Source organism: Jiella mangrovi (assembly GCF_017815135.1).
Lineage (GTDB): Bacteria > Pseudomonadota > Alphaproteobacteria > Rhizobiales > Rhizobiaceae > Jiella > Jiella mangrovi.
The window spans coordinates 1-57,671 of sequence record NZ_JAGJCF010000013.1 but is presented as its reverse complement, the minus strand read 5'-3'; the positions used below and the strand labels follow the sequence as shown (position 1 = coordinate 57,671).

Below are 57,671 nucleotides of genomic sequence, written 5' to 3'. Positions count from 1 at the left end.
GAAAACCGACCCCAGCAGATCAACATCTGCTGCGTCGGCGACGACGACCAGTCGATCTATGGATGGCGCGGCGCCGAGGTCGATAACATCCTGCGCTTCGACAAGGATTTTCCCGGCGCCACCGTCATCAAGCTGGAGCGCAACTACCGCTCCACCGGTCACATTCTCGGCGCCGCTTCCCATCTCATCGCCCACAATGAGGACCGCCTCGGCAAGACCCTCTTCACCGACGCCCCGGACCCCGAGGACCCCAAGGTCGAGGTCAATGCCGGCTGGGATTCGGAAGAGGAGGCCCGCGCCATCGGCGAAGCGATCGAGGACCTGCAGCGGCGCGAGGATCACGACCTCAACGACATGGCGATCCTGGTCAGAGCCTCCTTCCAGATGCGCTCCTTTGAGGATCGCTTCGTCACCATGGGGCTGAACTACCGCGTCATCGGCGGCCCGCGCTTTTACGAGCGCATGGAGATCCGCGATGCGCTGGCCTACTTCCGCTGCGTCTGCCAGCCGGCGGACGACCTCGCCTTCGAGCGCATCGTCAACACGCCGAAGCGCGGGCTCGGCGACGCCACCATCCGTCTCCTTCATGATTACGCCCGCGAGCGCCAGATCCCGATCATCGCCGCTGCCGGCGAGATGACCGAGACCGAGGAGCTGAAGCCCAAGCCCCGCAACACGCTGCGCGCCCTCATCGCCAATTTCCGCCGCTGGTCCGAGCTTCTGCCGACCATGAAGCACACCGAGCTCGCCGAGCAGATTCTCGAGGAGAGTGGCTATACCGAGATGTGGCAGAACGACCGCTCGGCGGAGGCGCCGGGGCGGCTGGAGAACCTGAAAGAGCTGATCCGCTCGATGGAGGAGTACGAGTCGCTTCCCTCCTTCCTGGAACATGTCGCCCTCGTCATGGACGCCGAGCAGAACGCCGAGACCGACGCCGTCTCGATCATGACGCTGCATTCGGCCAAGGGGCTGGAATTTGAGACCGTCTTCCTGCCGGGCTGGGAGGAAGGCCTCTTTCCTCATCAGCGCTCCCTCGACGAAGGCGGCCGCACCGGCCTCGAAGAAGAGCGCCGCCTCGCCTATGTCGGCATCACGCGAGGCAAGCGCCGGGTGAAGATCTGGTTCGTCTCCAACCGTCGCATCCACGGGCTCTGGCAGTCCACCATCCCGTCGCGCTTTCTCGACGAGCTGCCGGAGGCCCATGTCGAGGTGATGGAGGCCAACACCTCCTATGGCGGCTATGGCGCCGGCGGCTTCGGCGGCTACGGCTCATCACGCTGGGACGGCGGCAACGCCTTCAAGGAATCAGCCTATTCGACCCCCGGCTGGAAGCGCGCCCAGGCAGCACAGGCTGGCTTTGCCGATGGTGCGTCCGGCCAAGGCGGGCGGCGCGGCGGCGACGGCTGGTCCGGCGGTCGGACGCGAGAGATCAGCTACGACGCCGAACCCGGCACCCGCGGCTCCGGCGGCAACGGCTTTGCCGGCCGGATGGACGATAATCCGTCATCCCGCCCCGGCCGCGGACACAACCAGCCCCCGAAAAAAGGCTTCGGCCTATATTCCTCCGCCAAACGCGGCGGCCCCCGCGAGATCCAGGGCGAACTCGTCGCCAAATCCGTCGCCGACCACGAAAGCCGCTTTGCGCAAGGCGACCGCGTCTTCCACCTGAAATTCGGCAATGGCACCGTCGCCCTCGTCGACGGCAACAAGCTCACCGTCGACTTCGACAAGGCCGGGCAAAAGCGCGTGCTGGAGGGGTTCGTGGAGGCGGTGTGAGGAAATGGCGTATCAACGACAATAGGTCTCATCTAACGTGAACCGACGCACGCGATCGTCTACGCTGAATCGATTTGTAACGGCACCATGATTAGGAGATAGAATCGCAATTTAAATGTTATTGTTCTATCATTTCACAACTTGACATTGGCCCATCTCTCTCCCTAAAGGGAATAAAGCGTGATTTGGTCTAATTTTAGATGAATGGTATGGAGTATAAATATGAAAGTTGTGTCCGTTATCAATTACAAAGGCGGCGTGGGAAAAACTACAGTAACCAGCAACATCGGTGCCGAATTGGCATTTAGAGGCTTGAAAGTTTTAGTCATAGACCTGGATCCGCAAACAAATTTAACGTTCTCCTTTATTCGTCCTGACGAGTGGCAAGCGGATTATGCTGACGACAAAACAATTAAAAAGATATTTGACTCTTTTGTAGATGGAGAAAATTACGATATTAATCGTCTTATATTTTCACCAAGCCGGGTTGCTTCTGCCCTGAGCGGAAATGGCAAACTCTCTCTCATATCGTCGCACCTGGGATTGATAAATGTAGATCTCGAACTAGCAACTCTGCTAGGCGGCGCAAACATGAAGCAGACCAAAAACAACTTTTTGAAAGTCCATCGAAGACTGGTCGAAAGCCTAAACGAGATAGATGAAAATGAATTTGATGTCGTTATCATTGATTGCCCCCCTAATTTCAATATTGTCACGAAGAACGCCATTGTCGCAAGCGACTATGTTTTAGTACCCACCCGGCCAGATTTTTTGAGCACCCTAGGAATCGATTATCTTATACGCAGCATGAACGAGTTAATTGAAGACTATAACGAATTCTCTGGGGCGGAGGATACCGAGTTCGAAGAGATTGAGCCAGCGACAATTGGCGTTCTCTTTACGATGATACAAGAGAGGAGCGAGGAACCGATCAACGCTCAAAGCGCTTACATAAGACAAATTCAACGACAAGGTGGACTGCACGTTTTCGAAAATTACATCAAACGAAACGACACTTTGTTTGCAAGCGCGCCTGAGTCGGGAGTACCCGTTGTATTGCGCCCTCAAAGCCAATCCACCTACAAAAATGTGGTCAAGGGCCTTGAAAAGGTTGCAGAGGAATTCGCGCAGTTGATTGATTTGGAGGTATGACTCTGGTGGCCGAGCATCTGAAAATTGCCAACCTCGTCAAGCTGGTCTCAGAGATAATCAAAGGCGGCGATATGGCGACGATCGACGCTGCATATATCGCCTTGCGCCGAGTAAAAAATGGCAGAGAATATGATGCAAACCCCAGCTTGAAGAAGAGCCATGTAAGCAACTTCAACCACGTTGACGCTGAGTTCTTTGACAAATTTGAAACTCGCGAGGAAGTGGAGCGCTACCTGGATCGGGTCGCGACTAAGAAGGCAGATCTTGAATTGATTGCACGGCAACTCAAATTGCCCCTCTCAAAAAGGGAGGATGCTAGAGAATTAGTGGATAAGATAGTGGATTCGAGCGTCGGGTACAAGCTGCGTTCAAAGGCAATTAGGGGAAAAGCGAGCGAATCATCGGGAGGAGACATTTGATTCAAATATACTTATTTTCGATTGGTAGTTCTTTTTGATTCATTTATTTACAATTAATATTACGATCTCTGGAACATCAAGGAATGTTATTGCTGAAATTTTACCTTACGCCTTGCGCACATCCCCGTCGCTTGATTGATTCAACCCAAGCCTAGACAAGATCTCGAACGAAATGTTGTCGACACCGAACTCATACATGCCGATTGACGGTAGTCGCTGAACGATGAGCGGCCACTTTCAAGAAAAAATATTTCCACGCCCATCACCCCGCCCGTACCATCCTCCAAGCGCCGCCACACGGAACGGGCACGAATGAACGACCTGCTATCGTTCGGGGGCCGGCGGGCGGTGTCCGCGGCGTGGCGCTCTTCCAGAGGGCGCGGCGTCCCGGATGGTTGCGAGGCCGCTGCCCCCCCTCAACTATGCGGAAGGTGTGCGGATCGGTCCGCTTCACGGGGCACCTCTGAAGCGCCAGCCGCCATCGTGACGACCCGTCCCCGCCGCGGAAGCGTTGGGGTCGCCGCAAAGGCAGCGGGTGGAAGCAATGCATTCGCGGCCGTAACGCACCGCGCGGGATGCCGGAGGCGGACCGTATCAACAAGAAGTTCGGAGAGTCTACTTTCGGCATCCCGCCGTCCCGTCGTCAGGCAATAGGGCGGCCACGACACGGCGCAAACCTCCGCGGCAGATTGGCCGGCGGGGAAGCTTTCGCGCGTCGATTGTCGGGAGTCGCCGGGAACCCGGCGACAAGAAGGGAAAGCGGCGAAACGAAAGGGATCAGGCGATCAGGCGCGGGCTTAGGCGCGCGCGGCGATTACTCGTCGCGATAGACCTTCTCGCGGCGCTCGTGGCGCTCCTGGGCTTCGAGCGACAGCGTCGCGATCGGGCGGGCGTCGAGGCGCTTGAGGCTGATCGGCTCGCCGGTCTCCTCGCAATAGCCGTAGGAGCCGTCCTCGATCCGCTCGAGGGCCGAGTCGATCTTGGAAATCAACTTGCGCTGGCGGTCGCGGGCTCTCAGTTCGATCGCCCGATCGGTCTCGGAGGACGCCCTGTCGGCGACGTCGGCAAGATTGCTGTTGTCGTTGGCGAGCGCGTCGAGCGTCTCGCGCGCCTCGCGCAGGATTTCCGCTTTCCACGTCAGAAGCTTGCGCCGGAAGTAGTCCTTCTGACGGTCATTCATGAATGCACCGTCTTCAGACAGCGTCAGATCGGTATTGAGTGTCTCGCTCATTACGCACCTCCATCTCGCTGGCGCGCTTATAGCGGCGGTTTGGGAGACGAACAAGTTACGTTTGCGCCACAGCGAATGAAGAAGATACGATTCTAAGCTACAGATTTGCTTGACGTTTCGCCAAAGGTGAGGTGCGGAGCGAAAGTCGTGGCGTTTCTCTTTCCAGCGTCACGCAGGGTTGAACCCCGCCAAATTTGCCGGAAATGCGATGCAACGAGCACTTGAGTCTGTCGACAAGGGCCGTGCTCTTCGCCGGGAAAGCCGGGGGCTGGCCGCCGGGCGCGAGGCGTCGGCGCGTCGAAAGATTGCCCGCCGCAAGGTTTCGGCTTATCCATCTTCGGATGAACGCGTCGTCCGGCCCCCGTCTTCTGATCCTGCGTCACGCGCATTCGTCCTGGGCGCAGCCCGGGCAGCGCGATCATCAGCGGCCGCTCGACGGGCGCGGCGAGGAGGATGCCGGGCGGCTCGCCGCCCTGCTTGCCGAAGAAGGGCTGAGCGTCGACGCCATCGTCTGCTCCACGGCGACCCGCGCCGTCGATACGCTCTCGCCGCTGCTCGCGGTTCTTGGCAAGGACGTGCCGCTCGAATATTCCGACGATCTCTATGCGCTGGGTGCCGAAGCCTACATGGCGGCTGCCGCGAAGGCCGCGGCCGGCGTTTCGACCCTGCTTCTGGTCGGGCACAACCCGATGGTGGAAGATTTCACCCGCGGTCTCGCCAAGGATGGTGACGAGGACGCGCTTGCCGCGATTGCCACGGGGTTTCCGACCTGTGCCCTCGCCGTGGTCGCGCTCGACCGGCCTTTTGCCGAGATCGCGCCGGGAGCCGGGCAGCTCATGCGTGTTCTGCGCCCCTGACTTTGCGCCTGTCGCGACGACCTGCCCTTAGAAGCGCCGACGGGAATGCCTATATCGAGGCTTCCGTTCATCCGACCTCCCGCCTTCGAGATCAGCTCCACAAATGACATCGATTGCCGACGAGGCCCGCCTCGTTCTCGACAACTTCGCCGACCGGACGACGTCGATCTTTCATCCCAGTCTGCGGCTCGGCGTCACCGGCCTCTCGCGTGCCGGCAAGACGGTGTTCATCACCGCCCTCGTCCACAATCTCCTGGCCGGCGGGCGGCTGCCCCTGTTCAAGGCGCAGGCGAACGGCCGCATTCTGGGTGCGGATCTGCGCGAGCAGCCCGACGACGCAGTGCCGCGGTTTCAGTACGAGGATCACATCCGCCGCATCGTCGAGGAGCGGGTCTGGCCGGAATCGACCCGCGCCATTTCCGAACTGCGCCTCACCGTCGCCTTCGAATCGGCGTCCGCCTTCCGGCGCATGCTGCCGGGCGGAAAACTCACCATCGACATCGTCGACTATCCCGGCGAGTGGCTGCTCGACCTGCCGCTGATCGACAAGGATTTCGCGACCTTTTCTGCGGAATCGCTGGAACGCGCGCGGTTGCCATCTCGGCAGAAGGAGGCGGCGGCCTTTCTCGCAAAGCTGGCCGAGGTCGATCTCGAAGCCCCGGCAGACGAGGTGACGGCGCGGGATCTTTCGGTGCTCTTCGCGGACTATCTGAAGGCCTGCCGGGCCGATACGACCGCGCTCTCCACCCTGCCGCCCGGACGGTTCCTGATGCCGGGCGATCTCGACGGCTCGCCGGCGCTGACCTTCGCGCCACTGCCGGTGGAACCCGGCAGAACCTATCCGAAGGGCTCCATGGCGGCGCATCTTTCGCGTCGCTACGAGGCCTACAAGACCGTCGTGGTCAAACCTTTCTTCCGCAACCACTTCGCCCGTCTCGACCGGCAGATCCTCCTGGTCGACGTCCTCCAGGCGATCAATGCCGGGCCGGAGGCCGTCGCCGATCTCGAAACCGCCCTCACCGACATTCTGGCCTGCTTCAGGCCGGGACGCTCGACCTGGCTCGGCTCGTTCCTGACACGGCGCATCGACCGGATCCTCGTCTGCGCGACCAAGGCCGACCATCTCCACCGCGAGAGCCACCGCAGGCTCGAGGCGATCGTCCGCGGGCTCGTCGACGACGCGATTTCCCGCGCGAATTTTTCCGGCGCGAAGACCGAAGTGCTGGCGATGGCCGCCGTGCGCGCGACGCGCGAGGCGACGATCAACGATGCGGGCGAGGATCTGCCGGTCATCGTGGGAACGCCCGCTGCCGGCGAGACGATCGGCGAGCGGACCTTCGACGGCAAGGCCGAGACGGCGGTGTTTCCGGGCGATCTGCCGGCAGATCCGCGCAAGCTGTTCGATCCGGCCGGCGGGGTCGAGCCCGGCTCGCTGCGCTTCGTGCGCTTCCGTCCACCGCGCTTGCAGCAGACCGCCGAGGGCCTGACGCTTTCCCTGCCGCATATCCGGCTCGACCGGACGCTGGAATTTCTCGTGGGAGACAGGTTGCAATGAGCGACGAGCGCAATGGCCGCCGGCGCGCACCGGGCGCCTTCGATCTTCCCGGCGAGGCGCAGTCCCGCGCGAGCGAGCGGCCCGGCCGCGACGAGACAGGGGCGGCGTCTGCGCCCCGCATGCCGCGTTCGATCGCGACCATCGAGGCGATCGAGTTCGACCCGGAGGACGCGATCAACGACGACGTCCTCACCGATGGCGAGCCGGTGATTGAAACCGGCCGGCGGTTTTCCTTCGGCAAGCTTCTCGCCGCTTCGCTCGGCCTTCTTCTCTCAATTGCGGCGGGCCTCGCCGTCGATGCCATCGTCAGGGACGTCTTCGAACGCTCCGAGTGGCTCGGCTGGACCGCCCTCGCCCTTGCCGTGCTGGCGCTCCTCGCCCTCGTCGGGATCGTCATCCGCGAGGCCATCGGCATGATGCGGCTTGCGGCTGTCGATCGGGAGCGCAGGCGCGCCCTCGCGGCCTATCGCGCCGACAGCCTGCCCGAGGCCAGGCTCGCCGTCGCGACGCTGGAGACTTTGCTGTCGGACCGGCCCGAGACCGCCCGCGGCCGCGCCCGGATGGCCGCACTGAAGGACGAGGTCATCGACGGGGCGGATCTCGTTGCGCTCGCCGAAGAGCACATGCTCGGGCCGCTGGACGCCAAGGCACGCGCGCTCGTCCTCGCCTCGGCCAAGCGCGTCTCGGTGGTCACGGCCGTCAGCCCCAAGGCGATCGTCGATGTCGGTTATGTGATCTTCGAGAACGTCAAGGTGATCCGCAAGATGTCGGAGCTCTACGGCGCAAGGCCGGGAACGCTCGGCCTCTTCAAGCTGATCCGCGATGTCCTCGCCCATCTGGCCGTGACCGGCTCGATCGCGATCGGCGACAGTCTCGTGCAGCAGGTGATCGGCCACGGCCTCGCCGCGCGGCTGTCGTCACGCCTTGGCGAAGGCGTGGTCAACGGGCTGTTGACCGCCCGTGTCGGCCTCGCCGCGATGGATCTTTGTCGTCCGCTGCCGTTTCTGAGGGCCAAGCGCCCGAAGATCGGCGCGATACTCGCCGAGCTGACGGCCCATTCCGGCGCCGAAGCCGATCGTGACCGGCGACAGGCGCCCTGACGAAACCGCGCCGCCACGAGAAACGACGGCCAAGGAAAGCCTTGGTTAACCCTTTGACGAGACAATGCACATGGTAAACGATTTCCACCCAGGAAGGGTCATCCATGTCGCGTCTGTTGACAGCTGGTCTCGCTCTCACCCTCGCCTTGTCCGCCGTCAACGCCGCGCCAGCGAAGGCCGACAGCGACGAGGCCTTTTTCCGCCGTGTCACCGGTCAGTGGACCGGGCCGGGCGAGATCGTCGCGGGGAAGTACAAGGGCACGAAGTTCGTCTGCAGCTTCGCCGGTAATCCGCACGACAAAAAGGTCGGCGTCGAGCTGGAAGGCTCCTGCCGCGTTGGCCTGTTCTCCCAGCCGATGCGTGCGGAGGTCGTTCGTTCGGGCCGCGGCTATCGTGGCGAATTTCAGGACGGCGCCGCGGGCAAAGGTCTCGACATCATCTCCGGCGAAGTCTCCGGCGATCGCATGGTCGTCGGTCTCGACCGCAAGCAGCTCAAGGGGGCGATGGTCGCAAGGCTGGCCGGTGACGACGCGCTTGCCGTTACGATTTCGGTGCGTGTCGCCTCGCAGCTCGTTCCGGTGATCGGGATGAACCTCACCCGAGCGGCCGGCACGCGCCAGAGCGCCTTGTCGAACTGACCTCGGCGCCACACCCAGATTCAAACGCTTTCAAGGCCCGGTGACCGACCGGGCCGCATGCGTTTCACGTCATGCCGGTGGCCCGGGAGAATGACCTCCAGGCGATTGGTATGAAGCCTGCGCGACGATCGCGCGGTGCTCTCTTGGCACCGGTCAAGGACCGGGGCCGACGGTATCAGTCCTTCCACCAGTCGCGATCATCCGAGACGGCGGTGATTTCGCCGCGATCGACGGCGGCTGCGAGATCGGCGACCTGCTGCCCCGCGATCTGAAGGTCGGGCGCGATGTCGAGGAGCGGCACCAGGACGAAGGCCCGTTCGACGATGCGCGGATGCGGCAGTGTCAGCTCGTCGTCGTGAAAGGCGAGACCGCCGTAATCGAGCACGTCGATGTCGAGCGTACGTGGTCCCCAGCGCTCGGACCGCACGCGCTTGAAGTCCCGCTCGATGGCAAGGCACAGCTCGAGAAGAGCGCGCGGCGACAGCTCCGTGTCGACCGCGGCGCACGCGTTGAGGAAGTCGGGCTGATCGATCTTCCCCCAGGGCGGCGTTCGAAACAGGCGGGAGACGGCGCCGAGCGTGCAGTCCTTCCGCGCATCGATCCGGCGGAGGGCCGCCGCCATGGCGCTGGCTGGGTCGCCGAGATTGCCGCCTAGGCCGAGATGCGCGCGCGCCGTCACCACCGCTCGCCCTTCAGCGCCCGCCGCATGGCGTCCGCGATGGCAAGCGCATCCCGATTGGCCGGGACGTTGTGGACGCGGATGATGTCGGCTCCCCGCTCCCGCAACAGGACGCTGGTCGCCGCCGAGGCGATGTCGGGCTCGGGATCCTCGCGGCCGATCGCGCCGCGCACGAAACGCTTTCGGGATGTGCCGACGAGAAGCGGATAGCCGAGCTCCATCACCTCCGTCACGCGCGCGAGCAGGATCAGATTCTCTGGGCCGTCCTTGGCAAAGCCGAAACCGGGATCGAGAACGATGGCCTCGTCTGCGACGCCGGCGTCCCCGGCGATCTCGAGCGACCGGCGCAGGAAGACGAACTGGTCCTCGATGACGTCGGCGCGCTTCTCGCGGTCGCGGCCTGTATGCATCAGGCACAGCCCCGCCCCGGTTTCGGCGGCGACCTTCGCGATCGCCATGTCGCGCTGGGCACCGTGGACGTCGTTGACGATGTGGGCACCGGCCTCGACGGCCATTCGGGCGGTCTGCGACCGGTATGTATCGACCGAAATCAGGCAGTCCGAGCGCCGCGCCAGGGCCTCGATCACCGGCATGATCCGCCGCTGCTCCTCGGCGGCATCGACCGGCGTCGCCCCCGGCCGGGTCGACTCCCCCCCGATATCGATGATCGCCGCGCCCTGTTCGACCATGCGCAGCGACTCGTCGACGGCAGCCTCCACCGAAGCGTATCGCCCGCCGTCGGAGAAGCTGTCCGGCGTCGCGTTGAGAATGCCCATGATGGTCGCGGTTTCGCCGAGCGTGATGCTGCGGCCGTGAGCGAGCTTCCAGATGCCGCCGCGCGGCGTGATCACGTCCATCCCCTGCCCTTCGTCGAACGACCTCTCCGGCCTCCTGGCCCAATGGGTAACCCTGCCGAAAATATTGCGCAATCGTGTCCGCCGCCGCGCTTGCTTCGCTGCGGCGTTCGGCTACCGTACGGAACGTTCATTCGACTTCTAACCCTGGGGCGGCGAGCATGGTATCGAAGTTTGCATTGTTGGTGGCTGTGACCACGATCTGCCTGCCGTCGCTCGCCGGAGCTGCGAGCATCAAGGAGAAGACCAGCTATTTCGCCGTGCGCGGCGCAACGCTCGACGAGCTCGATCGCGATCTCAACCGGCGTGGCCCGTTCGTCTCCGAGACCGGGATAAGGCATCCGGGTGCCACGGAAGTGAAGTTCGACGGCAAGGTCACCTACAAGGCGACCGCGGACGGGTGCGCCGTCGACAAGACCAATCTCAGCCTCGATCTCGAGATGACGCTGCCGCGCTGGGTCCAGTCGAAACGGGCTTCGGCCCATACCAGGCTGATCTGGGATACGCTGGAAAAGGACATCCGCCGCCATGAGCAGCGCCACGCCGCCATTGCCAAGAACTGGTTGAAGCGTATGGAATCGGCGATCCGCAACCTGCGAACCGAGCCGACCTGCCCGGCAATGGAGGCGATGGTCAACACGGTGACCCAACGCTATCTCGCCGGCCACGAACGCGCCCAGATCGAGTTCGACACGATCGAGGGCCGCGAGGTGAACTTCCGTCTGCGTCGGGCGCTCTCGCGTGCCCTTTCCGAACAGAGCGGGCAATGAGCCTCGAGCTGACCTGTTCCGCGACCGCGAAGCCAGCGGCCGAAATCAGGTCATGGCAGCCGACGTCAGCTGCGGCCGATCAGCCCTGCCTCTCGGGGACATAAAGCACCAGCCCGTCCAGTTCCGGTCGAAGCTTGATCTGGCAGGACAGGCGGGAATTGGGCTGCGGCTCGTGGGCGAAGTCCAGCATGTCCTCCTCCATCGGCTCGGGCTCCCCGACCTTCTCGCGCCAGGCCTCGTCGACATAGACGTGGCAGGTGGCGCAGGCGCAGGCCCCGCCGCATTCAGCCTCGATGCCCGGAACGTCGTTCTTCACGGCGTTTTCCATCGCCGTTGTCCCGTCGCGGGCGTCGAGGTCGTAGCGTGTCCCGTCCACGGTCTGGAACGTGATCTTGGTCATCGCGGAGGGCCCTGTCTTTCGTTGCACCTTAGCGCCGCAGCTTCCGGTCGCGACCGTCGCCCCGACCGGGCGTCCATCATGACCAAAGCGAGCGTCCAGGCATGGGTGTTAGAGAGCGAGAGCCAAGGGAGTCAATTGGAAGCGCTCCAGTTTTGCGTAGAGGCGCCGCGACGTGCCCGCGCGCAAGACCTCGAAACTCCATCGCGGCGAATGAAACGCGGCCCTCGCAGAATGGTCAGGCGGCGGAGAGGTCGCGTGCGAAACGGCCGGTTTCGTCGAGTTCGCGAAGAAGCGCGTCCATCGCGGCCGTGTCGGCCGAATCCCTTTCGAACCGCTCGGCGGCCTCGGCGAGGCGGAACGCGCCGAGATTGCGGGCTGCTCCCTTGAGCGCGTGGGCGAGACGGGCTCGCTCCTCTTTCGAGGCGGTTTCGATCACCGAGCTGACGCGCTCGATCTGGATGACGAGAAGGCCGAGGACTTCCGTTTCGAGCGCCGGATCTCCAGCCGTCTGATGGGAGAGATGCACCAGGTCGATCGGCGACAGACGCGATAGGACGGCCTTGCGGGCGGGACCCTTCGGGGCAATGCCGCTGTTGCGTTCGCTTTCGTGTGGCTGGGACACGACATTCTCCGATGCTGGCGCGGCGGGGCCGCTTGGCCCGACGGCGACGACGAGCGGGATCGCCTTTCGCACCAGAATCGTCTCGCGGTTCGGTGAGCAATTCGTTAAGGTCGAAGGAAAAATGCGCAACGACAATGGTTTGGCGTGTTTCGTGCAAGCCCGGCAGGACAGGCGCTGCGACCGAAAAACGCACAATTGCCCGGCCATCGTTAACCTTATGTTTAAACTTGTAGGAATCGGCCGGCTTTACGGTTTCTTTCAATCCGGCGGCCCACTAACATTCTGACGGGAGATTCTGCGGCTTTTGTGCCGGGGTTCTGGTCCTCTGACCAGCCTTGGCATGGGGCCGAAAGGACCGGCGACGCACACCGTGGCGCCGAACTTTCAGGGCAGACGTAAAGAGTATCGAGGCGCGACGGCCATGTCCAAGACGAAACCATTCGATCAGCTGTCCGACGATGCGGTCAACGAGTTGGAAGAAGCGCTCGCCGATCTCGACATCGACTCGGACGAGGCGGAAACCATGGCCGAGGCGAGCGGCCATCTCGAAGAGACCGCCGCCGAAGAGAACATCGACGTCGTTCTTTCCCTCGAGGATTTCGAGCGCCAGATCAGCGAAACCGCAGGTCAGCTGCGCAGCGACGAGGCCGTGTCCGAAACGGATGCCGCTGCCGCATCGGCTGCGGTGGGAACGGCGATGGCCGCGGCGGGGGCGGCAGCGGCCGCAGGCGCAGCCGGGGCCGCCGCTCAGCCACGTTCCGCCGGACAGGACGGCGCATCCGCCGACGGTGGCTCGCGAGCCGGGGCGCGGCCGGAGACGCGGGAGACCCGCGGCGCGCCGGACGAGCAGCCGCGCGCCTACAGCCAGGCGCCGGCCAATGACGAAGAGCGGCGCAATGCTGTCTGGGCGGAGGCGCTGTTGCAGCGCCGCGCCTCCCGCACGCCGGTCTGGATCGCTGGAATTGCCGCCATCGTCTGGGTCGCCGCCCTCGCCTTCGGAGCTTCCTCTATCTACGGCACCGACGTCCAGGCCATTTCGGAGGGACTGAGCGACCCCCTGCGACAGGGTGAACTGCTCGCTCTCATCGCGCTGATCGTTCTGCCGCCGATTCTCTTCCTGGCCATCGGGCTGATGGTTCGGCGCTCCGCTGATCTTCGCCTGATGAGCCGGTCGCTGGCCGAGGTGGCGATGCGTCTGGCCGAGCCGGAAAGCGTTGCGACCGAACGCGTGATGAGCGTCGGTCAGGCCGTTCGGCGGGAAATCTCCGGTCTTGCGGAAGGCGTCGAACGCGCCTTGTCGCGGACGGTGAATCTCGAAGGCGCGGTGCGCAGCGAGGTCGGCGCTCTGGAACGGGCCTATGCCGACAACGAAGTGAAGATTCGCGCCCTTGTTCAGGATCTCGGCACCGAGCGCGACGCGATGCTGTCTCACGCCGAGCGCCTTCGCTCCGCCGTTCTGGGGTCCCATCAGAGGCTGGTCGGCGACGTCGAGGCGACGTCCGATGCCGTCCTTGCCCGCATCGAGGAGGCCTCGCAGCGCTTCACGACCCTGATCGAGGAGCGCAGCGCCAATCTTGCGCGGGAATACGAGACGCAGAACGGCAATCTCTCCGAAATGCTGGACAACAAGGGTCTTGCGCTTCGCGAGCAGCTGACCACCGAGGGCGACGCGCTTCTCGCGCGGCTCGACGAGTTTGCTGCCAATGCCGGCCAGAAGCTGATCGGCGTCGGGGAGAAGATTTCCGCAGATCTCGACGAGCAGTCCGGCCGAATCGGTCTCGACGTTGAGGAACGCAGCGCGGCGATCGTGGCGCTGTTCAGCGAGCGGGCGAACGGCATCAAGGATACGCTCACCGAAGACACCCAATCGCTGGTCGAGCGCATCACCGGCAGCGCGGACGAATCCCTGCGCCGGCTGACGGAGACGAACGAGACGCTCGCACGGGAGAGCGAAGAGCGCAGCCGCGCCCTCGCCGACAATATCGAGGATCGCAGCCAGAAGCTGATCACCGTCTTCGAAGAGAAGAGCTCGGCGCTCGATACCCGAATGAGCGATCTCGGCGACCGGCTCGTCGCCGACATCTCCTTCACCACCGAGAATGCGACCACGCAGATGGAAACTGCCGGCGAGGAGATTGGCCGCGGTCTCGAGGAGCGCGCCCAGCGTCTCGCCAGCGAGTTCGATGCACGGGCCCAGGACCTTCTCGCCGGTTTCGACGGCAAGACGGCCGCGATCGTCGAGCGGGCCCATGGCGCGAGCGAGCAGCTGCTTGATGCCATCAGCTCGACCAGCGACACCGCCGTCTTGCGCCTCGGTGAGACCAGCGAGACCGTTGCCAGGAGGATCGCCGACCAGAACATCGCGCTGAGCGAGGACTTCGCGACGCGCAGCCAGTTCCTTTTGAGCGATCTCAGCGAGAGGAGCGCGGCGCTGCAGGCCAGCGTCCGCGAGGTGAGCGAGCAGCTCGTCGTCGGTCTGACGCTGGGTGCCGATAGCGCGGTCGAAAGCATCGTCGGTGCCGGCGAGACCACGGAGCGGGCCCTCGAAGAGCAGCTGGAACGCCTCTCCACCCGGTTCGACACGCAGACCGGTCAGGTCGTTGCCCGGATGAACGAAACGTCCGATGCGGCGACCCGCCAGTTGCTCGCCTCGGCCAACGAGGCCAGCGAGCGCCTCGACGCGACGACCGGAACGCTGCTTTCGCGGGCCGGCGACGTCACCGCCGAAATGACGGCGATCGGCACCGAAGTCGTCAGCCGCCTGATGGCCTCTGCGGATGCCGCAACGGGTCTCCTGCGCTCGCGCACGGAAATGCTGAACGAATACAACGACACCTTCGTCGCCGGGCTCGCTGAGGCTCTCGATGATCGTGCCCTGACGATGCGGCTGCAGAGCGAGACCTTCCTCGATGGCCTCGGGACGCTCTTCGACGAACGCCTCCGCGAGATCGAGGCGCAGAGCAATACGTTCCAGGCCGGTGTCGCCGAACAGATCGACACGCGTCGGGAGGGCCTGGAGGATAGCGCCAGCCGCTTCCTCAAGAGCGCCGAGATCGAAATCGGCGAGCGGGCCGATCGGATCGCACAGCTTCTGTCCGACAACAACACGCAGACGCTGGGCGGTCTCGATAACCGCATCGAAGTCATCGAAAAGGCGCTCGGCGAGCGTGGCCCGGCCCTGATCGAAGCGATCGAGAACCGCGCCAATGCCATCGAGCTATCGGCCGAGCGGGTCTCGACGGCGATCAACGATCGGTCGAAGTCCTTTGCGCAGGCTCTGGCGGAGCGGACCCGCGAGATTATCGAAGCGTTCGAAAAGGGCCATTCCGACCTTTCGGAAATGACCGACGGCGCGGTGGCTTCGACCGACAGGGTGCTTCAGGCGCGCAGCGGCGAATTGCGGACGATCCTGACCGAAGGCCAGTCCGGCATCGACGCCGTTCTTGCGGAGCGCACCGGCGCTCTGTCGGAAGCTCTCGATCAGCGCCTCCTCTCCTTCGACCTGACCGCCGACACCCGGATCGATGCCATCGACGAACGGGCCGGCGAGATCGGCAGCAAGCTGAACAGCGCCTCCGAGCGCATCCAGGCGGTGCTCACCGAGCGCCGCGACGAGATCGAGACCGTCATGGCCCGGGTCGCGGACGGTTTCGAGGCGAATTTCGCAAACCGGATGCAATCGCTTCAGGAGACCTTTGCCGGCCAGACCGAGCGGTTCGCCAGAGCCCTCGACGAGGCGCAGCGGCTCGTCGTCGACAACATGGACCTGCGGTCCGACCAGGTCGCCGAACGGATCGGGACGGTGCTCGGCGAGATCGGAACGGCGGTCGGTGCCGCCGAGGGGCTTCTGGCGCGCGGACTCGACGAAAAGGCCGCGACGTTCTCCGCGCTCTTCGAAGAACGCCGCGGTGCCATCGAGCAGCTCCTCGCCATGTCCGAGGATTCCATCGTCAACGCGCTTGACGAGCGGATCAACGCCATCGCCTCGACACTGGCCGAGCGCGGCACCAATCTGCAGCACGCGCTCGACGGCGGAAGCGCCAATATCATCAGTGGGATCGACGAGAAGTCTCATGCGCTGCTCGAGAATATCGATCGGCGCACCGGCGACCTCAATGCCGGCCTTGCGGACAGGCTGCATGCCAATGAACGCCTGGTCGGCGACGCGCAGGACGCGCTGCTTGCAAGCTTCGATGCCCGCAAGGGAGAACTCGCCGAAATCCTCGAGAACCGCTCTGCGACGCTGAAGAGCATCAGCGACGAGATGCCGGCGCGGATCGCTGCGGCGATCGACGAACGGCTCGGAAACGTCTCGAGCGGCTTCGACGACGTCGTCGCCTCGATCGTCAGCGATCTGTCGGAGCGGATCGAAGGCCTCGGCAAGTCGCTCGAGGACACGCGCGCCGCGATGGTCGGCACCGTCGACGCCCAGTCCGGCCGGTTCCGCGACGAGCTCGACGAGCGCACCCGCGGGTTCGAGGATCACATTTCCATCAGCGCCGGTGCCCAGCTCGCGGCCATCGAGAGTGCCCTCTCCATGGTCGTCGAGGGCCTCGACGAGCGCCTTTCGCGCCTCAGCGCGGTGGCGGAGAGCGCCAAGGGCGACATCGAAAACGGTCTTGCGGGCGAAGTCGAAGAGCTGCGGCAGACGATCGCTTCTGGTGTCGCGAGCCTCTCGGGCGAAATGCGCGGCGGCGGACAGTCGCTCGATACCGCCCTCGAAACCCGTATCGCCGAGCTGCGCGCAGCCTCGGAGACGGCCGAGGCCGGTATCCGCGAAAGCCTCGATCAGCGGATCGACAAGCTGAGCGAGCTTCTGGCAGCTAGCCGCAACGACGTCTCCGGTGCCTTCGATCAGGGGCTCGGCGAGATTTCGGGCGACATTGCCGATCGGATCAGCCGTATCTCCGAAAGCCTGGATGGCCGCACCGCGGCCCTGCGCACGATCATCGAGGACGCGCGCGGCCTCCTCGTCGATGGTCTGGACGAGCGGCTCCTTTCGATCCGCAATCTCGTCGAGGGATCGGAGGGCACGATCCTCTCCGCTCTCGACAAGCGCAAGGACGAGTTCGGCCTTCAGATCGAAAGCGGGCGGTCGGCCCTCGCCGAGACGCTGGAAGAGCGGATCAACTCGCTCACCGACGCCCTGTTCGAGGCGGATCTGAAACTTGCCACCTCCTTCGACGAGCGCCGCGACACGCTTGCCTCGCTGATCGACGGAGCGGTGAGCTCGGCCGCCGCGACCTTCGAGGACCGTGCGGACGACGTCAGACGCACGATCGAGCAGTCGGTGGGCGATATCTCGCAGACGCTCGAAGGCCGGCGTGAGGATCTCCTGGCGGCGCTGGAGACCGGCTCGTCGACCCTCGTGGGTGCGCTCGACCAGCGCACCGAAGCGATCTCGACCGCGCTCGAGCGGGGCCTCGGCAATGTCGAGCGCACGCTGAATGCCCGGACCGCCACGATCGCCGAGGCGATCCGCACGACCGTCACGGAAGCGACGGCCGCCATGGCGGAAGAGGCCGGCCGGGCCCGTCAGGGTCTGATGGCAGAGACCGAAAAGGTCTCCGTCAGCGTCGGCGATATTTCGCGGCTGTTCGATACCGCCAGCGAAAGCGCCCGCGAGCGCATCGCCGCGGAGGCCGAGAAGCTCACGTCGCGGCTCGAAGCTCTCGCCAACGAGCTGTCCGAACGTTCGGAAACCGCCGGGACCAAACTCGTCAACGAAGGCGGACGGATCGCTGAAACCATCGGCGGATCGGCCGAGGTCATCCGGTCGCTGTCCGAGGAGTCGCGCAAGCGCTTCGCGTCCGAAGCCGAAGCCCTGGCGAACCAGATCGCCGGTCTCACCGGCGACATTCGCCGCGAGGCCGACGACGTTCGCGATCAGCTCGGCCAGCAGCGCATGAGCCTCGTCGATACGCTCGCCGGTATCTCAGGCGTCGTCGCCGGCGAGTTCGACCGCAACACCGAAGCCTTCGCCGCCCGGATCACGGCAGCCAGCGAAGAACTGCGCAAGGTGGCGGAGGAAAACCGCTCGCGCCTCGATGGCGACAGCGCGCGGCTTGCAGCGGAGTTCGAAAAGGCGGTCGCCCGGATGGGCGAACTGGCCGAGACCGCCGAGGGAGCCCTCAAGGGCTCCGGCGACGATTTCTCCGCAAGGGTCAGCCACGCGGCCGGTGCCATGCGCAGTGCCACCGGCGACATCGCCGCGGCGCTCGAAGCACGCGCTGACGGCTTCTCGAACGAGCTCGAGGCAGTCATCCGCCGGCTTGGAGACCTGTTGGCCGAAAACCCGGTCACCGGCGAGATCGATGCATCGACCGCGCGGTTGCGGGAAGAGCTGGTCACCTCTTCGGAGGCCCTGCGCGGCGAGGTCGCCGGTGTCGTCGCCCAGCTGCGCAGCGAAGTCGCGACGGTCTCCGGTCAGTTGCTGCTCGATGCCGAGAGCGTTCGCGACGAGATCTCCAATCGCGGCGGCGACCTGTCGAACCAGATCGCGGCGGTGTCCGAAATCATCCGCCTCGAGACGGAGCGGGCACGCGGCACGCTGCTCGACAGCGCCGGCTCTGTCGGTGAAGAGCTTGCCGGACGCATGAGCGAGACCGAACGCAACCTCGCCACCACGACGCGGATGATGAACGAGGAGCTGGAGGAAAAGACCCGCACCCTGTCCGCGATGCTTTCGGCCCGCAATGCCGAGATCAGCCGCATGCTCGATGAGGAAGCGCGTCCGATCCTCTCGCAGATCGGCGACGGTGGTACGGAACTCGCCCGCCTGCTGCAGGTGACCAGCCGCGATGCCGCCGAAAAACTGCGCAACGAGAATGCTTCTCTTGCCGCAGCTCTCGGCCGCAGGGCTCAGGAGACGATCGCGGCGCTCAACCAGTCCTCCGACGCCATCCTCGGTGCGCTGGACGAGCGGGCGGCCGCGACCGTCGGCATGGTCGGCGAAATGCGCGAGCAATTGCAGCGCGACGTCGGCTCGTTGATCGGCCGTCTGGCCCAGACATCGAGTTCGCTGCGCGGTCTCGTCGAGGAGACGGCGGGCAATCTCGGCGCCATCGACGGCATCCTCAAGGAAAGCGGGGCTCGCTTCGCCGAGGATGCGAAAGAGGCGACGAATTCGATCTCGCTCAGCGCCCGTATGCTGGACTCGAACGTCGACAGGCTGGACCAGCTGTCGCTCGCGGCCTTCTCCAAGATCGCCTCCATGGCCGATCGCTTCCAGGAACATGGCGCCGTGCTGACGGAGACGGTCGGTCTTCTGGAGCATCGCGAGGAAGGCCTGCGGACAGTTCTCGAAGGCGGCCATGCCGGTCTCGACGCGTTGTCGTCGGGGCTCGTCAGCCGCTCGGAGGAGATCGGCGCGCTGATGCGGTCCTTCGAGGACGTCGTGAACGGCCTGTTCGACCGGACCGAGCAACGGTCGCGGCTGATTACCGAGCGTCTCGCCGGCGACGTCGGCTCGTCTCTCGACGGTGTCGAAAATCAGCTGCGGGAGGCCGAAGAGCGCTCGCTGCAGACCGCAGCGGCGCTGCGCGAAGCGGTTCAGGCCGCGCTCGGCGATGCCGGAGCAAGGTTCGAACGCTCGACCGAGGAGATCCGCCGGGCTGCCGGGGAGATCCGCTCCGAATTGGAATCGGCCCGTGCGGAGGTCAAGCGCGGCGTGTTCGAGCTTCCCGAGGAGACGAAGTCCAGCACCGAAGCGATGCGCCGGGCCGTCTCGGACCAGATCCGGGCGCTGCGCGAACTCTCCGACATCGTGTCCCAATCGGGTCGGGCCTTCGACGTCTCCGACCGCTCGCGGCCGGCTCCGTCACGGCCGCAGGCGGAGGCCCGCCCGTCCGTCTCGGAGCCCAAGCGAGCCGAGCCGGCAAAGGCGCCCGCTCCCATCTTCGACTTCGACGACGATGATGCGGCAGATGTCGAACAGGAGATCGCCGCCTCCTTCCTGAGCGATGGCAATCTGGCGCGGGACCTGCGTGGTTCGAACTTCGAGCCGGCACGAAGCGAGCCGCAATCGCCCGTGACGAGGACGTCCTTCGACCAAACGCCGGCGCAACCGGCGAGCGGCCGCAGCGACAATGCCGCGAGCCGACCGGCGGCAACGCCGCCCACAAGCTCCGGTGTGTCCTCATCCGAGACGCGGACAGGGCCTTCGGGCAACGGGGCGGCGGGCAATGCATCGGCGTCCCCGACGCCGCCGCGCCTGCCGGAGCCGGAGCGCCTCGCACCCGTTCGCCCGCGCGAGCGCAGCGAGAACGACCGGGGTGCGGGCTGGGTCTCCAACCTGCTGCGCCGGGCGTCCGAGGACGAGGATCCGTTCGCAGGCGAAGTCACCAAGCCGCAAGCTCAGCAGCCGAGCCCGCCGGCGAACCGCGAGACCGCGCCCGCCGAACGATCGGCGGACCATGTCGTCGAATCGTTGAACTCGCTGTCGATGGATATCGCCCGCGCGATCGACCACAATGTCTCGATGGAACTGTGGGACCGCTACCGCCGCGGCGAGCGCAACGTGTTCACACGGCGGCTCTATACGATGCAGGGACAGCAGACCTTCGACGACATTCGTCGCAAGTATCAGAGGGACAGCGAGTTCAAGGAGGCGGTCAATCGCTACATCGCCGATTTCGAGGCTCTGCTGCAGGATATTTCCCGCAACGATCCCGACAACCGGATGTCGCGGACCTATCTCTCCTCGGATACGGGCAAGGTCTATACGATGCTCGCCCACGCCTCCGGCCGTTTCGACAGCTGACGCAAAGCGTTCCCGTCGTCTCTGAAAGCAACGAAGGCCCCGGATCGCCAGGATCCGGGGCCTTTTCGTTTCACTGCCCATGATGCGGGCATTTGCCGGTGGGCAAATCCTGCCATGGCGGTTAGAGCGCCGTGCGTCCGAATGGACGCACAAGGGACGCTCTAACGTACTGATTCTACGCATCGTGCTTTCCGAAAATCGATTCCGATTTTCGGGCCGATGCTGTAGATTCCGGTGATCGGGCCAACGATCCGAAAAATTGCCGATTTCTCGTGCTCTTGACACGGGCCGTGCGGCTGGTCGTCAAAGCCGCTGTTGCCTCGCCGCAGAGGCGACGGGCCGAGCGAATGTTGAACCGAACTTTGGGAATGCCGCATGCGTAATCCTCTCGCCGCCCTGTGTGCCCTCGGCCTTGCCGCCGCGCACTTCGCGGCCGCCGACCCTGCGCATGCCCAACCGGCCCATGCGATCGCCATGCAGGGTGAGCCGGCCCTGCCCGATGATTTCAAGACCCTGCCCTATGCCAACCCCGATGCGCCCCAGGGCGGGACCATGCGCTACTGCGTCTTTGGCAATTTCGACAATCTCAACCCGGTCATCGTGCGCGGCGCGCTGACAACGGCGCGGGGCATCTGGTTCGACAAGGAGTTCGGCAATCTCGTCTTCGAGCCCTTGATGCAGCGCTCGCCCGACGAGCCGTTCACGATGTACGGGCTGATCGCCAAGACGATCGAGACCGACGACGCGCGGTCATACGTCGAGTTCCAGCTCGATCCCGACGCCAAGTTTTCCGACGGCCAGCCGATCCGGCCCGAAGACGTCCTCTTCACGGTGCGCATGCTGCGCGAATATGGCCGGCCGATCTATGCCAACTGGCTGCGCCCGGCGGTGAAGATCGAAAAGGTCGGCAAGAACGGCGTCCGATTCACCTTTGACAAGACCGCAGACCGCGAAACGCCGCTGCTGATCGCCGGCCTGCCGGTTCTGCCCGAGCATGCATTCGACGAGAAGACCTTCGACAAGACGACGCTGAAGCCGGTGATCGGCTCGGGGCCTTACGTGATCGCCGACGTGAAGCCCGGCCGGGAAATCACCTACAAGAAGAACCCGGACTACTGGGCCAAGGATCGGCCGATCCGCAAAGGCGTCTTCAACTACGACACCATCGTCATCGATTATTATCGCGATTCCAACGCCCAGTTCGAAGCCTTCAAGAAGGGCAACTGCTACGTCTATCTGGAAGGCGACCCCGGCCACTGGCGCACCGCCTACGACTTTCCCGCGGTCAAGGACGGCCGGGTGATCAAGGAGACGTTCGAGACCGGCGCGCCGGCCAACATGCTGGCCTTCGTCTTCAACACGCGCAAGCCGATCTTTGCCGACCGCAAGGTGCGCAAGGCCCTGTCGATGCTGTTCGACTTCGAATGGGCGAACAAGACGCTGTATTACGGCGCCTATCAGCGCACCGGCTCGTTCTTCCAGAATTCCGAGCTCTCGGCGCTCGGGCGCCCGGCAAGCGACAAGGAAAAGGCGCTGCTTGCGCCCTATCCCGGCGATGTCGATCCAGACGTCATGAACGGCACCTATGCGCCGACCGTCACCGACGGCTCGGGTTCGGACCGAAAGGTCCTGCGCGCGGCGCTGAAGGCTTTCGAGGACGCCGGCTACAGCTTCAAGGGCCGGCAGCTGGTCGGCCCGAACGGCAATCCGATGACCTTCGAGATCATGGTGCAGTCGTCCAGTCAGGCCAAGATGGCCGAGGCCTACACGCGCACGCTCGGCCGCCTTGGCATCGCCGCGACGGTGCGCCTCGTCGACGACAGCCAGTATCAGGCCCGCAAGGACGCCTTCGATTACGACATGATCATCGGCGCCTATTCGGCCTCGCTCTCGCCGGGCGCCGAGCAGAGCTATCGCTGGGGATCTCGGGCCAAGGACATCAACGGCTCGTTCAACTATGCCGGTGCGTCCGATCCGGCGCTCGACGACATGATCAACAAGATCGTCACGACGAGGTCCCGGGAAGACTTCGTCGCCGCCGTCCGGGCCTATGACCGGCTGCTGATCTCGGGCTACTACGTGGTTCCGCTGTTCCACCTGCCGGAGCAGCGCCTGGCCCGCTGGGCCTTCATCAAGCCGCCGCAGACCACGCCGCTCTATGGGTATCAGCTCCCGACCTTCTGGCGCGATCCGCAGTGAATTCGACCGAGACTGCGCCGTCTCGCGACAGTGAGACGGGCTGCGGGCGGTCTGCGCCGCGCGACTGAGTGCGTGGCCTGACAGCATCTTTCTCGTGTCGAAGGCCGCACATTTGCCTGTCCTACGCTAACTGCAACTCCTCGACCCGTTCGATGCGAGGGAGAACAGCGTGCTGTTAGACGTCTTGGCCTGGGTCGCGCTGGCAGCCATCGGCACGGCTGTCGTGTGGAAGGGCAGCGGACTTCTGGAAAGCTCCAGCGGCAAGCTCTCGGCGCATTACCGGCTGCCGCCCGTCGTTCACGGCTCGATCGTCGTCGCCGTCGGGTCGAGCTTTCCCGAACTTTCGACGACCGTTCTTTCGGCGCTGATTCACGGCGAGTTCGAGCTTGGAATCGCCGCGATCGTCGGTTCGGCAATTTTCAACATTCTGGTCATTCCGGCGCTTTGCGGCCTGTTCAGCGCCAACAGGCTCGAGTCGAACCGCGAGCTCGTCTACAAGGAATCGCAATTCTACATGGTGTCGGTGGCGGTGCTCCTCATCACCTTCGCCATGGCCGCGATCTACAATCCGGTGGCGCAGGAGGCGAGCGGCCTGATCACCGGCGAACTGACCCGGGCGCTCTCGCTCATCCCGATCGCGTTCTATCTCCTGTATGTCCTCATTCAGTATCTCGAGACCCGCGAGCATCCCGCCGAGAAGACCGAGGAAACGATCCGGCCTTTGCGCGAGTGGATGATCTTCGCGGTGTCGCTTCTGGTGATCGTCGCCGGCGTCGAGGGGCTGGTGCGCTCGGCGATCAATCTCGGCGAGATCTTCGAGACACCGAGCTTCCTGTGGGGCTTCACCATGGTTGCCGCAGGCACCTCGCTGCCCGACGCCTTCGTTTCCATTCGCGCGGCGCGGAAGAACGAGGGTGTCACGGCGCTGGCCAATGTTCTGGGATCGAACGTCTTCGATCTTCTCATTGCGATCCCGGCTGGCGTCCTCGTCGCCGGGGCGACGGTGATCAACTTCTCCGTCGCCGCCCCGATGATGGGGCTTTTGACGGTTGCGACGGTGGCGCTGTTCGTGGCGATGCGGACCGGCATGCTGATCAGCCGCCGCGAAAGCGTCGCCCTGCTCGCCCTCTACGCGGTCATGGTCACATGGGTGACGCTCGAAAGCCTCGGCATCACGAGCGTTCTGTCCGGTCTTCTACAGACCGTGGAGTGACCGCACGGCTTTACCTGCGGCGCTGATCGGCAAATGGGATCGGGCCTTGATCCGGCCGAGGGCTATTCGAACCCGACTGCGTCGACCAAACCTTCGTCGCAACCGCCATCGGTGGGCCGGGCCGCAGCGATCAACCTGGACACGTCAGGATTCTCGGTGATTTCACCGACAAGGCCAATGGTCAATTCAACGATCAGCCGGCGGCCACCGCGCGAGCAGGCGACACGGACACGCTCCCCCGCCCCCTCGCCAAAGCTTTCGTCGAATGCCGCCCGAATCTGGTCGAGCGTCAACGTCTGGCCGATGGCGCCTGCGAAAAGCTCCCGGACCCTCGATCCATTGATCCTCTCGAGCACTGCGAGGGAATCGTCGAAATATTCGTCCTGCGATGTCCCGTAGCAGGTGCCGTGCTTGGTCCATTCATGTCGCTCCAGCAGCGATTGGCTGCCAGGCATCGCCTCGGCAAGCGCCTGGCGCGTATCGTCATCGACGTCGACGGGATCCAGGTCCTCCCAATCAGTTCGCTGAATGGCGCTCCGCTCGTCAGCCGAAAAACCGCAATAGGTGTTGGGGCGTGGCTGCGGCCACAGGCCGTGGAGGCTGAAGTGATCGGCGTCGAACCGCCCTGGCGTTTGTGTCCGGCATTCGGCCTTGCCGCGATGGGTCTCGCAGAAAGCCGGCTGCCAGCTGATTGCGAGGACATAGTCGCGTGAAGGCGTGCTGCCGCTCTGAGACCCGCTTTGGAGTCCCGCAGACACAGCTCCGTCGGATCGGCGACCGGCCTCTCCGGCGTCTCCGCTCACGCCCGTATCGTCGCGAGGGCTGTTCGCCACATTGCCGCCAGCACGGTCGAAGGCTTCGTCCCGGGCTATGAGCTTGACCCAGTCGCCGCAGCTCTTCTCGACCCAGCGCCGGGCAGGCTCTGCCTCGGGCACGAGGACATAGTAGTGCGAGCCATTGACCCTGTTCTCGCCAAGGAGATCATAGGCCCGATCGATCTCCAGCACCGTGCCGCTTTCGCTTGCGGCATTGCGGATCGAGATCGTTGCGTTGCAGGCCTTCCGGGCGACGACGAAACCATCGAGCGGCTCCTGCGCCGCCGTCGGCAGCGCAGAGACGGCCAAGCCAAGCATGAAAAATCCCAGCGGGAGTCCATATGTCCGCATAAAGCGCATTGCTCGCTCCCCGGACGATCGTCCGCCAGCCAACCCACTATCGCACGAGTTGCAGAATAACGTTACGGCATCTTCTTCGCAAGCGAATGCCAGCCACGGTTCCTCCGCCGCGTGCGAAAACCTCTGATCCGCGCTATGAAGCTGCGAAAGCACTTTCGCAGGAGTACCGCAGGCGTTGCCTTTCGACAAAGTGAAATCCCTCGACAGCCGCTCCGGCGCAACGCTTCATCTCTACATGAGCGAGGCGCAGGCCGAGCCGAGAGGCATCGTTCTCGTCTTTCACGGGCTTGCCGAGCATGCCGGGTGCTACGGGCGCTTCGCCGGCGAGCTTTCGCAGGCGGGCTTTCACGTTCTCGCACATGATCACCGCGGCCATGGCTCGACCGTCGCCGCCGATGCGCCATTGCGGCGTTTTGCCGGGACCGGCGGAGCGGAAAAGGTCCTGAAGGATTGCCGCGCCGTTCATCTTCATGCCAACGAGCTGTTCGGCGACCTACCGCTGGTCGTCTTCGGCCACTCCCTCGGCGCCATGATCGCGCTGAATTACGGCGAGCGGTTCGGCCGTGACCTTTCAGGCCTTTGCGTATGGAACGCCGACTTTGCCCATGGGCTCGAGCGCCGGTTGGGCCGCATCGCGCTGAAGGCCGAAAAGGCGCTCAAGGGCTCGGACGTCGCAAGCGATCTGTCGCGCCGCTTCACCTTCGATGCCTGGGCGAAGTCCGTCTCTCCGCGCCGCACGCCCTTCGACTGGCTGAGCCACGACGAAGCAGAAGTCGACAAATATATGAGCGATCCCCTCTGTGGCTTCACGCCGACCGTCTCGATGATGGAGGATATCGCAAGGCTGGTCTTCGAGGCGGGCTCGAAGCCGGGGCTTTCCCTCGTCCCGAGTGACCTGCCCCTGCATATCCTCGGCGGCTCCGAAGACCCTGCCACCCGCAACGGCAAGGCGATCGTGGAACTCGCCGACGAGCTGTCCAGGCTCGATTGCGACCGGATCGAGAGTCTCGTCATACCGGGAGCGAGGCACGCGACCCTGATCGAGACCGAAACCTATCGCAGGCCGGCGATGGAAAGCCTGCTGGCGTTTCTCGATCGGGCCGTCGCCCATCCCGGCCCCGTCACCAGCTCCGGCATGGGCGTCTCGTCGTAGACGATCGGTGGCAAGCTACAGCATCGGCCCAAAAATCGGAATCGATTTTTGGAAAGCACGATGCGAGGATTCAATAGGATAGAGCGTCCTTTGTGCGTCCATTCGGACGCGCGGCGCTCTAGGGTTCGCCACCGCTCAAAGCTCGGGAGGCGAGACGCTGGCTTCGCGCGCGTCCGCCGTCTCGTCGCTCGTCGACATGGTCTCAGGATCGGCAAATGTCGGGTAGACCGGCGCAGGCGGGCCGATGAATTGCGGCCCATCGGGCAACGGTCGAACGAGCCGATACCGAATGAGCTCGTCGGGTCGCAGGACATAGAGGCTCGCCGCCGGCGTTTCCATTGCCTTGATCCAGAGCGCCGGATCCACGCCCATCTCGACGAGGAGGCTCTGGCACTGCGCGGTGGTCGCCTGGATTTCCGCAATCGAGCGGTCGACATTCGAGGACAGACCTGGCTCGGAACCCGACACCGCATAGACCTGGTGAACCCCGATCCAGGCGTTTTCCCCGGCCCGGCGCGTCACCCCGCCGGCAAGGAGCAGCGGGCAGGCCGAAGCGCAATATCCGTCGTCGGGCACGCGCGTCGAGATCTTCCGGCGGCGGACTTCGCCGGCCATCGCGATCGCATCGGCGACGGCGCCGCCAGGCGAATGGATGACGAGCGTCGAGATATCCTTTGTCTCCGGCTCCGAGAGAAATTCCCGCAGGGCCTCGGCGGTCCCGAACTCGATCCGGCCGATGGCGCTCGCCTCGCCATCCTCGCCGACGAAGAAACGCATCGGCTGCGCCAGAGCGTCGCCCTCGACCGGTCCGTCATAGCCAGGAAGGCTCGGCTCGCCGCGATCGGGGCCGACGGGCATGGTGCGCGGCAGATAGGGGCGGATCTGATCGCCGGGCTGCGGCCGGCGCAGCGGGAGCGGCTCGCTGCGGCTGGTCCGCTCCTCTTCGGCCGCCGTTCTCGCCACGTTCTGATAATCGAGGGCGAGAATGGCGACCGAGACGCCGAGGAGCCCCAGAAAGACAAGACGCAGCACAGTGCCTTCCGGCAGCTTCAGGACGATGCGCTCGAGCAGGCCCGGTGGCGTTTCGTCACCGATCATGGACGGCCGGCCGGAACGACTTGGCCACGGTCAGAGAACAAGGCGCGCTCCGCTTTGCTCTCAGCGCGCGGCTGTCTTGGGAAAGGGCGTCGTGGCAGCCGGGCGGTTGCGCTGGACGATGTCGTCTTCCTCACTGGGCGGTCCGACGATTTCGCCATCATAGGCGGGCCGGGCCTCCCGGTTGACCGTCGCCTCTCCGCCCTCTTCGGCTGCCTGGAGTTTCTTCTGGATGCGGAGCGCGCGCATCATCTCGGCTGCGCTCATGTCGCCGAGATCGAACTCCTCTCCCTCTTCCCGGCGGATCACGTCCTGAACGATGCAAAGCACGAAGATCAGGACGGCCGGTAGGAGGTCGATCGAGATCGCACCCGCCCAGGAGGGCAGGAAATCGCGGGCATAGCGGATGACCGCTTCCGGCGCCGAGAGCGGCGTGAAGCGCAAGGGCTCGACCTTCGGGCGGGCAAGAATCTCGTCGGCCGCCGCCGCCAGTGCGTCGCTCTGGGCTTTCACCGATGCCTCGATGGTGCCGACGACCCGGCTCTGGCGGGCGCGCAAATCGGCATCCGCGGCATCGGAGATTGGGGCGATGAAACTGCGGCCGAGATCTTCGGCGGCCCGGCGCACGGCAGGCGCAATCGACGTCTGTTCGAGCGAGGTGAGCAGGCCCGACAGAGCGACGGCCTCGTCGCCATAGGCATTGGCGCGTTCGGCGATCGGGCCTTGCGAGGAGACCAGCTTGCGCATCGCCGCCAGATGTTCCCCGCCCTGGTCGAACAGCGTCTTTACCTGCGTCCGCGATCCCTCGATCTCGCCCTGGAGCCCGGAGAGCTGGTTCGACATCTGGCACAGAAGCTGGACGACGGTGCCCGAGCCGGAGGTGCCGGTGAGAACGCCCGAGCGGGCCTCCTGCTCGGAGAGCTGGGAAAAGCGCTGGGAGGCGAGCTGAATGTCCGGCAAGAGGCTCTGGGCGGCGAGCGCGTTCTCATGGGCCTCGTTGAGCTTTTGCTGATATTCCTCGGTGGTGACCGCCAGATGCTGCTCCAGCGCCGCCGAGCCGGCGAGCGCGGCCGCGTTCAGCCAGGACGACATGGCGATGATCATCGCCGAGCCGATCGCCATGGCGATATACAGCATCCGCCGCCCACCCGGCTGGCGGACATGCGGCATGAAGCGCATCAGATAGGACCAGAAGGCGTAGATCGCGACGGAGACCGCCGCGGAATAGACGATCGCGCCGAGAAACACCGTCGTCTCGTCGCCGTCGAGAAGTTCGCGAACGCCGAGATAGGTGTAGACGCCGCTGGCAAGCGCGAGGACCGACAGCGTGATGCGCGTCGTCGCGTCCAGCCGCGTGACCTGACCCCTCAATGTATAAGACTGCGACGCACCCATGAACGCGGGTTCCCCTTGCGAACTGACGGCGCACGAGACGGTCTCGAACGCGGCGTTGACGAGAGATTAAGGCTTTCCATCGACTTGCGTAAGTCCTGGCGCCCTGATTCGTCCGGTGCCGATTGCGTGAAGGACGGCGTCACTCCCTGAAACGTCCAGGCATGGGGCGGGCGTCGACGTGAAATGCATTCCGTGCATGCCTCCGCGGCGCTTGATAGAAAATTACAATCACGTGTTTGGATAAACGCGGCCAATCTCTGTAGTTTGATAAAATCGAGCTATGATATGAATGCATTGCTGACATACCTTAATGACAGTTGCTCAATGAATCTGAGGTATTATGTTGGCATCAGTCGGGTGCATCGGTACCTCCTCCCAGTCGATGGTCCGGCTGTTTCCTCCCATACGGTCTTTCGAGACCATGCTTGGCCGGGTTCTTTTGGACCCGGCTTTTTTTGCCGCGTGCCCAGCGCCAGCCCTGTCTATGAGCTTGGCTTGAGGGCCCGGGTAAACGCCGCGATGGCCATGTCGATCAGTTGCCGGTGGATTGCATGCCGCGGCCGGCCGCCGCCATCGGCGCAGATCGGATCGCCGATCTCATCGCGCTCTGCCCGCTTTGCAGCGCCCGGCTTGCAGACGCCGAACATGCTGAAATGACTGGCGTCGGCGATGGTGGAATAGGTGGCGTGCGGGATCATCTTCGCGATTTCGGAGGCGTCGGTGGTCACGGGAATCTGCCCCGGCCGGCCGAGATTCACGACCGTGACCGGGATCGATATGCCGCGGAAGCTCCTGAGATCGAGGACATCGACGGGCGCCGGATCGATCGCCATGGCAAAACGGACCCGCTTGTCCTCGCTCTCACGGCCCGCGGCTTGTCGGTCCAGGGCGTGAAGATCGACACCGCTTTGCCGTAACCACTGACAGAGGGAGGCATTGAGCCTTTCCGTGTCGCAATAGCCCGCGAGGCGCGTGGGATCGATCCGCGCGCCGGCGATCTCCAGCGCCGTGCTGCCGCCGGCCGACAGGCCGAGAACACCGACCTCGTTCAGCTGGAGATGGGGTTTGAAGACCGCATTCCTGCCGATGGCGTTCAAGGTGTTCGACAGGTCCTGGGGCCGCTTCCAGAGCTTGATCGCTTCCGCCGCCGATCGCTCGGGCCCGCCGCTGCCGGGATGGCTCGGCGCGGCCACGACGAATCCCGCCTTTGCGAGCGGCGTCGCAATCCAGCTCAAGGCCTCAGCATAGCCGGCAAGACCGATGCCGTGAGACAGGAGAACGATTGGAAAGCTGCCCGCTGATATCGGCGCGTCGCGGCTCGCGTCGGTGCCCTCGAAGAACGGGCTCGCGCCAAGCGTGATCGGTTTCCCGCCTGCCTGGGCCGGATACCAGACCGTAACGTCGAGGTTGATCCCGCGCTCCTTCGAGGGCGCCGCGATCTGCCGCACGCCGACATTTTGGAACGCATGGGGGGCCTCGTCCGCCCGGGCGGGCTGATCGAAGACCACCGTCATGAGAACGATGGCCCAGACGATGATCGGCAGGTTTCGGAATTTCATTGGTTTTCTCCGCAGTCTGCAAGGGCGGCCGGCACGACCTCGCAGGCGGTGGGCCTGCCTCGCTGATCTGCAGAAGAGGCGTGTGACACGCGACCTCGATCGCGATCGAGGTCTCGCGCAATCGCGATCAAGGAGGTGACAGGAGCTTCAGACCGCCGGTCGATCGGCGTCGCCGCTGTGCCTCACTCTCGCTATGCTTCAACATAGAAACCCGCCGCCGGAGAGCCTCCGACGGCGGGTCTGGTCTCGATCGGTGGCTCATCACCGTGTGGCGTCACCCTCTTTCGAGAGGAATGCCTCGTCAGTCGTCGATGTTGCCGCAGAAGCGCTGGATGCGCGAGCAGGCCTCTTCCAGCAGCTTTTCCGACGTGGCATAGGAGATGCGGAAGTTCGGGCCGAGGCCGAAGGCCGAGCCGTGGACGACGGCGACGCCCTCGGTTTCGAGAAGTTCGGAGACGAAATCCTCGTCGGTCTCGATCACCCTGCCCGACGGGGCCTTTTTGCCGATCAGCCCCTTGCAGGACGGATAGACGTAAAAGGCGCCCTCCGGCGACGGGCATTCGATGCCGCGCGCTTGGTTGAGCATGCCGACGACGAGATCGCGGCGCCCCTGGAAGATCTCGCGGTTCTTCGGGATGAAGTCCTGCGGGCCGTTCAGCGCCTCGACGGCCGCCCATTGGGCGATCGAGCAGGCGCCCGACGTCTGCTGGCCCTGGATCATGTCCATCGCCTTGATCAGCTGGAGGGGCGCGGCGCCATAGCCGATCCGCCAGCCGGTCATGGCATAGGCCTTCGAGACGCCGTTCATGGTCAGCGTGCGCTCGTAAAGGTTCGGCTCGACCTGGGCAGGCGTCGTGAAGACGAAATCGCCATAGACGAGGTGCTCGTACATGTCGTCGGTCAGCACCCAGACATGCTCATGGCGCATCAGGACATCGGCGAGCGCGCGAAGCTCCGATTCCGTATAGGCCGCGCCCGAGGGGTTCGACGGCGAGTTGAACAGGAACCACTTGGTCTTCGGCGTGATCGCAGCTTCCAGGGCTTCCGGGGTCAGCTTGAAATTGTCCTCGATCTTTGTCTCGACGAAGACCGGCTGACCGCCGCAGATCGCCACCATCTCCGGATAGCTGACCCAGTAGGGCGCGGGGATGATCACCTCGTCGCCGGGGTTCAAGGTCGCCATGAAGGCGTTGAACAGGATTTGCTTGCCACCGGTGCCGACGATGGTCTGCTCGGGCTTGTAGTCGAGGCCATTCTCGCGCTTGAACTTGGCGGCGATCGCCTGGCGCAGCTCCGGAATGCCGGAAACCGGCGTGTACTTCGTCTCGCCGCGGTTGATCGCGTCGATCGCCGCCTTCTTGATGTTGTCCGGCGTGTCGAAATCCGGCTCGCCGGCGCCGAGCCCGATGACGTCGCGGCCTTTCGCCTTGAGTTCGCGAGCCTTCTGAGTGACGGCGATGGTGGCCGAAGGCTTTACGCGATCGAGGGCGGCGGCAAGAAACGCCATTGTCTGGTTCTCCGATGAGTGGTGTTGCGTACGGCAGGCGGAATCCGATCCGCGCGCCTTGAGAAACGGCGGGACCCTAGTCCCGGCAGGGCCATGGTGCAAGCCGTCGCGCAGAGCCGGCGACGAGAGTTTTCCCCGATCTCGTCATGCGGGGCGAAGAAAAATCCGCCCCTCCGCCCTGGCAGATCATCGTTCCTGATGAGCGCGGTGGAAGCGCCGCTCTCTGATCATCGCATGCGGAACGACGCCCGCAGCCGCCGACGAACGCATCGTCAGGACTTTGTGCCGCCGCGATCCGGGACGGCCGCTTTCGCGGGACGTCCAGTGCCCTACTCCGCCAGGCCTTGCAGGCCGTCGAGCGCTCTTTCGAGGTCGGCCCTCAGATCGTCGACGTCTTCGAGGCCGATCTGCAGCCGGATGATCGGACCGCGGTCGTTCCAGAGCGGCAATGTCCGGGTTTCGGGATGTGCCGGCAGGACGAGGCTCTCGAAGCCGCCCCAGCTGAAACCGATGCGGAACATGTCCAGCGCGTCGACAAAGGAACGCAGGGCATCCGGGTGGCGCTTGTGCAGCTCGACCGAGAAAACGCCAGACGCGCCATCGAAATCGCGGCTCCAGAATTCGTGTCCGGCCGCGCCGGGAAGCGCGGGGTGGTAGACCTTCGCGATGTCGGGCCGCTTTTCCAGCCAGCGTGCCAGCTCGAGCGCCGAGGCTTCGTGACGGCGAAGGCGCAGCTCCAGTGTCCGCAGGCCTCTCAGGCCGAGATTGCATTCCTCGATGCCGGCGCTTGCGCCCATGTCCTGGGTGGCTCGCCTGACGTCGTCATAGGTCTCGGCATTGGCGGTGACGACGCCGAGCATCGCGTCCGAGTGACCGACGATGTATTTGGTCGCGGCATGGATCGAGATATCGATGCCGTGCTCCAAAGGCCGAAGCAGGAGCGGCGTCGCCCAGGTCGCGTCGATCGCGGTCCTGACGCCGGCCTTCTTGGCCGCGCGCACGATTGCGGCGATGTCCTGCACTTCGAAGGTGCCGGTTCCCGGCGATTCCAGATAGATCAGCTTGGTTTCCGGCCGGATGAGCGAGGCAATGTCGTCGCCGAGGGCGGGATCGTAGAAGGTCGTATCGACCCCCATCCGCTTGAGTGTGCGGTTCGCGAACCGCCGGGCCGGATCGTAGACCGTATCGACCATCAGGAGATGGTCGCCCTTTTCCAGACAGGCGAGCAGCGTCGCCGAAATCGCCGCGAGACCGGATGCGGTCGCGATGCTGCGATGGCCGCCCTCGATCTCGCAGATTGCGTCTTCGAAGGCAAAGGTCGTCGGCGTCCCGACCCGGCCGTAAAAGGCGCCGTCGAAGGGACGGCTGCCGGCCTTCTGAAAGTCGGCCAGCGTGTCGAAGAGAAAGGTCGAAGCGCGCACGATCGGCGGATTGACCGGTCCGGGATTGATCGCGTGGCTGCGGCCGGCCTCGACCATCCGCGACGCGGATGTCTTTTCGGATTTCATCGTTTCGTCTCCTTGGGACGGTCTGGAAGCCTGGCCGGCGCGTCGTATTCGCGCCGTGAGGGCAAGGTCGGGCCGCGCATCGCCGGCCCCGCAGTGGCTTCGTCGAACAGAGATCACCCCGTTTTGCGGGATGCCTTCTGATCAGAAGCCGATCGGCCAGTGGACGATCTTCGAGCCGTCGATAAAGCGGCTGTGGCGGAAGGGCTCCGGGTCGACGGCGGGCGTTTCGCCGGTGATGATGTCCGCCATGAGCTGGCCGGCGCCCGGCGCGATGCCGAAGCCGTGGCCGGAATAGCCGGTGGAGATGTAGAAGCCGGGGACCGCATCGACGCCGGAGATGACCGGAATCGCGTCGGGAGCCACATCGATCCAGGCACTCATGCGCTCGTTGACGACCATGTCCTTGAACACCGGGAAGACGTCCTTGATGTTGATCGTCGCCTGATCGAGGATCGCGTGGCCGGGGACCGGCCGCATGATGCGGTGGGTCTCGAACGGAGAGCGCTCGTCCAGCTTCCAGCCGCCGAGCATCATCGTCTCCTGGAGAGTGCGCTTGCCGACGCGGAATTTCATGGCCCGCCACTCGTTCTTCATTGCCGGCAGATAGTCACGGAAGAAGCGGAAACTGTCGGGGACGATGTCGACCGCATGGGCGGAACGCATCCCGACATTGTAGCCGCCATCGAGACGCTTGCGGTAACCGAAGCCCGGGCCCGAGCCGCAGCCTTCCGGGCCGCCTTCGATCGGCCGGGTGCGCATCACCTGGCTGAGCATTTTCAGCTGCGGCATCTTCACGCCGACATTGCCGGCGAACAGGCTGGACCAGATGCCGCCCGCCAATACGACGCTCTTGCAGCGCACGCGGCCCTTTTCGGTCACGACCTCGCTCACGGCGCCGGCCGACGTCTCGAACCCGCGGACGGCGCAGCCCTCGACGATCCGGGCGCCGTGCTGGGCGGCGCCCTGGGCGATCAGGCGGGCGGCCAGATGCGGCTCGGCAAATCCGTCGGAAGGCGTATGCAGTCCGCCGCCGAACTTGCGGCTGGTGCCCGGCGCGTGCTTGCCGATTTCCGCAGCCGAGACGAAATGCGTGTCGAGGCCGAAGGGCTCGACCGCCTTCATCCAAGCTTCGTATTTGGCGAGCTGCTCTTCCTTGTCGACGAAATAGGTGATGCCGCGCACCCTGAAACCGGGATCGGCGCCGATCATCTGCGGCAGCTGCGCCCAGATATCCATCGCCCGCTTCATCAGGGGTACTTCACGCGGATCACGCCCCATCTTGCGCACCCAGCCCCAGTTGCGGCTCGACTGCTCCTCGCCGATCGCGCCCTTCTCGCAGAGGACGACCGGAATTCCCTTCATGGCGAGAAACAGCGCAGTCGAAGCGCCGATGATGCCGCCGCCGACGACGACGACTTCCGTCTCGGTCGGCAGAATGTCGAAATCGGCGGTGGTTTGGGTGTGAGCGTTCATGGTCGGTCCTGGGATGCTGAGGAGAGTTGCGTCGGGTCCGCGGTCTCGAGCGACGCGGAATAGGTTTCGATCTCGGAGAGTGTGAACTCGTGGAAGGCCTGAGCCGCGACCGAAAGGTTCGCCTCGTCGGCGATCATCCCGATGGTGATCGGCATCGAGGGGGTGAAGGGCTTGAAGACGACGCGCGGGTTGCGCCGCAGATGGACGGAGAACGGGCTGACGATCGAGACGCCGAGGCCGGCGGCGACGAGGCTGCAGACGGCCTCGTGCGTCGTCGCCTCGGTCAGCATCTGCCTCTCGATCCCCCGGCGTTCGAATAAAAGGTCGGTCTCGAACCGGAAGGGTGCGCCGCGCGGGAAGCTGACGAAGGCGACATCCGCGAGGTCCTCGGCCCGCAACCGGTCGCGCGCCGCCAGTTCATGTTCGATGGGCACGACGCACATGGCCGGGCGCGTGACGACCTTGCGCACTGCGATGGCGGAATTTGCCACCGGCAGCGAGACGAGCCCGATATCGGCTCGCCTGGCCGCTACCCATTCGGGGATCCGGTCCTGGAGCTGACAGTCGAGCCGAACCGCGATTGCCGGATGACTTTTCCGAAAACGGGCGATGATGTCGGGCATCAGACCATTGTCGTATGGCCCCATGGCCGCGACCGTGACCGAACCGCTGGTGAGATTTCGAATCGAAAGAACTTCGCGATCGAGCTCCTCGAGCCCGACGAAGAGTTTCTCGACCTGCTCAAAAAGGCGTCGCGCATCGTCGGTCGCCTCTGCACCCCCACGTTGCCGATTAAACAGCTTGAAGCCGACCGCTTCCTGAAAGTCGGCCATCAGCCGACTGACCGCCGGCTGCGAGATGCCCAGGAGTTCCGCCGCCCTCGTCATGCTTCCAAGGCTGATCACCGCCCGAAACGCCTCGATCTGCCGGACATTGAAACGGCTCATCTCCTCAACTCCTCCCTGTGCCCTGCCCTGCATCGTCGAACTGCACGTTTCAGAGGCAAGATGCCTTCGGCCTTGGCAGACTGTAACATAACATTTTCAGCTTTCGAACCTGTGTTGACGACATCAATGTTATATCCTAGCGTCCTGTCAACCGAGACGTCATCGACGCTCGTTCAAAGGCCTGGATCTTTCACATTGCCCTCCAAGACAGCCCTTCCGCTTTCAGCATCCCATTGGGGAGCGTTCCGCGCCGAGGTGAAGAACGGCGCCGTGGCCCGCGTGCTGCCCTTCGAGCACGACCCGCGCCCGAGCCGCATGAACGAGGCGTGGCCCGAGATGCTCAACTCGCCGCTGCGCGTCTTGCGCCCGGTGGTCCGCAAGGGTTGGCTCGAGGGCGACGGCGGCGCTGCGCGCGGCGAGGATTCCTACGTCGAGATGGACTGGGAGCGTGTCCTCGACCTCACCGCCGCCGAGATCGCGCGGGTCAGGACATTCGCCGGCAACCAGGGGCTGTTTGCCGGCTCCTACGGCTGGTCGAGCGCCGGTCGTCTGCACCATGCCCGCACGCTGGTGCGCCGCTTCTTCGCGTCCGTCGGCGGCTTCGTCGATCAGGAGACCAATTACAGCTACGGCGCCGCCATGGCGTTTCTGCCGCGCGTGCTCGGCGTGAACGACGGTGTCGGCGCCAGCGTGACGTCGCTTTCCACGATCCGCGATCACTGCGACGTCTTCCTCGCTTTCGGCGGCATTCCCGCCAAGAACTGGGAGATCCAGTCCGGCGGCATCGGCGAACATCGCTTCGATACTTTCATGCGCGATGCGACGAGCCGGGCGCGGATGATTAACATCTCGCCTTATCGCAAGGACGTCGAGGACGCCTTCGCCGTCGAATGGCTGGCGATCCGCCCCAATACCGACGCTGCGCTGATGATGGCGCTGACCCGCATCATCGTGGCGGAAAACCGCCACGACCAGAGCTTCCTTGATCGCTATACGAGCGGTGCCGAGCGGTATCTCGCGTATCTGTCCGGCAGCACCGACGGCGTCGAGAAATCCGCCGAATGGGCGAGCGCGATCACCGGGATCGAAGCAGACACGATCCGCGACCTCGCCTTGTCCCTGCCCGGCAAGCGGGTGATGGTCGCGGCCAATTGGAGCCTGCAGCGCGCGCGCCATGGCGAGCAGCCATTCTGGGCGGCGATCGGACTTGCAGCCGTGCTCGGGCAGATCGGTCTTCCCGGCGGAGGCTTCGCCTTCGGCTACGGTTCGTCGAATGCCATGGGCAATCCGCCTTACGGCACACCGCTGACGGGCCTGCCGTCCCTGCCGAACCCGACCGGCATCGCCATCCCGGTGGCCCGCGTGGCCGACATGCTGCTCAACCCCGGCGCGACCTATCGCTATGCTGGCGGGACCCACACCTATCCCGACATTCGTCTCGTCTACTGGGCCGGTGGCAACCCGTTCCATCACCATCAGGATCTCAATCGCCTGCGCGCGGCCTTTCGCCGGCCGGAGACGATCGTCGTCAATGAGAGCTACTGGACGGCAACCGCTCGCCACGCCGACATCGTCCTGCCTGCGACGGTGACGCTGGAGCGCGACGACATCGGCGGCGCGTCGCGCGATCGATACCTGCTTGCCATGCACAAGCTCGTCGAGCCCGCGGGCGAAGCACGCAACGACTACCGGATCTTCACCGATCTCGCCGCTCGGCTCGGTGTCGAGGACGTCTTCACCGAGGGGCGCAGCGAGGCGGACTGGCTCGGCTGGGCGTTCGAAACGATCACCGACCGTCTGCGCCGTCGCGGCATCACGCCGCCGAGCTTCGAGGAATTCTGGCAGACCGGCTATTTCGAGATGCCGGAGCCCGGCGAGCCCCACGTCATGTTCGAGGGCTATCGGCAGGATCCGGCCGAGGCGCGTGTCGACACACCGTCGGGCAAGATCGAACTCTTCAGCGACAGTGTCGCCGCCGAGCCCGGCCAGCCGGGTCACCCGGTCTGGCTTGATCCGGAAGAATGGCTCGGCTCGGCGAAGACAAGCGTCTTCCCCCTGCACCTTCTGTCGCCGCAGCCCGACCGCAAACTTCACGGCCAGATGGATTTTTCCAGCTACAGCCGAGGCGGCAAGATACGCGAGCGCGAATGCGTTCGCCTCAACCCTGACGATGCCAACGCCCGTGGCGTCGAGGACGGAGCCGACGTTCGCATCTTCAACGATCGCGGATCATGCCTGGCCGTCGCCAAGTATGACGCCGGTGTCCTCGCAGGCGTCGCGCTCCTCCCGACCGGCGCGACCTACGACCCGGACGGCAGGAGCGACCGCAACTCCAACCCCAACGTTCTGACCCGCGACGTCGGAACCTCCGAACTCGGCCAGGGCTGCGCGGCGCAGTCCTGTCTCGTCGAGATCGAGCGCCTCGACCGTCCCCTGCCGGAGCTGCGCGTCTCGCGCCCGCCGGTCATTCATCCCGCCGGCAATTGATTGGAACAAGACAGAGCGTCTCATGGCATTCGATCACTTCGTTCATCTGGTCCACGACCTCGACGCGGCGTCCCGCGATTTTTCCGCGCTCGGTTTCACCGTGCAGGAGCGTGCCGACACGATCGAGGGCAAGACCCGCTTTCGCTTCGTCTGCTTCGACGACGGCTCCTACATCCTTCTGACCGCCTTCGCCGATCAGGCCGCTCAGACCGCCCATCGCCTCGGCGAGGTGCTGGCTCATGGTGAAGGCCCTGCGGACTATTCCTTCACCGTCGACAGTTCCGCCGCTGCCGGCGAGACGCTGACGGCGGCGGGCTTTCCGGTGAAGGGTCCGGTGCCGGTGTCGAATGTCGTCGCCAGCGGCGAGCGCTGGGCTCTCGATCTGTTGATGACGGGACGCGGCGCGGGCGGCGACGTCGCTCTGCCCTTCCTGGTTTCCGACGTCGAGGGCAGGTCCGCCCGCGTCCCGGCGCCGAGGCCCCACGCGAACGGCGCGACCGGGATCAGGAGCCTCACCGTCGCGTCCAAAGATCCGCGCCGATGCGCCGATGCGCTGACGGCGATGGGCGGCCGGGAGGTCGCGCATGGCGATCAAGGGATCGACTTCGATTTCGGCGATGTCACCATGCGCGTGATCGATTGCGCGGCAGCAAGCGACGTCTTTCCCGGCGGCGGCATGGTTTCCTGCGAGATCGGCACGAAGGCCGAGCTGCCGGAGGGTGGCAGGCTGCTCGATCCGGCCCTTGCCCACGGTGCCGCCATGCGCCTCGTGGCCGCGTGAGGATCGGGCGATGTTGAAGACCGACAAGACGTCCCAGGAAATCTTCGAAGCCTACAAGGCCGCGCCGCGGGTTCCCGAACGCGGCATGGGAGAGCGCGTCGCGCTGATCAACATCGATCTCCAGCGTCGCTACACCGATACGGCGACATTTCCCTCCGCCTATGAAGGCCATCCGCGCCAGTTCGAGGCGGTGAACCAGCTCTCGACGGCTGTTCGCGCCTTGGGGACGCCGGTGATCTGGGCCTATGTCGCCTATCTGCCGGATGGCTCCGATGCCGGATGGTGGTCGAAGCTATCCGACAACGAGATGTCGCTGCACAAGGTCGGCCACGGGTCGCCCCAGGCCGAGATCGATCCGCGCCTGCATGTCGATCGCGAGCGCGACCTGATGCTGCACAAGCGCATGAGTTCGGCGTTTTTCGAGACCCACCTCACCTCCTTCCTGATCTTCAACAAGATCGACACGCTCATCGTCACCGGCGGCGCGACGTCGGGCTGCGTGCGCGGAACGGTGATGGACGCGCTCTCCCACGGCTATCGCGTGATCGTTCCGGAAGAATGCGTCGCCGACCGCGAGGAAGGCGCCCACTACGCCAATCTCTACGACATCGCCTTCAAATACGGGGACGTGAAACCCGTCGACGACGTGCTCACCGCCCTGTCGAAGCTCGGCGCAAAGCAGGGGAACTGATCATGCAGAAGTGGCGCGAGCCGAACAGCTACGACTACGCACCCTATCGCGACCGGCCGAAGATCACCTGGCCGGGCGGCGCGCGCCTTGCCTTCTGGGTGGCGCCGAACATCGAATTCTACGAGATCGCGCCGCCGCCGAGCCCGACCCGCGAGATCTGGTATCGGCCCGAGCCCGACATCCTCAACTATTCCATGCGCGATTACGGCAACCGGGTCGGTTTCGACCGGATGGCCGATGTCATGGAAAAGCACGGCGTGCGCGGCTCGGCGTCGCTGAACGTGGCCGTCTGTGACCATTTCCCCGAGATCATCGAGCGCTGCTCGAAGCTCGAATGGGAGCTGTTCAGCCACGGCATCTACAACACCCGCTACCTCTACAACATGACCGAGGACCAGCAGCGCCTGATCATTCGCGACAGCGCCGAGACGATCTTGCGCGCCAGCGGGCAGCGGCTCGATGGCTGGCTCTCGCCGGCGATTTCCAACGGCGAGACCACCCAGGATCTCCTCGCCGAGGAAGGGATCCGCTACACGCTCGACCTCTTCCACGACGATCAGCCGATGCCGGTGAAGACCCGCTCGGGCAAGCGGCTCGTCAGCATTCCCTACATGATGGAATGCAACGACGTGCCTGTGCTGAATTTCAAGAACATCTCGCCGCGCAACTATCTCGAGATCATCAAGGCCCATTTCGACCGGCTCTATGCGGAAGGCGCGGACAGCGGCACCGTCATGTGCCTGCCGCTGCACCCCTATCTGATCGGCCAGCCGCACCGGCTGCACATCCTCGACGAGGCGCTGAAATACGTCACCGCCCATGACGGCGTCTGGCTGGCGACGGGACGCGAGATCGCGGCCTGGTTCGAAAAGAACCACTATGACGATTTCGCCGAATGGATGCGGCCCTTCAATCAGCCGACGAGCCCGGAGGCGGCGCAATGAGCGCGATCACCGAAGACTACTTCATCTATGAAAATCGCGGTCCCGGCACGGATCACGACCGCTACGATCACCGCTCCCTGCGATCGGTGCCACATTTCACCTGGCCCGGCGACAAGCGCCTGTTGATCTGGGCGAGCGTCCATCTGGAGTTCTTCCCGATGGACATGCCTTCCGCGCCGGTCAAGCCGATCGGCGGCATGGACCGACCCTATCCGAGCGTCTGGGACTTTTCCTCCCGCGACTACGGCAACCGGGTCGGCATCTACCGCTTGATGGAGGTGCTCGACAAGCACGGCGTCAGGGCAACCGCTGCGATGAACTCGGAAGCTGCGGCCCGCCATCCGCATCTGATGAGCGAAATTCTCGCCCGCGACTGGGAAATCGCCGCCGCCGGCGTCGACATGGGCCGCCTGCATCACGCGCAGCTTTCCAAAGAGCTGGAAGAAACCCTCGTCGGCGAGAGCTTCGCGCGCCTTCGCGGCCTTTCGGGACAGGCCGTCACGGGATGGCATTCGCCCGGCCATTCGCAGTCTGCGATGACGCCGGATATCGTCGCGGCAGCCGGCGGCAAATATATCTTCGACTGGATCAACGACGACCTGCCCTATGGCTTCAGAACGACGGCCGGAGAGCTGACGCAGCTGCCGCTCTCCTACGATCTGTCGGACCACAAGATCCTCGCTTTGCAGAACATGCCGATCGGCGACTACGAGTATCAGCTCTCCGCCGCCTTCGATGTCCTTTCAGCGGAAAGCGCCCAGCGCGGCGGCCGTATCCTCTCGCTCTCGCTTACGCCATGGATCATCGGCCAGCCCGGCCGGATCGACGCGCTCGATCGGCTGCTGACGCGCTTTCTTGCCGAGGACGGTATCGCGGCAGCGACCGGCGAAGAAATCCGCCAGGCCTGGCTTTCCGTCGGTCCGAAGGGCTGAGCTCAGTGGTCGATCGAGCCCCCTCCCTGACCGGCGCTGGCGCGAACTGGCTCACCGCCAGCGAAGCTGCGTCGCAGATCAAGGCTGGCGATCTGACTTGCGAGAGCCTCGTTACGGCCTGCCTCGATCGCTGGCGCGCCCGCAACGACGAGGTCCGGGCGTGGACGCATCTCGATCCCGAACAGGTGCTGTCGGCGGCCAGGGCCTGCGACGACGCCGGCGGCGCGGGCCCCTTGCGGGGCATTCCGATCGGCGTGAAGGACATCATCACCACCCACGACATGCCGACGCGTTTCAACTCGCCGCATTTCCAGGATCATTTCCCCAATATCGACGCCGCCTCGGTAGCGACCCTTCGCCTTGCCGGAGCGGTGATGATGGGAAAGTGCGACACCGTCGAGTTCGCGATCAACGGCCGGCGCGCGGCGACCCGCAACCCGTACGATCCGTCACGCACGCCCGGCGGATCGTCATCCGGCTCGGCGGCGGCCGTCGCCGACGGACAGGTGCCGATCGCGCTCGGCACGCAGACCGGCGGATCGGTCATCCGGCCGGCCTCCTATTGCGGCGTCTACGCCATCAAGCCGACCTGGAACGCGGTTTCCGCCGAAGGCTTCAAGGTCTGTTCGGCCAGCATCGACACGCTCGGATGGTATGCCCGCTCGGCCGAAGATCTCGACCTCGTCGCGGAGGTCTTTGCGATCCACGACGACGAGACACCGGCCTATGAGAGCCTTTCCGGCATGCGTTTCGGCTTCTGCCAAACGCCGGTCTGGGATCAGGCCGAGGCCGAGACACGCGCTGCGATGGCGCGCCTCGCCGATCTCCTTCGCGAGGCTGGCGCGACGATTGTCGAGCTGGAGCTTCCGCCGGAATTTGCAGGTCTCGCCAGCGCCCACAAGGTCGTCATGCAGGCCGAAATGCGGAGTGCATTCCTCGCCGAAAGCCGGCGTCTGGGAAACGCGCTTTATCCGGAGATGGTGGGAATTCTCGCCAATAAGGACGGCCACAGACGGGCCGATCTCGTCGCCGCGCAAGATCTCGCGGCCAGCTGCCGCAAGAGCTTCGACGCGCTCGCCGCAGGCTTCGACGCGGTGGTCACGCCGAGCACCGCCGGCGTTGCGCCGAAGGGGCCCGACGACACCGGGGCTGCGACCTTCAACCGGATGTGGACGCTGCTGCACACCCCTTGCGTCAACGTGCCGGGCTTTTGCGGACCTCAGGGTCTGCCGCTCGGCCTGACGCTGACCGGACCACGCTTTCACGACCGCCATCTGATCGCCGCCGCCGGCCTCGTCGGCGAGCTGGTCGCGGCACGAGCAGAAGCCTGATCACGCCGGCGAAACAACCGGCAGAGCCGACCGCCCGGACCCACCCACCGCCAACCGCCGCCAAGACCCCTGAAGGAGTTGAGCATGTCCAAGTCGAATTCCATGACCCTCAATCGTCGCAGCTTCCTCGCCGGTGTCTCGGCGAGCGCCCTCCTGCCGAGCGCGCTCACCTTCGGCACGTCCGCAGCGGCGGAGACGGTGAAGATGGGCGGTATCTTGCACACGACGATGTGGCCGACGCCCACCTATCTCAACGCGGCGATCACCACCGCGGGAACCGAAGCCTTCCTCTCGCCGAAGATGTTCGACGGGCTCCTCGGCTACGACTACGGCATGAAGCCGAAGGGCTCGCTGGCCAGGGAATGGAATGTTTCCGAGGACGGCCAGCGGATCACGTTCAAGCTGCGCGACGACGTCAAATGGCACGACGGTGAGCCTTTCACCGCCAAGGACGTGGCGTTCACCTTCATGGAGGTGCTCAAGGTGTTCCACGGCCGCGGGAAGACCACCTTCGCCGCGCTGAGCGCCGTGGAGACGCCGGATGATCACACCGCGGTCTTCGTCCTCGACAAGCCGTCGCCGGCGATGATGCGCGCCCTCGACAGCCGCGAGTCGCCGATCCTTCCGGCCCACATCTACGAGGGGACGGACATCATGGCGAACCCGGCCAACGTCAAGCCGATCGGCACCGGGCCGTTCAAGCTCGCGGCCTACGAGATCGGTGCAAATGTCGTCATGGAGAAGAACCCGGACTACTGGGACGAGGGCTATCCGCGGCTCGATCGGATGGTCGTCCAGTTCATTGCCGACGGCTCGACGCGCGCGGCCATGCTGGAATCGGGCGAAGTCGACGCGATCTTCTTCAACATGATCCCGGCGCAGGACATCCTGCGGATCGCCGCGGAGCCGGGCTTCGTCATGGAAAAGCGCGGCTTCGAGACCATGCTGAGTTCCCAGCAGATGGACTTCAATCTCGATCATCCGATCCTCGCCAAGAAAGAGGTCCGCCACGCTATTGCCCATGCGATCGACACCAAGTGGATCACCGACAACATCTGGTACGGCCTCGGCAAGCCGGGCAAGACGCCGCTCCATGCCGGCCAGACGCCGTTCTTCACGACCGAGGGCGTTCCCGCATATCCGCTCGATCTGGAGAAGGCCAACGCGCTGCTGGACGAGGCCGGCTACCCGCGCAAGAACGGCGGGATGCGGTTTTCTCTGATGCTCGATCCCTCGCCCTGGGGCACGGAATCGATCAACGCTTCGAGCTATGTGCGCGAGCAGCTGCGCCAGATCGGCATTGCCGTCACCGTGCGGACCCAGGACTTCGCGCTCTTCGTCAAGACGGTCTACACCGACCGCAAGCACGACCTCGCACTCTACACCGCAGCGATGGGCGTCGATCCGACGATCGGCGTTCAGCGCTTCTACGATTCGCACAGCTTCAAGCCGGGCGTCGGCTTCTCGAACGGCGCTCACTACGACAATCCGAAGGTCGATGCCCTCCTTGAAGCTGCGGCGACCGAGGTGGACGAAGCCAAGCGCATCGAGGACTATGCCGAGTTCCAGCGTATCGCGATGGAGGACCTTCCGGTCCTGAAGATCACCGACATCGAGATGGCGACCATCGCCGCCGACTACGTCAAGGACTTCACCGTCGATGCGATCGGGGCTGCCGGCAGCCTGAAGCAGCTGTGGCTCGACCAGTGACCATGGCTGCGAGCGATCCGGCAGGTCGCAGGCAGACGGCAGGGCTGAAGAAAGCCCTGTCGTCGCCGACGCTGCGCTATCTCCTGCGGCGGCTCAGCCAGGCGGTTCTGGTGATGCTGCTCGTGATCGTCGGGAGTTTCGTCCTGATCAAGCTGTCGCCGGGCGATCTCGTCGACGCGCTGGCGGGCACCCGCGATCTGACGGCCGACCAGATGGCGGATCTCAGATCGAGATACGGGCTCGACCAGTCGGTCGTCATCCAGCTCCTGCACTACATGCTGCGCCTCGTCAGCCTCGATCTCGGCTATTCGCCGCTCAATTCCGCGCCGGTGCTCGACGTCCTGGAAGAGCGCTGGCCGGTGACGGCGATCCTCGTCATCTCCTCGGTGACCCTGTCGATGGCGATCGGCACGTTGCTCGGCGTCGTCGCCGCCCGCCATGCCGGCAAGCCGGTCGATCTCGGCATTTCCGTTCTGATGCTGATCCTCTACGCCACGCCGTCTTTCATCATCGCCGTCCTTCTGATGCTCGTCTTCGCGCTGAAGCTGCGCTGGATGCCGATCGCCGGCTACGAGACGGTCGGCGCCGGCTACACCGGGTTTCAGCACCTTTGGGACGTCGTCGTGCATCTGACCCTGCCCTGCGCGGCCCTTTGCACCTTCTTCATCGCCATTTACGGCCGCATCGGCCGGGCCGCGATGCTCGAGGTGCTGAGCCTCGACTTCATCCGGACCGCCAGGGGCAAGGGCCTCAGCGAGCGGCGCGTGATCTATGTGCACGCGCTGCGCAACGCGCTGCTGCCGCTGGTCACGATGGCCGGACTGCAGGTGAGTTCGCTGGTCGGCGGAGCCGTCCTGGTCGAAACCGTGTTCGGTCTGCCCGGCCTCGGCCGGACGGCCTTCGACGCGGTCTTCCAGCGCGACACCAACCTTCTCCTCGGCGTCGTCTTCATCTCGTCGCTCTCCGTCGTGATCGTCAATCTCCTGATCGATCTCCTCTACGTGCTGCTCGATCCGAGGGTGAACCTCAAATGAGACTGTCCAGGGATACCGCCGCGTTCCGGCTGATCAGCCATCCGAGCGGCGCCATCGGCCTGATCCTCCTGATCCTCGTCGCAGCGATGGCTGTCTCCGCCGGCTGGCTGTTTCCGGCAGGCCCCTGGACGATGGTCGGCGCCCCGAGGGTCTGGCCCGGTGCCGATCCGCGCTTTCCCTTGGGCACCGACTCCATGGGCCGCGACATCCTCACGGAGCTGTTCTACGGCTCGCGGGTCTCGCTGGCCATCGGCATCGTGTCGGCCCTCGTCTCCCTCGTCTTCGGCACGCTGGTCGGCGCGATCGCAGGCTATTACGGCCGCTGGATCGACGATCTCCTGATGCGTCTGACGGACGCCGTGCAGACCATTCCCTCCTTCCTCGCCGCCATCGCCATCGTCGGCGTCATCGGCCCCTCGCTCACGACGATCACCATCGCCATCGCCATCGTCTCCTGGCCGATGATCGCAAGGCTGGTCCGGGCCGATTTCCTGAAGCTGAGAAGTCTCGATTTCGTCCAGTCCTGCCGCATCATCGGCATGTCGGACCTTCGCATCATCTTCACCCAGATCCTGCCCAATTGCCTGGCGCCGATCATCGTCTCCTCGTCGGTGCTGGTCGCGACGGCGATCATCGTCGAGGCGAGCCTGTCCTTTCTCGGCCTCGGCGATCCCAACGTGATGAGCTGGGGAACGATCCTCAATGTCGGACGCCAGGAGCTGCGCTCCGGCTGGTACATGACGGCGATCCCGGCTCTCGCCCTCGTCGTCACGGTGCTGGCGCTGAACCTCATCAGCGACGCGCTCAATGACAGCCTCAATCCGCGCCTGAAGGAACGCTCATGACCGCGGAAGACGAACCGCTTCTCTCCGTCGACAAGCTCCAGATCAGCCATGGCGGCAACATTCCGATCGTCGAGCAGCTGAGCTTTCAGGTCCGCCGCGGCGAGACCCTGGGGCTCGTCGGCGAGTCGGGCTGTGGCAAGTCGCTGACGGCCCTGGCGATCATGGGCCTCCTCGCGCCCAATCTGCGGGTCTCCGGTGGCCGCATCAGCCTCGACGGCAGCCGCCTCGACGACATGCCGCAAAGCGCTTTGCGGAAGCTGCGGGGCAATCGCATGGGCATGATCTTTCAGGAGCCTTTGACGGCGCTCAATCCCGTGATGACGATCGGTTCGCAGATCGTCGAGGTGTTGCAGACCCATGAAGGGCTGAGCGGCAGCGCGGCGCGCGAGCGCGCGGTCTCCCTCCTGAAGATGGTTCGCATGCCCGATGCCGAAAGCCGGCTTGCCGAATATCCGCACCAGCTTTCGGGCGGCATGCGCCAGCGCGTCGTCATCGCAATCGCGATTGCCTGCAATCCCTCCCTCCTGATCGCCGACGAGCCGACGACGGCCCTCGACGTCACCGTGCAGGCGCAGATCCTGCGGCTGCTGAAGACGTTGCAGCGCGAGGCCAATCTCGGGCTCCTGCTCATCACCCACGATCTCGGCGTCGTGCGGCAGGTCTGCGACCGGGTGGTCGTCATGTATGCCGGGCAGGTCGTGGAAGAGGGCCCGGTCGACGCCGTGCTCGACCAGCCGCGCCACCCCTACTCCGCCCGCCTCATCGCTGCGCGGCCGCATGGAAGCTTTTCGGTCTCCGGCCATCGCCTCGCCGACATCGCCGGACAGGTTCCGCCGCCGGAAGACCGGCCGACGGGATGCGTCTTCCGGCCGCGATGCCCCTCGGCGCAGGAGGATTGCAAGGGACGCCGCCCGGGGCTCGAAAGCCTTTCGGAGGCTCGCGCGGTTCGCTGTCACCATCCCGTCGGCATGGAGGCCTGAGATGAGCGCCATTCTGAAGACCCGCGATCTCAAGCTCCATCACAAGACCGCACGCGGGCCGCTGCGGGCGGTCGACGGCATCTCGCTGACGCTCGATGAGGGCGAGACGCTCGGTCTCGTCGGCGAGTCCGGCTGCGGGAAATCGACCCTCGCGCGCTGTATCGTCGGCATATCCGAACCGACCGATGGCGTCCTCGAGATCGCCGGGGTGACCGACGGCGCAAGACGCCCGTCCCGCCATCAGCGGGCCCGGGCCGTGCAGATGATCTTCCAGGATCCGAGCGGCGCGCTCAATCCCCGCCTGAAGGTCGATCGCATCATCGAAGAGCCCCTGATGGTGCACGGGATCGGCAGCCGGGCCGAGCGCAAGGCGCGGGTGCTCGAGACGGCCGAAAAGGTCGGTCTCGCGGCCCATCATCTCAAGCGCCTGCCGCATGAACTTTCCGGCGGCCAGCGCCAGCGCGTCAGCATCGCCCGCTCGCTGACCCTCGATCCCGGCATTCTCGTCTGTGACGAGGCGGTCTCGGCGCTCGACGTCTCGATCCAGGCGCAGGTCCTCAATCTCTTTCTCGACCTGCAGAAGGAACTCGGCCTCGCCTATCTCTTCATCTCCCACGACCTGTCGGTCGTGCGCTACATCTCGCATCGGATCGCGGTGATGTATCTCGGCCGCATCGTCGAGATCGGTCCGGCCGAGGAGGTCTGGAAACGGCGCAGCCATCCCTATACGCGGGCTCTCGTCGGAGCGATTCCCGACGAGGCCGTGCGCAGGGACGGTGCGGAGCTGCTGGAAGGCGACGTGCCGAGCCCGGTCAATCTGCCGTCCGGCTGCCGCTTCCGGACGCGCTGTCCGCTGGCGCAGGCCAAATGCGCGACGGACGAGCCGGCGCTTGCCGACGTCGGCGGCGGGCTTTCCGTCGCCTGTCATTTTCCCGGATAGGCTCCCGGAGCCATCGGCGATTGCCGGAAACGCTCCGGCGGCGGGAAAGCCTCGCCGATCACGCCAAAGCCGCAGCCGTGTCGTCCCAGTCGGCGGCTCGGTGCCGATCGTGGCGGCGACGACGCCGTGCCGGCAGAGGGCAACGGGTTTGCAATCGCGTTGCCTCCGCAGGGAATCAAGGACGACGAATCCCAGTTCGGGGCGATCATGTCGGATCATGTGCGGCTTCTGGATAGCGCGTCTCAGCCGATCCCGTTGACGGCGTCGCGCAGCAGCGGAACCACCTCCTGCTCCACTCTCTCCCGGCTCCACAGCGTGCCGCTGACCGAGCAGTGGATGGCGCCGGGCTGCCCCCGGGAACACCCGACGGCGACGGCCACCGCGAGTTCGTTCATCTGGAGTTCGTTTTCGGCGATCGCATAGCCCGTTTCGGCTGCCATCTCCACGAGATCGCGGACCTTTTCGCGAGACATCACCGTCTCTGGCGTGAAGCGGCGCATCGGCCATTCGCGCACGCATTGCAGGCGCTCGTGCGGATCGCGTTGCGCCAGCATGACCCGGCCGCTCGACGTGTTGAGCGCCGGCACCCGCCTGCCCGGGAGCATCGCGGCGTAGCTTGTGCGGGCGCTCGGCAGGCGCATGGTGTAGACGATGTCCGTCCCGTCGAGACGCGAAAAGTTGATGGTCTCGCCGAGCGTCTGTCTCAGCTCGATCAGCCGGGACATGGCCGAATGAACGAGTTCGTCCGACCACAGATAGGCGTTGGCGAGTTCGGTCATGCGGATCGACGGACTGAAGCGGCGTGTCGCCGGATCCTTGTCGAGGTAGCCGAGGCGATGAAAGGTCGTCGTCACGCGCTGGACGCTGCTGCGGTCGAGGCCCGTCTCGCGTGCGATTTCCGTCAGCCCCATTCGTGGTCGCTCGGCTCCGAAAGCCTCCAGCACCCGCATCGCCTTTTCCAGAGATGCCACGAAATGGGTGTCGGTCCGCCTTTCTTTCTGGTCCGGCATTTCGCAGTGCACACCATTTGATCAATCAGGGCGATTGACTGAATCCTAGTCGTGTTCCTAACATATCTCAATCCACAAAGGATTGGCGCATTGCGCTAATCCCGCCTCGACCAGCGGCCCTCGCGCTCATTCAACCGGAGACGCTCGCATGTCCTTCTTCGCCAAAGCTTCCGCCTTCAAGCCGACGGGTCTCGTGCGCTTGGCGCTCCTTGCCTCTGTCGTCGCATTTTCGGGTCTCGGCGCCGGGCCGGTCATGGCGCAGGAGATTCGCGCCGTCATGCATTCCGGCATCCGGGTGCTCGATCCGGTCATCACCACCGCGCACATCACCCGCAACCACGGCTACATGATCTACGATACGCTTCTGGGGATGGACGAGAACCTGAAGCCCCAGCCGCAGATGGCGGACTGGTCCGTCTCCGACGACAAGCTGACCTACACCTTCACCCTGCGCGACGGGTTGAAGTGGACCGACGGTACGCCGGTCACCTCGGCGGACGCCGTAGCATCTTTGAAGCGTTGGGGTGAGCGCGACGGCGGCGCACAGCTTCTCTTCAAATATCTCGAGAGCCTCGAAGCCAAGGACGACAAGAGCTTCGTCATGACGCTCTCGCAGCCCTTTTCCTATGCCATCGAGCTGATGGCCAAGCCCTCCGGCCTGCCGACCTTCATCATGCCGCAGAAAGTCGCCGAGACGCCGTCCGGCGAGGCGATCACCGACTATACCGGCTCCGGCCCGTTCAAGTTCGTCGAAGCCGAGTTCGAGCCGGGCGTGCGGGCGGTCTACGAAAAGAACGAGGACTACGTCCCGCGCGACGAGCCGCCGAGCTGGACCGCCGGCGGCAAGGTGGTGAAGGTCGACAAGGTCACCTGGGTGGTCATGCCGGACGCCCAGACCGCGGTGAACGCCATCAATTCCGGCGAGATCGACTATCTCGAACAGACGCCCACCGACCTTCTGCCGCTGCTCGCCTCCAATCCGGACCTGACGGTGATGACGCTCACCGATCTCGGCTACCAGACCATGGGCCGGCTGAACTGGCTCTACCCGCCCTTCGACAAGGTCGAGATCCGCCGCGCCGCCATGGCCGCGCTCGGTCAGGACCCGATCCTGGCGGCGCTCGTCGGCAATCCCGACTACCAGTCCAAATGCGGAACGATGTATGGCTGCAACACCCCCTATGCCACCGAGGTCGGCGACGAGCTGATCATGAAGGGGCCGCAGCCCGAAGTCGCCAAGAAGATGCTCGAAGACGCCGGCTACGACGGCACGCCGATTGTCCTGATGCAGCCGACCGACGTCGGCTCGGTCGCGCCGCAGCCGGTGGTCGCCGCGCAGCTTCTGCGCCAGGCCGGCTTCACCGTCGACATGCAGCCGATGGACTGGCAGACCCTCGTCACCCGCCGCGCCAGCCAGTCCCCGGTCGCCGAGGGCGGCTGGAACATGTTCTTCACCAACTGGATCATCCCCGAGGTCTGGAGCCCGATCAACAACCCGATGCTGAACGGTGGTGGCAAGGAAGCGGCCTGGTTCGGCTGGCCGGACGATCCTCAGCTCGACGAGATGCGGGTGAAGTTCGCGGCCGCCGAGAGCGAGGAAGAGCGCAAGACGATCGCCGCCGACATCCAGAAGCACGCCTATGAGGTGGTCAACTACATCCCCGTCGGCGAGTACAAGATCCCGACGACGATCTCCAACAAGCTCAGCGGGATCGTGAAGATGCCGGTGCCGGTGTTCTGGAACGTCGAAAAGTCGGAGTGACGCGATCCTTCGGGCGCCGTCTGGCGCCCCGCTCTTCGACCGCCGGGCGTCGCGGCAATCGCGGCGCCTCCGATTTTCCACCGCCGCGGGGCATCTTGTCATGCTGGCCTATATCGCCCGTCGCATTCTGGCCTCCGTCCCGGTTCTCGTGGTCGTGGCACTGTTCGTGTTCCTGCTCCTGCGACTGACGCCGGGAGACCCCGCGGCGATCATCGCCGGAGACATGGCGACGCCCGAGCAACTCGATCGGATCCGCACGAGCCTGGGCCTGAACGAGCCTCTGGTCACACAGTTCGTCACTTGGAGCGGCCAGTTGCTTTCGGGAGATTTCGGCCGCTCGCTGATCTCGCGCACGCCGGTGCTGACGCTGATCGGCCAGCGGCTCGAACCGACGCTCAGCCTCGCCCTCATGACCATGCTGTTCACGCTGGTCCTGTCGATCCCGATGGGTGTCATTGCCGCCTGGCGTCACGGCAGCCTGACCGACAATGCGGTCATGGCGATCTCCGTCCTCGGCTTTTCCATCCCGGTCTTCGTGACCGGCTACATTCTGATCCAGCTCTTCGCCATCGACCTCCGGCTCTTCCCCGTCCAGGGTTTCAGGAGCATCGGCGACGGCCTCGGGCCGTTCCTCGCGCGCATCGTTCTGCCCGCCCTGACGCTCGCGACGATCTACATCGCGCTGATCGCCCGGATGACCCGTGCGGCGATGCTGAACGTCCTGGACGAGGACTATATCCGCACCGCGCGGGCGAAGGGCCTGTCGGAACGCATCGTTCTCTTCCGCCATGCCCTGCGCAACGCCGCCGTGCCGATCCTGACCGTCATCGGCACCGGTTTTGCCCTGATGATCTCCGGCGTCGTCGTCACCGAGAGCGTCTTCAACATTCCCGGTCTCGGGCGCCTGACGGTCGATGCGATCCTCGCCCGCGACTATCCGGTCATCCAGGCGCTGATCCTTCTGACCAGCGGCATCTATGTCGTCATCAACCTGCTGATCGACATCTCCTACGCCTTCATGGACCCGAGGATCCGCTACTGATGGCTGCGACGCGCAACGCCTCCCCCGCTGCCGCCGAGGTCGACGAAGCTGCGGCCGAACCGGTCATCAGGCGGGGCTTCCTGCCGCGGATCGCGATCGGTGATCTGAAGCTTGCGCCGACGATCGCGGCGGTGTGTCTGCTGGTCATCGTCGTCGCGGCGCTCCTCGCCCCCCTGATCGCGCCTTACGATCCGATCGCGATGAACCCGATGGAACGCCTCGCACCATCCTCGGCGACTCATCTCTTCGGCACCGACGCCTATGGCCGGGACGTCTTCTCGCGTACGCTCTACGGGGCTCAGGTCTCGCTCATCGTCGGCCTCGGAGCGGCTTTCGTCGCCGTCCTCGTTGGCCTGCCGCTCGGCCTTTTCGCCGGTTTCTTCCGCTGGCTGGACGCGATTTTGATGCGCATCATGGACGGGCTGATGGCCATTCCGGCGGTTCTTCTGGCCATCGCCATCGTCTCGCTCGCCGGCTCCAGCCTGTGGACGGTGCTGATCGCCATCACTATTCCGGAAATTCCCCGGGTCGTACGCCTCGTGCGCTCCGTCGTCCTGTCGGCGCGCGAGGAGCCCTATGTCGAGGCGGCGATCGCCGTCGGCTCCAGCCTGCCGAAGATCATGTGGCGGCATCTGATGCCCAACACCTTCGCGCCGCTGATCGTGCAGGGGACCTATGTCTGCGCCTCGGCGATCCTGACCGAAGCGATCCTGTCCTTTCTCGGCGCCGGCATCGGCACCGAGACGCCGTCCTGGGGCAACATCATGTCGGAGGGGCGGCTCTATTTCCAGATCAAGCCGGGCCTGATCTTCTGGCCCGGCCTGTTCCTGTCGCTCTGCATCCTGTCGATCAACATCCTCGGCGACACCGCCCGCGACGTCATGGACCCGCGGCTCGGCAAGAAAAGGGAAGCGTGATGAGCGCGGCGGAAAACCCTTCGCCCAGAACCGATGACGTTCTCGTCGTCGAAGACCTCTTCGTCGAGACGACGGGGCGCAATCCGGCGCGCATTCTCGGTGGCGTCTCGCTCAGGGTCGCCGCCGGCGAAACGGTCTGCCTCGTCGGCGAGAGCGGGTCCGGCAAGTCGGTGACGTCGCTTGCCACCATGGGGCTCTTGCCCAAGGGAGCCCTCGCCGTGCGCTCTGGCCGCATCCTGGTCGAGGGCGAAGACGTTTTGACCGTGAAGACGTCGCGGCTTCGCCAACTGCGCGCGACGCGCATGTCGATGATATTCCAGGAGCCGATGACGGCGCTCAACCCGGTGCTGACGATCGAGCGACAGCTCGAAGAGGTGCTGAGCGCCCATTCGCGGATGGACAACAAGGAAAGGCGGAACCGCATCCGCTCGATCCTCGAACTGGTCAAGCTGCCAGACGTCGAGCGAATGTGCCGGTCCTATCCGCACCAGCTTTCCGGCGGGCAGCGCCAGCGCGTGATGATCGCGATGGCGCTCGTCCTCGAACCAAAGCTCCTGATCGCCGACGAGCCGACCACGGCCCTCGACGTCACCACCCAGAAAGAGATCCTGAAACTCATCGCCGAGATCCAGGAGCGGCTCGGCACCTCGGTCCTGTTCATCACTCACGATATGGGCGTCGTCGCCGACATCGCGGACAGGGTCTATGTCATGCGCCACGGCGAGATCGTCGAGCAAGGACCGGTCGGCGAGATTCTGGCGGAGCCGAAGCGCGACTACACCCGCGACCTCCTTGGCTCAGTCCCGGCGCTGCACCCGCGCGAGGCGCGGCCTTCGGCTTCGCGCGAGATCGTCCTGTCGACCTCCGAACTCGGCATGGTCTACGGGCAGTCCTCGTTCCTGCGCAAGCGCGAGGGAACGGTCGCGGCCAAGGACGTTGATCTCACCCTCACACGCGGACGGACCCTCGGCGTCGTCGGCGAGAGCGGCTCGGGCAAATCCACCGTCGCGCGCTGCGTGATGCGGCTGATCGAGCCGACCGAGGGCAGCATCCGTCTGCGCGGCGAAGAGATCGCTGGCCTGTCGCGCCACGCCCTGCGCCCGATGCGAAAGCGCATCCAGATGGTCTTTCAGGATCCGAACCGCTCGCTCAACCCAAGGCTCACGGTCCGGGACAGCATCACCGAGGGGCCGATCAATTACGGCGCGGCACCGAAGGCTGCGCGTGAGCGAGCGCGCGAACTTCTGGAACTCGTCGGCCTGCCGGCGGATGCGATCGACCGCCATCCGCATCAGTTCTCCGGCGGCCAGCGCCAGCGCATCGCCATCGCCCGCGCGCTCGCCATGGAGCCGGACGTCCTCGTCGCCGACGAGGCGGTCTCGGCGCTCGACGTTTCGGTGCAGGCGCAGGTGCTGGACCTTTTCGACGATATCCAGACGCGGCTCGGGATAGCGCTTCTCTTCATCACCCACGATCTGAGGGTCGCCGCTCAGATCTGCGACGAGGTCGCGGTGATGCAGAATGGCCGTATCGTCGAATATGGTCCGACCGCCGAGGTGCTCGGCAATCCACGCGAGGCCTATACGCGGCAGCTGATCGAGGCGGCGCCGGGCCGGCACTGGGATTTCCCGAATTTCCGGCCGCTGGCAGCGCCCGGCGGGCCCGGCACCGTCGGAGCGCCTGCGTGACCGGCGATCTGGCGCCTCGAAGGACAGAACATTTCAATGGCATCGACGGGCATGGCGACGCGCCGGGCTCGTCTGCAAGGAGACCATCATGACCGTCATTCCCCAGATCGCGAGCTTTGCCTCGGAACTGACCGAGATCCGCCGCGATCTCCACGCCCATCCCGAAATCGGCTTCGAGGAGGTTCGCACCTCCGGGATCGTTGCCGATGCTCTGCGCTCCTACGGTATCGACGAGGTTCATACGGGGATTGGCCGGACAGGCGTCGTCGGCATCCTGCGCGGTACCGGCGGCGCAGGGCGGACCATCGGCCTTCGGGCCGACATGGACGCGCTGCCGATGGAGGAGCTGACCAACCTTCCCTATCGCTCGACCAATCCCGGCAGGTTTCACGGCTGCGGCCATGACGGACACACGACGATGCTGCTCGGCGCGGCCCGCTATCTCGCCGCCAACCGTGACTTCAAGGGAACGGCGATGTTCGTCTTCCAGCCGGCAGAGGAAGGGCTCGGCGGCGCCCGCGCGATGATCGCCGACAAGCTGTTCGAGCGCTTTGCCTGCGACGAGATCTACGGCCTCCACAACAGCCCGGTCCTCGATCTCGGCCAGATCGCGGTGTTTCCCGGCAAGGCGATGGCCGGGGCGAGCTTCTTCGACATCAAGATCACCGGGCGCGGCAGCCACGGCGCCCGCCCCCACGATGCGAAGGACCCGATCGTCATCGCGACGTCGCTCTCCCAGAGTCTCCAGTCGATCGTCAGCCGCAATGTCGATCCGATGCTGCCGGCGGTCCTGTCGATCACCAAGATCAACGCCGGCTCGGCCTATAACGTCGTGCCGGAATCCTGCGAACTCGGTGGGACGTTCCGCTTCTTCGACGATGCCGTCGGCGCACTCCTCGACCGGCGGATGCGCGAGATCTGCGCGGGCGCGGCGGCGATGTATGACTGCGAGATCGCCATCGACATCCGCAACGTCTTCTCGGTCCTGGAGAACCACCCCGCCGAGACCGAGGCGATGCGTCAGGCGGCCGTCGAGATCGTCGGCGAGGAGAACGTCCTGACCGATCCGAGCCCGATGATGGGCAGCGAGGACTTTGCCGACATGCTGCACGCGGTCCCCGGCTCCTATTGCTGGGTGGGGCATGGCGGCTCGCTGCCGGTTCACAATCCCGGCTTCGTTCTCGACGACGAAATCCTGCCGATCGGCGCCAGCCTCCTGGCGCGGGTGGTGGAACGGCGCCTGTCGGCCTGAGCCCCTTTTCCGATGCGCGATGGCGACGAAATTCTTTGAAGGACCGAGGGACATGGACGTGACGAAAGTTCCGCTCGACGCGGAAGCGATGATCAAGGGGCTCAAGCGCTGGGTCGAATGCGAAAGCCCGACCTATGACAAGCCATCCGTCGACGCGATGACGGCGCTCGCCGCCGAGGAGATGGAAAAGCTCGGCTTTACGGTGGAGATCATCCCTGGCCCGGACGGCCTCGGCGACTGCGCCCGCGCGACCTTTCCGCATTCGCGGCGCGGCGAGCCCGGCGTCCTGATCAGCGGCCACCTCGACACCGTGCATCCGCTCGGCACTTTGGAAAAGCTGCCCTTCCGGCGCGAGGGCGACATCTGCTGGGGCCCCGGCATCTGCGACATGAAGGGCGGCAATTTCGCCGCCATCTCCGCGATCAAGGCGCTGGCCGAGATGGGCGTCGAGACGCCCCTGCCCGTCACCGTTCTCCTGACCTCCGACGAGGAGATCGGCACGCCCGGCTGCCGGGCGATGATCGAGGCCGAGGCGGCGAAGAACAGATACGTCCTCGTTCCCGAGCCAGCCTGGGCCCGCAACACCGTCGTCACCGGCCGCTATGCCATCGCCCGCTATCACCTGACCGCCATCGGGCGGCCGAGCCATGCCGGCGCGGCGCTCAAGGCCGGGCAGTCGGCAGTCAAGATGATGGCGCGAAAGCTGATCGAAATCGAGGACATGACCGACGAGGACTGTACCTTTTCGGTCTCCGTCATGCATGGCGGCCAGTGGGTGAACTGCGTGCCGACCATTGCCCGCGCCGAGTGCCTTTCCATGGCGAAGCGGCAGAGCGATCTCGATGAGGGCACCGCGAAGATCCTCGCCTTCGACGAGCGCAATGCGGACGGCACCGGCTTCATCGTCGAAAAGAGCGTGGTCCGCCCGGTCTGGGAGGCGAGCGACGGGACGATGGACCTTTACGCCCGCGCCCGGCGGATCGGCAACGAACTCGGCTTCGATCTCGCCCATGCCTCCGAAGGCGGCGGCTCGGACGGCAACTTCACTGGCGCCATGGGACTGCCGACGCTCGACGGGCTCGGCGTCGTCGGCCGCGACGTCCATACGCTGGACGAGCATATCGAGGTGTCGAGCCTCGCCTCGCGCGGCCGCCTCATCGCCGGCCTTCTGGCAGAGCTCGACTGACGTCAGAACTGCCGCGGGGGGGGGGGCGCCGCGCCCCCCCCCCCCCCCCCCCCCCCCCCCCCCCCCCCCCGGACGCAACCCCGCCCCCGGAGCCCCCAAGA

The 57,671-nt window shown here is 64.9% G+C and carries 43 protein-coding genes (1 of these 43 running past the window's edge); 29 read left to right on the top strand and 14 right to left on the bottom strand.

Translation table 11 applies throughout. The features are described 5' to 3' along the window. The 3 genes from J6595_RS22975 to J6595_RS15765 all read left to right on the top strand — a co-directional run. On the top strand, positions 1–1,776 hold the 3' portion of the coding sequence (locus J6595_RS22975) for an ATP-dependent helicase (RefSeq protein WP_209595543.1). It extends 1,089 nt beyond the left edge of the window; 1,776 of the gene's 2,865 nt are visible here — the last part of the coding sequence; the start codon falls outside the window, past its left edge; it ends in the stop codon at positions 1,774–1,776. A gap of 222 nt (positions 1,777–1,998) precedes the next feature. Then, positions 1,999–2,928, top strand: coding sequence for a ParA family protein (locus J6595_RS15770; protein ID WP_209595542.1), 930 nt, complete (start codon positions 1,999–2,001; stop codon positions 2,926–2,928). Beyond that, on the top strand, positions 2,925–3,347 hold the full coding sequence (locus tag J6595_RS15765) for a hypothetical protein (protein ID WP_209595541.1): 423 nt from the start codon (positions 2,925–2,927) through the stop codon (positions 3,345–3,347). The genes J6595_RS15770 and J6595_RS15765 overlap by 4 nt, the downstream gene beginning before the upstream one ends. Before the next feature lie 814 nt (positions 3,348–4,161). Here the strand turns inward: J6595_RS15765 and dksA are convergent. Next, complete coding sequence (gene dksA / locus J6595_RS15760; RefSeq protein WP_209595540.1) at positions 4,162–4,578, bottom strand: RNA polymerase-binding protein DksA; 417 nt, start codon at positions 4,576–4,578, stop codon at positions 4,162–4,164. Between the two features lie 341 nt (positions 4,579–4,919). On the opposite strand from dksA, the gene J6595_RS15755 reads away from it, so the two are divergent. The 4 genes from J6595_RS15755 (at position 4,920) to J6595_RS15740 (ending at position 8,728) form a co-directional block, all read left to right on the top strand. Further along, a complete protein-coding gene (locus J6595_RS15755) occupies positions 4,920–5,435 on the top strand; it encodes a SixA phosphatase family protein (RefSeq protein ID WP_209595539.1) in 516 nt (171 codons plus the stop codon). A gap of 103 nt (positions 5,436–5,538) precedes the next feature. Continuing rightward, positions 5,539–6,990 (top strand): YcjX family GTP-binding protein, encoded by a 1,452-nt coding sequence (locus tag J6595_RS15750; RefSeq protein WP_209595538.1) that lies wholly within the window; start codon positions 5,539–5,541, stop codon positions 6,988–6,990. After that, positions 6,987–8,090: a YcjF family protein gene (locus tag J6595_RS15745; RefSeq protein WP_209595537.1), complete on the top strand. Its 1,104-nt coding sequence runs from the start codon at positions 6,987–6,989 to the stop codon at positions 8,088–8,090. Before J6595_RS15750 ends, J6595_RS15745 begins: the two co-directional genes overlap by 4 nt. Positions 8,091–8,194: 104 nt before the next feature. Beyond that, entirely contained in the window at positions 8,195–8,728 is a 534-nt protein-coding gene (locus J6595_RS15740) for a hypothetical protein (RefSeq protein WP_209595536.1), read from the top strand. Between the two features lie 175 nt (positions 8,729–8,903). Here J6595_RS15740 and folK read toward each other — a convergent pair whose 3' ends face one another. Both folK and folP read right to left on the bottom strand, forming a co-directional pair. Continuing rightward, complete coding sequence (gene folK, locus J6595_RS15735) at positions 8,904–9,407, bottom strand: 2-amino-4-hydroxy-6-hydroxymethyldihydropteridine diphosphokinase (protein ID WP_209595535.1); 504 nt, start codon at positions 9,405–9,407, stop codon at positions 8,904–8,906. After that, positions 9,404–10,264 (bottom strand): dihydropteroate synthase, encoded by an 861-nt coding sequence (folP, locus tag J6595_RS15730; RefSeq protein ID WP_209595534.1) that lies wholly within the window; start codon positions 10,262–10,264, stop codon positions 9,404–9,406. Before folP ends, folK begins: the two co-directional genes overlap by 4 nt. Before the next feature lie 182 nt (positions 10,265–10,446). Between folP and J6595_RS15725 the strand changes: the two genes are divergently transcribed. Continuing rightward, positions 10,447–11,031: a DUF922 domain-containing Zn-dependent protease gene (locus J6595_RS15725; RefSeq protein ID WP_342453227.1), complete on the top strand. Its 585-nt coding sequence runs from the start codon at positions 10,447–10,449 to the stop codon at positions 11,029–11,031. A gap of 79 nt (positions 11,032–11,110) precedes the next feature. Here the strand turns inward: J6595_RS15725 and J6595_RS15720 are convergent, their stop codons facing one another. Together J6595_RS15720 and J6595_RS15715 are read right to left on the bottom strand one after the other, a co-directional pair. Continuing rightward, positions 11,111–11,431 carry a 2Fe-2S iron-sulfur cluster-binding protein gene (locus J6595_RS15720; RefSeq protein WP_209595532.1) on the bottom strand — a complete coding sequence of 107 codons (321 nt, stop codon included), beginning with the start codon at positions 11,429–11,431 and terminating at the stop codon, positions 11,111–11,113. A 235-nt stretch (positions 11,432–11,666) separates the two neighbouring features. Continuing rightward, a complete protein-coding gene (locus tag J6595_RS15715) occupies positions 11,667–12,053 on the bottom strand; it encodes an Hpt domain-containing protein (protein WP_209595531.1) in 387 nt (128 codons plus the stop codon). A 421-nt stretch (positions 12,054–12,474) separates the two neighbouring features. Between J6595_RS15715 and J6595_RS15710 the strand changes: the two genes are divergently transcribed. The 3 genes from J6595_RS15710 to J6595_RS15700 all read left to right on the top strand — a co-directional run bounded on the left by J6595_RS15710 (position 12,475) and on the right by J6595_RS15700 (position 24,226). Beyond that, positions 12,475–20,814 (top strand): apolipoprotein A-IV repeat region-like domain-containing protein, encoded by an 8,340-nt coding sequence (locus J6595_RS15710; protein WP_209595530.1) that lies wholly within the window; start codon positions 12,475–12,477, stop codon positions 20,812–20,814. A gap of 375 nt (positions 20,815–21,189) precedes the next feature. Next, positions 21,190–23,013, top strand: a complete 1,824-nt coding sequence (locus tag J6595_RS15705; RefSeq protein ID WP_209595529.1) for an extracellular solute-binding protein — start codon at positions 21,190–21,192, stop codon at positions 23,011–23,013. Between the two features lie 169 nt (positions 23,014–23,182). Continuing rightward, entirely contained in the window at positions 23,183–24,226 is a 1,044-nt protein-coding gene (locus tag J6595_RS15700) for a sodium:calcium antiporter (protein WP_342453221.1), read from the top strand. A gap of 62 nt (positions 24,227–24,288) precedes the next feature. On the opposite strand, the gene J6595_RS15695 is transcribed toward J6595_RS15700, so the two are convergent. After that, positions 24,289–25,401 carry a ribonuclease T2 family protein gene (locus J6595_RS15695; protein ID WP_245198530.1) on the bottom strand — a complete coding sequence of 371 codons (1,113 nt, stop codon included), beginning with the start codon at positions 25,399–25,401 and terminating at the stop codon, positions 24,289–24,291. 175 nt (positions 25,402–25,576) lie between these two features. Between J6595_RS15695 and J6595_RS15690 the strand changes: the two genes are divergently transcribed. Then, the gene (locus J6595_RS15690; protein ID WP_245198527.1) at positions 25,577–26,554 is read left to right on the top strand and encodes an alpha/beta fold hydrolase; all 978 of its coding nucleotides are present in this window, start codon (positions 25,577–25,579) and stop codon (positions 26,552–26,554) included. Between the two features lie 135 nt (positions 26,555–26,689). Here the strand turns inward: J6595_RS15690 and J6595_RS15685 are convergent, their stop codons facing one another. From J6595_RS15685 to J6595_RS15655, 7 genes are all read right to left on the bottom strand, one after another. After that, positions 26,690–27,652: a COG3904 family protein gene (locus J6595_RS15685; RefSeq protein ID WP_209595528.1), complete on the bottom strand. Its 963-nt coding sequence runs from the start codon at positions 27,650–27,652 to the stop codon at positions 26,690–26,692. Positions 27,653–27,712: 60 nt separating this feature from the next. Next, entirely contained in the window at positions 27,713–29,044 is a 1,332-nt protein-coding gene (locus J6595_RS15680; protein ID WP_209595527.1) for a hypothetical protein, read from the bottom strand. A gap of 482 nt (positions 29,045–29,526) precedes the next feature. Next, positions 29,527–30,603 carry an alpha/beta hydrolase family protein gene (locus tag J6595_RS15675; protein WP_209595526.1) on the bottom strand — a complete coding sequence of 359 codons (1,077 nt, stop codon included), beginning with the start codon at positions 30,601–30,603 and terminating at the stop codon, positions 29,527–29,529. 301 nt (positions 30,604–30,904) lie between these two features. Beyond that, entirely contained in the window at positions 30,905–32,110 is a 1,206-nt protein-coding gene (locus J6595_RS15670; RefSeq protein WP_209595525.1) for a pyridoxal phosphate-dependent aminotransferase, read from the bottom strand. A 329-nt stretch (positions 32,111–32,439) separates the two neighbouring features. Continuing rightward, positions 32,440–33,618 (bottom strand): cystathionine beta-lyase, encoded by a 1,179-nt coding sequence (metC, locus tag J6595_RS15665; RefSeq protein WP_209595524.1) that lies wholly within the window; start codon positions 33,616–33,618, stop codon positions 32,440–32,442. Between the two features lie 141 nt (positions 33,619–33,759). Continuing rightward, entirely contained in the window at positions 33,760–35,091 is a 1,332-nt protein-coding gene (locus tag J6595_RS15660; protein ID WP_209595523.1) for an NAD(P)/FAD-dependent oxidoreductase, read from the bottom strand. Then, a complete protein-coding gene (locus J6595_RS15655) occupies positions 35,088–36,038 on the bottom strand; it encodes a LysR substrate-binding domain-containing protein (RefSeq protein WP_209595522.1) in 951 nt (316 codons plus the stop codon). Before J6595_RS15655 ends, J6595_RS15660 begins: the two co-directional genes overlap by 4 nt. 195 nt (positions 36,039–36,233) lie before the next feature. Between J6595_RS15655 and J6595_RS15650 the strand changes: the two genes are divergently transcribed. The 11 genes from J6595_RS15650 to J6595_RS15600 all read left to right on the top strand — a co-directional run bounded on the left by J6595_RS15650 (position 36,234) and on the right by J6595_RS15600 (position 48,713). Then, positions 36,234–38,525, top strand: coding sequence for a molybdopterin-dependent oxidoreductase (locus tag J6595_RS15650; protein ID WP_245198526.1), 2,292 nt, complete (start codon positions 36,234–36,236; stop codon positions 38,523–38,525). Between the two features lie 22 nt (positions 38,526–38,547). Next, positions 38,548–39,306, top strand: coding sequence for a VOC family protein (locus J6595_RS15645; protein WP_209595520.1), 759 nt, complete (start codon positions 38,548–38,550; stop codon positions 39,304–39,306). A gap of 10 nt (positions 39,307–39,316) precedes the next feature. Further along, positions 39,317–39,997 carry an isochorismatase family protein gene (locus J6595_RS15640; RefSeq protein WP_209595519.1) on the top strand — a complete coding sequence of 227 codons (681 nt, stop codon included), beginning with the start codon at positions 39,317–39,319 and terminating at the stop codon, positions 39,995–39,997. 2 nt (positions 39,998–39,999) lie between these two features. Continuing rightward, positions 40,000–40,941 (top strand): polysaccharide deacetylase family protein, encoded by a 942-nt coding sequence (locus J6595_RS15635; RefSeq protein ID WP_209595518.1) that lies wholly within the window; start codon positions 40,000–40,002, stop codon positions 40,939–40,941. After that, entirely contained in the window at positions 40,938–41,873 is a 936-nt protein-coding gene (locus J6595_RS15630; protein ID WP_209595517.1) for a polysaccharide deacetylase family protein, read from the top strand. The genes J6595_RS15635 and J6595_RS15630 overlap by 4 nt, the downstream gene beginning before the upstream one ends. Positions 41,874–41,878: 5 nt before the next feature. After that, positions 41,879–43,204, top strand: coding sequence for an amidase (locus tag J6595_RS15625; RefSeq protein ID WP_209595516.1), 1,326 nt, complete (start codon positions 41,879–41,881; stop codon positions 43,202–43,204). Positions 43,205–43,288: 84 nt separating this feature from the next. Next, positions 43,289–44,914: an ABC transporter substrate-binding protein gene (locus J6595_RS15620; protein ID WP_209595515.1), complete on the top strand. Its 1,626-nt coding sequence runs from the start codon at positions 43,289–43,291 to the stop codon at positions 44,912–44,914. Between the two features lie 2 nt (positions 44,915–44,916). Beyond that, positions 44,917–45,948, top strand: coding sequence for an ABC transporter permease (locus J6595_RS15615; protein WP_209595514.1), 1,032 nt, complete (start codon positions 44,917–44,919; stop codon positions 45,946–45,948). Beyond that, on the top strand, positions 45,945–46,793 hold the full coding sequence (locus tag J6595_RS15610; RefSeq protein ID WP_209595513.1) for an ABC transporter permease: 849 nt from the start codon (positions 45,945–45,947) through the stop codon (positions 46,791–46,793). The genes J6595_RS15615 and J6595_RS15610 overlap by 4 nt, the downstream gene beginning before the upstream one ends. Continuing rightward, positions 46,790–47,773, top strand: coding sequence for an ABC transporter ATP-binding protein (locus J6595_RS15605; RefSeq protein WP_209595512.1), 984 nt, complete (start codon positions 46,790–46,792; stop codon positions 47,771–47,773). The genes J6595_RS15610 and J6595_RS15605 overlap by 4 nt, the downstream gene beginning before the upstream one ends. Position 47,774: 1 nt before the next feature. Continuing rightward, entirely contained in the window at positions 47,775–48,713 is a 939-nt protein-coding gene (locus J6595_RS15600; protein ID WP_209595511.1) for an ABC transporter ATP-binding protein, read from the top strand. Positions 48,714–48,955: 242 nt separating this feature from the next. Here J6595_RS15600 and J6595_RS15595 read toward each other — a convergent pair whose 3' ends face one another. Beyond that, positions 48,956–49,723 (bottom strand): IclR family transcriptional regulator, encoded by a 768-nt coding sequence (locus tag J6595_RS15595; protein ID WP_245198525.1) that lies wholly within the window; start codon positions 49,721–49,723, stop codon positions 48,956–48,958. A 148-nt stretch (positions 49,724–49,871) separates the two neighbouring features. Between J6595_RS15595 and J6595_RS15590 the strand changes: the two genes are divergently transcribed. From J6595_RS15590 to J6595_RS15565, 6 genes are all read left to right on the top strand, one after another. Further along, positions 49,872–51,485 carry an ABC transporter substrate-binding protein gene (locus tag J6595_RS15590; RefSeq protein WP_209595509.1) on the top strand — a complete coding sequence of 538 codons (1,614 nt, stop codon included), beginning with the start codon at positions 49,872–49,874 and terminating at the stop codon, positions 51,483–51,485. 100 nt (positions 51,486–51,585) lie between these two features. After that, the gene (locus J6595_RS15585; protein ID WP_209595508.1) at positions 51,586–52,527 is read left to right on the top strand and encodes an ABC transporter permease; all 942 of its coding nucleotides are present in this window, start codon (positions 51,586–51,588) and stop codon (positions 52,525–52,527) included. Further along, the gene (locus tag J6595_RS15580) at positions 52,527–53,444 is read left to right on the top strand and encodes an ABC transporter permease (RefSeq protein WP_209595507.1); all 918 of its coding nucleotides are present in this window, start codon (positions 52,527–52,529) and stop codon (positions 53,442–53,444) included. The genes J6595_RS15585 and J6595_RS15580 overlap by 1 nt, the downstream gene beginning before the upstream one ends. After that, a complete protein-coding gene (locus J6595_RS15575) occupies positions 53,444–55,132 on the top strand; it encodes an ABC transporter ATP-binding protein (RefSeq protein WP_209595506.1) in 1,689 nt (562 codons plus the stop codon). The genes J6595_RS15580 and J6595_RS15575 overlap by 1 nt, the downstream gene beginning before the upstream one ends. Positions 55,133–55,220: 88 nt before the next feature. Further along, positions 55,221–56,384 (top strand): M20 aminoacylase family protein, encoded by a 1,164-nt coding sequence (locus J6595_RS15570; protein WP_209595505.1) that lies wholly within the window; start codon positions 55,221–55,223, stop codon positions 56,382–56,384. A 52-nt stretch (positions 56,385–56,436) separates the two neighbouring features. Next, entirely contained in the window at positions 56,437–57,570 is a 1,134-nt protein-coding gene (locus J6595_RS15565) for a M20/M25/M40 family metallo-hydrolase (protein ID WP_209595504.1), read from the top strand. Positions 57,571–57,671 lie beyond the last annotated feature (101 nt).

Excerpts from the sequence above, each read along its gene's own strand:
- J6595_RS15610 (WP_209595513.1), top strand. The coding sequence starts at position 45,945 with ATGAGACTGTCCAGGGATACCGCCGCGTTCCGGCTGATCAGCCATCCG.
- J6595_RS15645 (WP_209595520.1), top strand. The coding sequence starts at position 38,548 with ATGGCATTCGATCACTTCGTTCATCTGGTCCACGACCTCGACGCGGCG.
- J6595_RS15710 (WP_209595530.1), top strand. The coding sequence starts at position 12,475 with ATGTCCAAGACGAAACCATTCGATCAGCTGTCCGACGATGCGGTCAAC.
- dksA (WP_209595540.1), bottom strand. The coding sequence starts at position 4,578 with ATGAGCGAGACACTCAATACCGATCTGACGCTGTCTGAAGACGGTGCA.
- J6595_RS15655 (WP_209595522.1), bottom strand. The coding sequence starts at position 36,038 with ATGAGCCGTTTCAATGTCCGGCAGATCGAGGCGTTTCGGGCGGTGATC.
- J6595_RS15685 (WP_209595528.1), bottom strand. The coding sequence starts at position 27,652 with ATGATCGGTGACGAAACGCCACCGGGCCTGCTCGAGCGCATCGTCCTG.
- J6595_RS15590 (WP_209595509.1), top strand. The coding sequence starts at position 49,872 with ATGTCCTTCTTCGCCAAAGCTTCCGCCTTCAAGCCGACGGGTCTCGTG.
- J6595_RS15675 (WP_209595526.1), bottom strand. The coding sequence starts at position 30,603 with ATGAAATTCCGAAACCTGCCGATCATCGTCTGGGCCATCGTTCTCATG.
- J6595_RS15575 (WP_209595506.1), top strand. The coding sequence starts at position 53,444 with ATGAGCGCGGCGGAAAACCCTTCGCCCAGAACCGATGACGTTCTCGTC.
- J6595_RS15630 (WP_209595517.1), top strand. The coding sequence starts at position 40,938 with ATGAGCGCGATCACCGAAGACTACTTCATCTATGAAAATCGCGGTCCC.
- J6595_RS15745 (WP_209595537.1), top strand. The coding sequence starts at position 6,987 with ATGAGCGACGAGCGCAATGGCCGCCGGCGCGCACCGGGCGCCTTCGAT.
- J6595_RS15615 (WP_209595514.1), top strand. The coding sequence starts at position 44,917 with ATGGCTGCGAGCGATCCGGCAGGTCGCAGGCAGACGGCAGGGCTGAAG.
- folP (WP_209595534.1), bottom strand. The coding sequence starts at position 10,264 with ATGGACGTGATCACGCCGCGCGGCGGCATCTGGAAGCTCGCTCACGGC.
- J6595_RS15750 (WP_209595538.1), top strand. The coding sequence starts at position 5,539 with ATGACATCGATTGCCGACGAGGCCCGCCTCGTTCTCGACAACTTCGCC.
- J6595_RS15740 (WP_209595536.1), top strand. The coding sequence starts at position 8,195 with ATGTCGCGTCTGTTGACAGCTGGTCTCGCTCTCACCCTCGCCTTGTCC.
- J6595_RS15620 (WP_209595515.1), top strand. The coding sequence starts at position 43,289 with ATGTCCAAGTCGAATTCCATGACCCTCAATCGTCGCAGCTTCCTCGCC.
- J6595_RS15670 (WP_209595525.1), bottom strand. The coding sequence starts at position 32,110 with ATGGCGTTTCTTGCCGCCGCCCTCGATCGCGTAAAGCCTTCGGCCACC.
- J6595_RS15680 (WP_209595527.1), bottom strand. The coding sequence starts at position 29,044 with ATGGGTGCGTCGCAGTCTTATACATTGAGGGGTCAGGTCACGCGGCTG.
- J6595_RS15755 (WP_209595539.1), top strand. The coding sequence starts at position 4,920 with ATGAACGCGTCGTCCGGCCCCCGTCTTCTGATCCTGCGTCACGCGCAT.
- J6595_RS15565 (WP_209595504.1), top strand. The coding sequence starts at position 56,437 with ATGGACGTGACGAAAGTTCCGCTCGACGCGGAAGCGATGATCAAGGGG.
- metC (WP_209595524.1), bottom strand. The coding sequence starts at position 33,618 with ATGAAATCCGAAAAGACATCCGCGTCGCGGATGGTCGAGGCCGGCCGC.
- J6595_RS15635 (WP_209595518.1), top strand. The coding sequence starts at position 40,000 with ATGCAGAAGTGGCGCGAGCCGAACAGCTACGACTACGCACCCTATCGC.
- J6595_RS15595 (WP_245198525.1), bottom strand. The coding sequence starts at position 49,723 with ATGCCGGACCAGAAAGAAAGGCGGACCGACACCCATTTCGTGGCATCT.
- J6595_RS15770 (WP_209595542.1), top strand. The coding sequence starts at position 1,999 with ATGAAAGTTGTGTCCGTTATCAATTACAAAGGCGGCGTGGGAAAAACT.
- J6595_RS15695 (WP_245198530.1), bottom strand. The coding sequence starts at position 25,401 with ATGCGCTTTATGCGGACATATGGACTCCCGCTGGGATTTTTCATGCTT.
- J6595_RS15660 (WP_209595523.1), bottom strand. The coding sequence starts at position 35,091 with ATGAACGCTCACACCCAAACCACCGCCGATTTCGACATTCTGCCGACC.
- J6595_RS15765 (WP_209595541.1), top strand. The coding sequence starts at position 2,925 with ATGACTCTGGTGGCCGAGCATCTGAAAATTGCCAACCTCGTCAAGCTG.
- J6595_RS15605 (WP_209595512.1), top strand. The coding sequence starts at position 46,790 with ATGACCGCGGAAGACGAACCGCTTCTCTCCGTCGACAAGCTCCAGATC.
- J6595_RS15600 (WP_209595511.1), top strand. The coding sequence starts at position 47,775 with ATGAGCGCCATTCTGAAGACCCGCGATCTCAAGCTCCATCACAAGACC.
- J6595_RS15585 (WP_209595508.1), top strand. The coding sequence starts at position 51,586 with ATGCTGGCCTATATCGCCCGTCGCATTCTGGCCTCCGTCCCGGTTCTC.
- J6595_RS15640 (WP_209595519.1), top strand. The coding sequence starts at position 39,317 with ATGTTGAAGACCGACAAGACGTCCCAGGAAATCTTCGAAGCCTACAAG.
- J6595_RS15570 (WP_209595505.1), top strand. The coding sequence starts at position 55,221 with ATGACCGTCATTCCCCAGATCGCGAGCTTTGCCTCGGAACTGACCGAG.
- J6595_RS15705 (WP_209595529.1), top strand. The coding sequence starts at position 21,190 with ATGCGTAATCCTCTCGCCGCCCTGTGTGCCCTCGGCCTTGCCGCCGCG.
- J6595_RS15720 (WP_209595532.1), bottom strand. The coding sequence starts at position 11,431 with ATGACCAAGATCACGTTCCAGACCGTGGACGGGACACGCTACGACCTC.
- J6595_RS15580 (WP_209595507.1), top strand. The coding sequence starts at position 52,527 with ATGGCTGCGACGCGCAACGCCTCCCCCGCTGCCGCCGAGGTCGACGAA.